The following is a 57,671-nucleotide window of genomic DNA, read 5'->3' on the forward strand; positions in this document are numbered from 1 at the left end:
AATTTAAAGAAAAATATCTTGAGACTAAACATCCTTATCCTGCTTTGCTTGATTGTGATGTTTTAAATGAGAATTTAGAACAAAGACAAAAGAGTGTAGGAGATGAGGATAAAACTAATAAAAACTTATTTGTTAATAAAAGTTTATCTTATGCTGATATAGAAGCTGATATTGCTTGGGAGTTGAATTTGGGGTTGCCTGATAAGTTTGATTTTATGGCTATTGTGAAAGCAGTAAGTGGGCATGCCATGATGTATTATGTTATATTTCCAGAATGTAAAATTCGTTATGTAAATGGCTTTGGTAATGGGCAAAATAGTGAAAGCTTTTATAAACAATCTTATGAAAAATTGCTTCATGCCCAAGAAAATTATAATTTACTTGATTTTATATGCTACGGATATGAACAATGCATAGAAAAAATTTGTGCCATCTTAGCTCATTATCAGAATAAGAAAATTATTTTCAATACTCGTGATCCTTTTGGAAGAATGGGCTCTGCTATTAATCACATCGATTGGATTTATATGGGAGAGTATACCTCAGGTAAAATTTTTGCTAATATAAATTTAAGCACTCCTTTCAAAAAGAGCATCGATACTGTTCGCTATTTTTGTAATGGGGCATCAGAACCTACTCTTGATAGATTTTGCAATCAACATATAATGGCATTAAGTGATTTTTATTTTCATACCATTACAAAATATTTTAAGCAAGATAAAATTTACTATCTTGATATTGAAGATTTAGCACAAGATAGATGTTATGATACATTTTGTAAATTAGCTAGTATTTTTAATTTTTCAAAGCCTCGACTAGAAGCAAAAGAAAAATTTGCTTGCAAGCATAATTCCCCTTGTTATGGAATGCTACCTTGTATAATCTTGGCTCACAATGATGACATAGCTAATGTTTATTTTGAGGGTAAGACAAGTCCTGAAAATTTAGAAAGTTTAAAGAAAAAAGAAGATGGGGTGCAATTTGCTGTCGCCTTGAGACTTATCAAATTTCAAAGCAAATTTAATAAAGAAGTGAGCGAAAATCTTTATCCAGACTATGAGAAGTGGCACGAAAATAATAATCTTTTTAAAGAATGTGGGATTTTTATTAATCATGAAGATTGGCAATGCCTTAAAGAGAATAAAAAACTATTTCAAGCTGTTAAAAAATATCTGCAAGGTTTTATGCCAGCTTTAAAAAATGAAATAAAAAGGCAAAAAACCATCCAAATAAGCAAAGAACAAATTTTACAATACTATAACGATAGAGAAAATTTAAAGAAAGAGCTCTATTTTCATTTAAAAAAAGAGCTAATAGATATTAGGCGAGCTCGCCCTGATATCATCGCTTCTTGGAAGTATTATAATGAATTTGAAAAAATGTGTGAGGATTTAGATGGAAAAATAGAAAAATAAACTTAAAAACATATGAATTTAAGCTATAATTGCTTTTTATATTTTGCTTTGAAAAATGAACAAAATACTATATTTTAATAAAGGAGAAAGAATGAAACAAGGGGATTTTACTCAGGTTGCTAAGCATTATCACAACCGCCCTGCTTATAGTGCTTTTTTGCTTGAAAAATTACTTGCTTGCATCAATGACACGCAAAAGCCAAGAAACGAGCTTAGAGTGGCTGAGGTTGGAGCTGGCACTGGTAAACTTACGCGTATGCTTTGTGAGGATTTTAAACTTAAAGTGAGTGCTGTTGAGCCAAATGATGCGATGAGGGCTGAGGGTGAGCTTGATACTAAGGGGCTTGATATTACTTGGTTAAAAGGCAGTGGAGAGCAAACGAATTTGCCTTCAAATTCAGCTGATTGGCTTATAATGGCAAGTTCTTTTCACTGGACTGATCCGCAAAAGTCCTTGCCAGAGTTTGCCAGAGTGCTGGGGGGGGGCTTACCTTTCCATCATCTACAATCCACGCCATATCATAGAAGGCTCAGTCTTTGATGAGATCGAAAAGGAAATTAAGAATATTGTTCCAGAGCTTACTCGTGTGAGTTCAGGGGTGCAAAACACTAAAAAATGGGAAGAGGTTCTCATTTCAACTGGGGATTTTACAGACTGCTTTTTTATGGAGTGTGATTATAGTGAAAAATGGAGCAAAGAGCGATATTTAGGAGCTTGGCACTCTGTAAATGATATACAAGCTCAAGCAGGAGAGAAAAGATGGCAAGAAATTTTAGCCATGATTGAGGCAAAAATTTCTTGTTTTGATGAACTTATCGTGCCTTATAAAATTCGTGCCTGGACGGCTAGAAAGGCTGATAAATAAGATAAGTTTTTAGCAAATTTTTCTCTTTTTAGGCTTGAGTTTTCACGCAAAAAAAGAGGAAAAAATGCAAAAACTTGTTGAACAAAATTGGGATTATACCAAGCACGCTAAATTTTATGAATACCGCCCAAACTACGCACCAAAGAGCATAGACATGCTTTTATGCCTAGCAAAAGGAGCAAATCAAAATGCCTTAAGGGTAGCTGACATAGGAGCTGGCACAGGAAATTTAAGTATAATGTTGCTTGAAAGAGGCTGCAAAGTAGTAGCTGTTGAGCCAAATGATGCGATGAGAGAAATTGGCATTGATAGGACGAAGGGACAAGATATAGAATGGATACGCGCTACAGGGCTTGAATCAGGACTTCAAGATGAAAGCTTTGACTGGCTTACCTTTGGGAGCAGTTTTAATGTCATGGATAGAAACCTAGCCTTAAAAGAAGCGTATAGAGTGCTTAAAAAAGGAGCGTATTTTTCATGCATGTGGAATCATAGGGACTTAAATGATGAGGTGCAAAAAGAAGCTGAAGCTATCATCACGCATTTTGTGCCAAGTTATGAAAGAGGTGTTCGCAGGGAAGAGCAAAGAAGCTTTATAGAAAAACACAAAGAGCTTTTTGATAACATAGTGTATTTAGAAGAGGATTTTTATTTTCATCAAAGCTTGCAAAATTATATTTTAGCATGGCAAAGTGTGAAAAATCCTTACTGGGACTTAGATACAAATGAGGGCAAAAAGCTTTTTGAAGCCATTTGTGAAGAGTTTAAAAAGAAACTTCCAAGCGAATTTAAGATAAAATACACCACCAGAAGCTGGAGTGCAAAAAAGCAATAGGCTTAAATTTAAGGAAAAGATAAATGAAACAAAGCATGCAAAAACTAAACTTTCAAAGCAAGGCAAGGAATTTACTTGCTTTGCAAAGTGTTTTAAAATCAGCTCAAGTTTTACCTTGTGTCATTACTTCTTTAAGCAAGCTTAAAAAAGATCAAGAAGGTGAATTAAAAAAGATCAAGTCTTTGCATGCTCATACTCTTATCATTAGAAGTTCTTCAAAAAGTGAAGATAGCGAGGCTAGCTCAAATGCAGGTGCTTTTTTAAGCCTTGCAAATATTAAAGCAAATGACGAGCTAGCCTTACTTGATGCCTTAAAAAAAGTAGGCTCTTCTATGCCTCATGAAGATGATGAAATTCTCATTCAAGCCATGCTTACTCAAATCAAGCTTTGTGGGGTAGCTTTTAGCGTAGATAAGGATAATCTTAGCCCTTATTTTTGCGTGCAGTATGATAAAAGTGGTTCAAATGCAAGCATAACTGATGGCAGTGCTAAAGAGCTTACGAGCTTTTTTCATTATAGAAATGCCGCTTTACCTAAGGATAAGCGTTTAGCAAGGATTATCACACTCATTAAAGAGCTTGAAAGGCTTTTTGATAGTCCTTTTTTGGATATTGAGTTTGCTTTTGCACATGTTAAGGACAAGGAAGAGCTTTTTTGCTTGCAGGTGCGTCCTTTGGTGAGTAAAAACAAAGTCAATCTTTTTAAAGCCTTGCCAAAAGAGGCTTTAAGCAGATTTGCTAAACGTTTTGAGTCCTTGCAAAGCTCAAGGCTTGGAGTGTATGGAAAAAAGGCGATTTTTGGGGTTATGCCTGATTGGAATCCAGCTGAAATCATAGGCTTAAAGCCAAAACGCCTAGCCCTTAGCCTTTATAAAGAGATTATAACTGATCATATTTGGGCGTATCAAAGGGATAATTATGGCTATAAAAATTTACGCTCTCATCCTTTAATGCACTCATTTTTAGGCATTGCTTATATAGATGTAAGGCTTTCTTTTAATTCTTTTATCCCAAAAGACTTAGAAGCTAGCATTGCTAATAAGCTTGCTAATTATTATCTTGCTAAGCTTGAAAAAAATCCTCAAATGCACGATAAGATCGAGTTTGAAATCGTCTTTTCAAGTTATGATTTTAATCTTTGTGAGAAACTTGCCCCACTTTTAAAACAAGGCTTTAACGAAAATGAGCTTAAACGCATAGAATTTAGCCTCTTAAATCTTACAAATTCCATCATCGATCCAAAAAATGGGCTTTATCTTAAAGATATAGAAAAATGCAAAAAACTTCAAACAAGCTTTAAAGAGCTAGAAAAAAGTAAGATTTCACTCATAGATAAGATTTATTGGGCTATAGAAGATTGCAAGAGGTATGGGACCTTGCCTTTTGCAGGAGTAGCAAGGGCTGCTTTTGTGGCTATGCAAATGCTTAATTCTCTTGTTGCCATAGGCTTTTTAAGCAAGGAGGAAAAAGCCTTGTTTTTAAACTCACTTCAAACCATTAGCAAAAAACTAAGCCTTGCAAGTTGCAATCTAAACTCTTCTAACAAAGAAGCCTTTTTAGCTCATTTTGGACACCTAAGAGCAGGCACTTATAATATACTCTCACCTCGCTATGATGAAGCCTTTGAGCTGTATTTTGATGAAAAGCAAAACAAAGCACCAATGCATCAAGAAAAGCCCTTTAAACTCAGTGCTAAAAGGCTTAAAGAGCTTGATATTTTGCTTAAAGAAAATGGGCTTATCATCAATGCAAAAGAATTTTTTGCCTTCTTAAAAACAGCAATTGAAGGCAGAGAAGAGCTTAAATTTGAGTTTTCAAAGCTACTTTCCTTAGTCTTAAAACTCATTGAAGAACTTGGCAGGCATTATGATATAAATAAAGAAGATTTAGCACACTTAGACATTAAAGAGCTTTTAAATCTCTATTCCTCCTTATACTCAAAAAGCCCTAAAAAAAGGCTTTTAAGTCAAATTTCTATCAACAAAGCCGAATTTGAGCTGACTCAAGCTTTAAAATTACCAAGCCTTATTACTGATAAGGAGCAAATTTTTAGCTTTTTTACGCCTACCTTAGCTCCAAATTTCATCACTCAAAAAAGTATAATCGCTCCTGTAGCCTTAGAACACGAAAAAGAGCTTGAGGGCAAGATAGTTTTAATTTATGCTGCTGATCCAGGTTATGATTATTTATTTTCTAAAAATATAGCTGGCTTTATCACTTGTTATGGAGGGGCAAACTCACACATGGCAATTAGAGCAAGTGAGCTTGGCTTACCAGCTGTAATAGGCGTTGGAGAGGAAAATTTTAAAAAGTATTTAAGTGCAAAAAAATTGCGTTTAGAATGTGAAAGCGAGTTGATATTTTGTCTTTAAAATTTATTGGCATTACTCAAAGACTAGTGCAAAATGAAAGCTATTTTGAGCTAAGAGAAGCTTTAAGCTTAGAATGGGGAGTGTTTTTTAACACACATTTAAAAGGCTTTTTACCCCTGCCTTTAAGCTATGAGCTTGATTTTGCTTTGTATGAGCCTTTTTTAGCTGGGGTGATCTTAAGTGGGGGCAATGATTTAAGCGTATTTAATGAAAATGAGCTTTGTAAAAGGCGAGATATTTATGAAAACAAGCTTTTAAAAACTTGTATGCTTAAAAATAAGCCAGTTTTAGGCATTTGCAGAGGTGCCCAGCTTATCGCACATTTTTTTGGCTCAAACTTAAAACAATGTCAAGATCATGTAGGTAAGCACGAGGTAAAAGATATGCAAGAAAAACTGAGCTTTGAGGTAAATTCTTTCCATAATTTTAGTATTTCTCATTTAGGGCAGGATTTAGAAGCTTTGTTTAAGGCTGATGATGAGAGTATAGAAGCTTTTAAGCACAAAAAGCTTGATATTTATGCTACAATGTGGCATATAGAAAGAGCTGGCGGACTTGAAAATATGCAAGTTTTAGATGAGTTTAAGAAAAGCTTAAACAAGGCTTGATTTTAAAAAAAGGAAAAAAGTGAAAGCATTAATCCTAGCAGCAGGCTTTGGCTCAAGGCTCATGCCCTTAACTAAAGATAAGCCAAAAACTATGGTTGTGTATAAAAATAAAAGTTTGATTGAGTATGAAATTACAGCCCTAAAAGAAGCTGGCATAGATGAGATAGCTGTGGTTGGAGGCTATAAATTTGAGGTTTTAAAAGACTTTGTCCGCAAAAAATTTAAGCTTAATACTTTTTTTGAAAATAAAAATTATGCCAGCACAAATATGCTGCATTCACTTTTCACAGCAAGGGAGTTTTTACAAAGCTGTATAGATGAAAAAAAGGACTTAATCATTTCTTATGCTGATATAGTGTATTTTAAAGATAGTATCGAGGCTTTAAAGCAAGCTATTGGCGAGCTTTGTATATGTGTGGATTTAAACTGGCAAAAACTCTGGCAAGCAAGGTTTGATGATATTTTAAGCGATGCTGAGACTTTAAAATTTGAAGGAGAGTTTATCAAAGAGCTTGGCAAAAAGCCTAAGAGCTTGGCTGAGATTGAGGCTCAATACATGGGGCTTTTTAAAATTTCACATGGCTTTTTACCTTCTTTTATCAAATTTTTTGATAGCTTAGATAAAAACGCCTTATATGATGGACAAAGTTATAATAATATCTACATGACAAGCTTTTTACAAGGCTTAATCGATAGATTTCATAATGCTAAGGCAGTAAAATTAAAGGGCAATTGGTGTGAGATTGATTTTAAAAGCGATTTAGAACTTGACTTAAAGGACTTTTCATGCTAGCTCAAGGAGCAGTTATCTGGCTAACAGGTTTAGCTGGAAGTGGAAAAAGCTACATAGCCCAGGCACTTTGTGAGGCTTTACGCAAGGATAGAGCAAATGTGATTTATTTAGATGGAGATGAGCTAAGAGAGCTTTTGGGGCATTTTGGCTATGATAAAAAATCCCGCCTTGAAGTGTCTTTAAAAAGAAGTGCCTTTGCCTCTTTTTTAAGCAAACAAGGCATGATAGTTGTAGTCAGTGCCATTTCTATGTGGAATGAAATTTATGCACATAACCGCAAGAATTTGCAAAATTATTTTGAAGTGTATGTAAAATGTGATTTTGAAGAGCTTAAAAGACGCGATAAAAAAGCCCTTTATAGCAAGGCTTTAAGCGGACAAATGCAAGATGTAGTCGGCGTTGATATAAAATTTGATGAGCCAAAGCCTCATTTAGTGCTTGATAATACTGAGTTAAACAAGCTAGATGAAAAGGTGCAAAGCATACTTTCAAGCTTTAATCAAGCCTTTCATCTACTTTAAAGGTAAAACTTGCAAGAGCTTCTTACAACCTTACATCAAAGACTAAGTCCTCAAGGGGCAAATTTACTTTTAAACGCACTTAAAAACTCGCAAAGAGAGGCTTTTTTTAATTTTGTGCTTGAGAATTTAGAGCACATCATCACTTGGCTTAACTCAAGTGAATTTGCTCAAAATTACGCTCATTTAGCTTATCCTCCGCTTTTAAATCCTAATTTTGTTGATACTGATTCAAGTAGGCATTGTGCACAGCTAGCATGGGATTTAAATTTGCCTTTGCCAAAACATTATAAATTTATTTATATCTCCCCACATGGAAGTGGAGCGGCGGCTTTTTTGAGGTTTTTAAATCAATGCTGTGGAGTCTTTTGCGCAGCTTCTTGGGTGTTGCCCTTTGATTCAAATGAAAGATATATCTTTCATTTTATGCATTTAAGTGCTGGGGGGGGGGGATTTAAAAATTTAGCCTTAAATCTTTCTGAACTTAATGTCAAGGATTTTGATAAATTTCTTGCCCTGCTTGATCAAAATGCAAATATTATCTATGCTTTGCGTGATCCTATAAGCTTGCTTAAACACTGCGTTGGTAGGGATTGGAGCAAGGTTGCAAGGAATTTTGTGCCTGAGTTTGATTTAAGTTTTGATTTTAGAGCGTATTTGGAGTTTTTAAGGCATAAAAAGCCAGAGCTTCATATCAATTTTAACGAGCTTAGAAATAGTAGCTTTTTAGCCCATGCCTTGTTGCCTCATTTTAATTTAGCCAAAATTCATTTTATGGATATGAGTGAGCTTGATTTTGATAAGGCTGAAGAAACTATGAAAAATTTAGCCTTGAAATTTGATTTTGCACAGCCTGATGAAAGCAAAAGAGCACTTTTTAAAATGAAAGAATTTAAAGGCTATATAAGGTATTTATTCCCCCTAAAACTTTTTGTGAATGAAAAAGATATAAAGCAAGTTTTTAGCCTTAAAAAGCCAAATAATACTAAAAACAGCACTATCAACAAAGAAAATAGCCTTGTATTACTCTTTTCCCAGCTTTTTGATCATGAAAATATGATAAATATCATGAATGAATTTTATGAAGGCGAGCTTAACAAGCACATGGGAATTTATACAACTCAGGCTGAATTTGAGCGTTTAAAAGCAAGCAAAGAGCTTTTTAAAGCCACAAAAGCTTATCTAGGCGAGTTTTGCAAAGCTTTGCAAGAAGTGGTTGATGAAACAGAGCAAAACTTACTTAAAGAAGAAGAGCTTTTAGACTTTTTAAAACACAATGAAAGCCAAAGAAAAGAGTTTAAAAAACTCCTCGATGAAGACTTAAAACTCATCAAAAAAGCCTGCCCTCATATCCTTGCTTCTTGGAAGTATTATGCAAGCTTTGAAAAGCTTTGCAAAGACTTAGATTCATAATTAAGTTTAAAAGAATAATTTTTCGCTATAATCGCTCTTGTCTTTTAGACAAATAAATCCAAAAGGAAAACAATGTATCTATTCACTTCTGAAGTTGTTAGTCCAGGACACCCTGATAAGTGTGCGGACATTATCGCTGATACTATAGTGGATATACTCTTAAGTCATGACAAAGACTCAAGAGTGGCGAGTGAAGTCTTTGTCGCAGGCAATAAGGTTGTCATCGGCGGAGAAGTCAAGTCAAAACACAAGTTAAGCTTCAAAGATTATGAAGACTTAGTCAAAAATGCGCTTGCTAAGATAGGTTATGATGGCAAGGGCTATTTTACAAAGGCTCAGTGCTTACATCCTGATGAGGTAGAAACCCTTGTGTTTTTAAACGAACAAAGCCCTGATATTAATCAAGGTGTAGATCAAGAAAGTGGAGAAATAGGCGCAGGCGATCAAGGCATAATGTTTGGCTTTGCAAGTTGTGAAGCTGATGAGTATATGCCAGCAGCCATTTCTTATGCAAGAGCGCTTTGCGATAAGGTATATAACTACGCAAAGGCAAATCCAAACAAGCTTGGTGTTGATATAAAAACTCAAGTGACTATAGACTATGGCAATAAGAGCAATTTTGAAAACTGCAAGCCTCAAAGCATACACACCATAGTTGTTTCAGCCCCAAGTGTAGAGAATTTACACATTGATGAGGTGAGGGCTTTGATTATGGAGCTTATTTTGGATTCAAATTTACCAAAAGAGCTTTTTCACCCAGAAAAAACGCGTATTTTAATCAATCCTACAGGAAAATATGTCAATCACTCCTCCTTACACGATAGTGGTTTAACCGGACGCAAGCTCATCGTTGATAGCTTTGGAGGATACTCGCCAATTGGCGGAGGCGCACAATCAAGCAAGGATTATACTAAGGTTGATAGAAGCGGACTTTACGCAGCAAGATGGCTTGCTAAAAACATAGTCGCAGCAGGTCTAGCTAAAAAATGTGTAGTCCAACTTAGTTATGCCATAGGTGTGGCTGAGCCAACTTCTGTAAGTGTTGATTGCATGGGGACAAATGAGGGCGTTGATGATAATAAATTAAGCGAATTTGTGATGAAAAATTATGCTTTAACGCCAAATTGGATCAAAAATAAATTTGAGCTTGATAAGCCAAAAGCCGGACATTTTAGCTATGCTGATGTAGCCGCTCGTGGGCAAGTTGGACAAAAGGATTATCCTTGGGAAAAACTTGATGCTGTGGCTGATTTTAAGGCTTTGAAAGGTTAAGTATGCAAGAAAATTTACTTAAAGAAATTGTAAGTGGGCTAAAACTATCAAATGAGTTACATTATAATATCTTAATGTCAAAAGTCATTGAAAGTCAAGATATACAAGAAGAGCATAAAAAGCTTTTATTTTTACTCCTTCAGCATAGGGATAGAAATTATCTTCGCATCAATCACAACGACTTGTGCTTTGAAAATATCAAATCCTATCTTGCCGCTTTACGTCCGCTAGAGCTTGATCTTTCATCTTTAAGTAGAATAGGGGGCAAAGAAGATGGGGGTTATGTTATGCTAACCCCCCCCCCCCCCTCAATGATGATAGAATAAATAAAGCCTTATCACTTGGTGTTTCTTTGCGTTCACCTTGGGATTTAGAAATGGCGAATTTAGGCTATAAGGTCATAGAATATGACGCAAGCATAGAACAATCCCCTTATACTCACGAAAATATCAGTTTTCACAAACTCTTTATCAATGCAAGCAAAGATGAACAAAGTATCACCCTTAAAGATGCTATTGAGCAAAACAAGCTTGATGAAAAAGCTCATAATATCTTGCAAATTGATATAGAATATGCTGAATGGGAAGTGCTTAAGCACACTGATATGAATTTGTTAAATCAGTATTTTTCTCAAGTGATTTTTGAATTTCATGGCTTAAATCCAGAAGAAAACGACGCCGTAAGTGAAAAATTAGAAATTTTGCATAAGCTAAATGAAAACTTTGCAAGCATACATTTTCACTTTAACAATCATGGTAAAATTTGGTATAGTAAAGGCTTATTTTTTAGCACCACTATAGAAGTAAGCTATGTAAGAAAAGACTTGCTTGAGGCTCAATTTGGTAAAAATTTAGCTTTAAGAAAAAATGGGATTTTAAAAGGACTTGACTACCCAGTAGATGTTGCTGTGCCTGAAATTCCTGTGCTTTTTGAATAAAATGCAAAAGCATTAAGAATTTGGTTGAGGCGAAAAACTTACAAATTCAAACAAAAGGCTTGTCTTGCGATGAGCCTTTTGTTTTTTTGTTTTAGATTGATTATTTGCTTTTATTTCTCTCTTTAAGCACGGCTATAACATCGCTTAGGCTTAAATTTTGATCAGCTAAAAGCACGCTAAGGTGAAAGAGCAGATCCGCGCTTTCATTACAAAGTTCTGTATTATCGCCAGCTACAGCTGCTAGGGCACTTTCTACACCTTCTTCACCGACTTTTTGGGCTATTCTTTTTGTGCCACTTTGAAAAAGTTTTGCTGTGTAGGAGTTTTCAGCTAAAGCATTTTTGCGTGTGTTGATAAGCTTTTCAAGTCTTGCTAGAAAGACCATATCAGCTTTTTTAGAAATTTGTTCAAAGCAAGAAATGCTTCCTGTATGACAAGTTGCTCCGCAAGGTTTAGCCAAGATCAAAAGCGTGTCATTATCGCAATCAAGCCCAAGTTCGATAATATCTAAAAAATTCCCACTTTCCTCGCCCTTAAGCCAAAGTCTATTTTTGGTGCGTGAGAAAAATACCACTCGTTTAAGCTTCAAACTTTGCCTTAAAGCTTCCTCATTCATATAGCCAAGCATAAGCACTTCAGCACTTTTATGATCTTGAATGATAACAGGCAAAAGATTATTTACCTTTTGCCAATTTATTTGTGAGATAAGTTCTTCTTGCATATTTATATCCTTATATCTAAGCCTTGAGCCTTTAGATAGGCTTTAAGCTCTTTTATATCAACGACTTTTTGATGAAAAATGCTTGCAGCCAAGCAACCATCAACACCAAGCTTAAAAGCTTCTAAAAAATGTCTTGCCTCGCCAGCTCCACCACTTGCTATAAGAGGAATGGCACAAATTTCACGCACTGCTTTAAGCTGGGCTAGATCATAGCCTTTTTTCATACCATCTTGATTCATCATATTAAGCACTATTTCACCAGCTCCACGTTGCTGAGCCTCTTTTACCCATTCAAGCGTATTTTTACCACTTTGCTTGCTTGTGCTTTCATCGCCTGTGTATTGATATACTTTTAAATTTCCATCTTCATCTTTAAAGCTATCAATGCCTACTACTACGCATTGCACCCCAAAGCTTTTTGCTAGCCTTTCAATAAGACTTGGATCATTTAAGGCTGGAGAATTGATAGAAATTTTATCTGCTCCATTAGCTAAAAGCTCCCTTGCATCTTCTTCGCTTTTTATGCCTCCAGCTACGCAAAATGGGATATTGATATTTTGAGCGACTTTGCTTACCCAAGCCCTTGAAATTCGCTCTTTTCTAGCACTTGCTGCAATATCATAAAACACAAGCTCATCTATACCCTCATTTGAATAAAACTTTGCAAGCTCTATGATATCGCCCATATCTTGGTGGTTTTTAAACTGCACGCCTTTAACTACGCGTCCATCTTTTACATCAAGGCAAGCAATTATGCGTTTTGTAAGCATGCTAAAGCCTCCTTAACACTAAATTTATCATCTAACAAAGCTTTACCTACTATAACTCCGCTACAAATGCCCTTTAAAAGTCTTAAATCCTCAAGGCTACTTACTCCACCTGAAGCTTGAATTTCAATTTGTGGAAAAATCCTATGTATGAGAGTGTAAAGCTCAACATTTGCCCCACTCATCGTGCCGTCCCTTGAGATATCTGTGCATAAAAGGTGCTTAAGCCCTAGCTCGGCATAAAAATCAAGCGCTTCTAAAAGCCTCTTATCGCTTTGCTCTTGCCAGGCATTAATGGCGATTAAATAATCGCTTCCATCAGCATTTGGCAGGGCATCAAGGGCGAGTGTGATTTGTTCGGCGCCAAATTCTTTTAACATTTTGCTAGTAAATTCTGGATCTTTTACCGCTAAAGAACCTATGACAACGCGTTTTGCTCCTGCTTTAAGTAAAGCCTTGATATCTGCTTCATTTCTTACCCCGCCTCCAACTTGAAGATTTACTACCACTTCATTGCTTAATTTTTCTAAAAGCTTGATTTGTCTATTTTGTGGGTTTTTTGCGCCTTGCAGATCCACTAAATGAAGCCATTTTGCTCCTGCTTCTTCATATTGTCTAAATTTTTCTAAAGGTTCAAAATGATAGCTTTTTTGCTGAGCGTAATCCCCTTTAAAAAGGCGAACCACCTTGCCATCAAGCAAATCTAAAGCTGGAATGAGTTGGGTTATCATGATTTTTCCTTTTTTTGATAATAACACTTATAAAGTGATAAAATTTCTTAGCAAAAGCTCTCCAGCTTCTCCGCTTCGCTCTGGGTGAAACTGCACGCCATAAAAATTATCCTTTGCTACAGCTGCACTAAAGTTTTGAGAGTATTCACAAACTGCGATCGTCTCAGCTTCTACAGCCACACAATAACTATGCACAAAATAAAAAAATGCCCCATTTAATCCTTTAAAAAGAGTGTGCTTGCTTTTTACATCATTCCAGCCCATATGCGGCAAAGTAAAGTTAGTGCTAGGTTTAAATTTTTCAGTTTTAAAAGGCATAATGCCTAGAGTATTTTGATGAAGTTCCTCGCTAAAATCCCCAAGGATTTGCATACCTAAGCAAATGCCTAAAAGTGGCTTTTTAGTGGTTTGTAAAAATTCTATAAGTTTAAATTGATGTAAATGAAGCATAGCACTTTGTGCTGTTCCAACGCCGGGTAAAAAGAGTTTATCGGCTTTTTCAAGCTCTTTTATATCTCTTGAGATCACACAAGTAAAGCCAAGTCTATGAAGCGCAAATTCTAAAGAAGCTAAATTCGCACAAGCTGTATCAATGATGGCTAGTTTCATTTTCTGCCTTGAGTTGTATTTGAAAACAAAATTATAGCTGAAAAACACTATAATTTTGTTTATTTTAACCCTTGCTTTAAATTTTGTGTATTTTTCAAGTCTTTAAGGCACTATCCAAGGAAAAAATGAAGCTGTCATAAAGCAGACTACGCCACTTCCAAGCGCTAAGATAAGAGAATATTTAAGTGTAAGCCTAAGCACTTGTGCTTCTTTGCCCATGAGTCCCACCACAGAAGCAGCTACAGCTATGCTTTGTAAAGAGATCATTTTTCCAGCCGCACCGCCAACGGCATTTGCTGAGAGTAAAAGCACTTCATTGATACCAAGTTGCGAGGCGGTGAGTTGTTGCAAGGAGCCAAAAAGCACATTTGAGCTTGTAACGCTTCCTGTAAGCACAACCCCAAGCCAGCCAACGATAGGGGAGAAAAAGACAAAGCTTTCGCCTGTTTTTGAAAGAGCAAGGGCTAAAGTTGCTGAAATTCCGCTGTAATTAGAAAGATAAGCAAAAGCAAGCACAAGGCAGATTGTAACGATAGCAAGATACATTTCCTTGCAAGTTTCACTAAAAGCACTTATGGCTGTGTGTATTTTGATTTTTAAGATGACTATAGTGCAAAGTGCAGCAAGAAAAATCGCCGTTCCAACGCTGTTGATAAGTGGGATTTCAAAGAGTGATTTTACAGCTTTTGTTTCTTTGACTATGGGAGCGATTTGCTGAATTTCACTAAGTTCTTTAAAATCAAAGCTTAAGGTTAAAAAATTTAGCGCTCCACCATTTGCAAAAAGTGCGTTAAAGCTGTCTTGAGTCCAAATGATGATGATAAAGATTAAAATCGCAAAAGGTGTGCCACTCAGTAAAGTTTGTTTAACACTGATAGTTTGAGGTTTTGAGGCGTTTAATGCTTCTTTTTGCACCTTAGAATCAAGTGAGTTTTGTGCGATTTGAGAATTTTGTGCTGTGATGTTTTGATCCTCGCTTAGCATAATATTTTTTGGTTTCCACAGCTTTAAAAAAGAGCCAAGTGCTGCTATAGAGATAACTCCGGCGGTAATGTCTGGAAGTTGTGGTCCTAAAAAAGAAGCTGTGATGATCTTTGTTAAGATAAAGCTAAAACCTGCTACAAAGCAAGCTGGTAGGGTTTCTTTTACCCCTTTAAATCCGCTAAGTAAAAACACGAGCAAAAAAGGAATGCAAAATGAAAAAGGTGCAAGCATTATAGCTGACATGGTTGAAATTTTTATCGCATCAACTTGGACTAAATTTGCAAGGGCTGTTACAGGGATACCTACAGCGCCAAAGGTTGCAGGCGGGAGGTTGGCGATAAGACAAAGCGCAGCTGCTTGAATGGGCTTTATACCCATACCTACAAGTAAAGCCGCAGTGATCGCCACTGGTCCGCCAAAGCCTATGGTTCCTTCTAAAAAAGCTCCAAAACAAAAGGCGATTAAAATCACTTGCAAACGCATATCAGGAGTGATTTTGACTATAGACTCTCGCAAGATGTCAAAATAGCCTGATTTTACTGAAAGTTTGTATAAAAAAATCGCCGCGATAATGATCCAACCTATAGGATATAGCCCAAAAAGCACCCCATAAACAAGACTATAAAATACCTTTAAAATCGGCATATCATAAGCAAAAATTGCTACCAAGCTTACCAACACTACAGATAAAAAAGCTGCTGTGTAGCCCTTAAGCTTAAAAACGATGAGACATACAAAGAAAAACACTATAGGCAAAGCCGAAACTACCGCACTTAAGAAGATATTGTTAAAAGGATCGTAGTTTTGCTGCCAGATATTTTTACTTAGTCCAATAAGAGTGTTTGTATCCATAAAAAAATCCTTCATTTTAAAGAAATGATTTTTTAACTCTTTAAAAGAAAAGATGAAAATTTATGCTTTAAAGAGTTAAAATAACGAAGTTGATTATACAGCTAAAATTTAAAAATAATCTTAAGCAGAGTAAGTTTCTTTTGTTTTAAAAAGCTTATTATTTTAATATTTTTTAAATAAAATACCAACTTAAAAGACTTTTAAATTTAAGTATAAAAAGGAATTAAAGTAGTTTTAATAATTCTTTAGTTTTGTTAGAAAATATAATTAAAATTAAACTTAAAGTGAGAAATTTTTTAAGAAATTTTAAAAAAATTAGATTTAAATTATATTTTTTTAGTTTAAACATGATTCATCAATGCCTTTGAAAACATTGTTAAAATTTTTTTGCCTGGAATATTTGATAATGAAACAAATCTATTTATCATTGTTGTTGGGATAAAAGAATTCTTATATAAATTACACTCAAGTTGGAATAATACTTCTAAAATCTCTTTTAAACATAAAAAGTCATCAAATGAAGGATTTTTGATATAGTCTTCATATTTTACACGGATTCCAAAAGGCAGAGCTACATCTAAGACAAAAGATGTATTTTTATCTTTTTTTACAAACATTTTTATTCCAAAATATGTATCTTTTCCATATATATTTGTATTGTCAGCTATAAAATGCTTAATATAATCTTGGTTCGGTAAAACAATCGTTTGCGCCGGAATAATATTAATTACATTCCTTAAATGCCAAGTAAAAGTTCCATTTTTTTCTAATCCAATGAAATTAAAGTAGCTAATATTATCTTTTATTGATTCCTCATACCAATATTGCAAAAATGGGCGAATAGTGTTATAAGAAAAGCTTTTCACAGCATTAAAAAGAGCTAATGAGCCGTCTTTGATAAAAAGCCATTCTGATAATTTGTTTTTATCTCTTTCTTGAAGCAAAATATAAAACATTGAAATAATCACCATGCTTTCAAGCGTATTGATAAAATAAGAACATATTGCGCTAGTATTTTCATTTTCATTGATGAGCTCATGCAATTTAAAGCAATCAGTTATATACAAGAATTTTTTACAATGAAAACATTTTATTCGCTCGTTTAAATTATTTATTTTATTTTGTCTTTCGCAAGTTGGGCAGATTAAAGTTATGAAATCATCTGGCTTATCAGAATATTCTTTAAAAAGTAGCCATTTAAGTGTGTGGATCAAAGGATAAGAATTGTGTTTGTTTTCAAATGCTAATTTGTTTTCCATAAAAATATTAAAAATAGTTTTTCTAATGCTTTGTTTAAAGTCCATATCTTTTAATTTTATATTTTGAAGCGGTAAGACACATGCAAACCTATCTAAATTTTGAAGCGAGTCTAGCTCATTTGGATTTACAGTTTTTCTATTTTTTGATATATTTTGTATGTTTAATACCAAAACACCTATGATGCAATAGCATAATTTATAGCTTATTTCTCCTTCTTTGTGCAATACCTCTGTATAGCCACCATCAACTATTGCTACTTGCTTTATTGTTGTCTCAATCTTATTTTCAATACAAGATATTTTCCTACTTATTCTCTCATAATCTTTTGCTTGTGGAATAGTATCGCTGGCTTTTATGCATTTTTTAAGATATTCTTGTACAAGTTCGCTATTTATAATATACTGATGATTAGCCTTAGAGGCTTTTTCTTTAAAATAACCCATTGTTTTCCTTAAGGTTCAAAAAAATTAATTTGAATTGGAATTATAAAATTATTAGAATAAATTTTGGCTCTTACAAAACCTATATCATTATTTCTAATAATGCTTTGGGAAAAATCGGAAAAATCATAATATTTTTCGAGCAACTGCATTTCATTTTTATTATTTAGATGCGAGATAAACCAATTTTGCGTATTTTTAAGTATGCTTGGCGCGATAGCACTAACTTCTTGTGTAGAATAACTTATGCCTATATTTAATTTTGAACTTTCTTTTGCCAAACGATTGTAAATATTTTTTAGATTCTTATCATCTTTTGGAAAAATATTATGCGCTTCCTCAAAATACATTTGAATAGATTTTGGATCCTCTCCGTTTGTAAATTCAGTCATTGAATTTTCAAAAATGTAAAAACACAATCTATCTATATATTTTCTTTGTATTTCTGTTGGAGTTGTAGATAAATCAACAAGTACCATTTTGCCTTCTCGCAATGCAGAATCTATATGTTTTCGATAATCAATGCTTCCACCATGCAAGGAATGAAATTTATTAATACTAAAAAGTGCTTTATACCCACCACCCCTATAACCTCCACTAATGCTTGTGAGGTTAGTACCAGCAGTTTTGTTTTGTCTAGGAATTAAAATATTATACAAAGCTTCATAATCTTTGCCTTTAGCTCTAAAAGCACTTTCGTTATTTGCAAAAAAGATAAGTTTTTCTTTTAAATATTTTTTTATTTCATCATCTGCTTCAAATTTTGCTTTATACAGGATGCACTTATAAATATCAATTTTTTCACGCCTTTCTTCATCATCTGTGTTTTTAGTATTAAACATAGAATCTCTAACATTTATAAAGTCGTTAATGTATTGAGTTTTTTCATAATCACGTTCCAGCTCTTCACATAATAAATCAAAGGATTCTTGAAGTGTTTCGTCATTATAAAAGTTATATTGAATTGATACAACATCTTCATATTTTTCTGCTTTTTTATCACAAACGCTATATCTAATTGCCCTATCTTTGAATTTATCATAAATGCAACCATTATCTTGCTTATTTGTAAATGTATATTCCCCATTAATATCAAAAATTATTTGTCCTATTTTGTGTTTGGATTTTGAATTTAGTTTTTCTATCGCACTTATAAAAATTTTCATAGTATTAGATTTACCTGTTCTTGTCATACCAAAAAATGCTGTCTTTTTAGCTATTAGATCATCTATACTTACTGAAAATTCAGGTGAATATTCCCCATTTTTATCATGGGAATTGCTAGAAGAGTAGCGTAATGTTCCAATAGATTCTCTATTATCTCCTATTATATTCATGTTTTGATTTATAATAAAATCCAATTCTTGTTTTTTGGGCTTATAAATTTGATAATTATGTGAACTAAGAAAGCTTTCAATATCTGTTCCAAATTCAAGTTCATTATTTTTATAGAAAAATGTTCCAAGAACTCTACAAGATAAGCCGTTATATTGATAAAAATTTTTTGTATAAGAGTCTAGTGATAATGTAGAATCTAATGTTTTTTGTGAAATATAATTATCTGTTATGCTTTCTACAATTTCTTTCTTTTGAGGTATATCGCTTGTCCCAACGACCCTAAGCAACAATCCTTCTTTATTGTTGTTTATTTCGTTATGATAAATTGCCATCAAAAAACAACCATGTGGAATGCCTTTTACTTGATTTTTGTAATAATCATTGGTAAGTATTTTTGCATTTTCATAATCTATTTCGTATAAGTATCCAACAAAATTTTGCTCTTGTGCAATCAGATTAAAGAAGTCAAGATTTACTGATTTGTTCATTTATGTATACCTCATTTATATAGATTGAATTATACTCTATTTTTTTAAAGTATTGCATAAGCTTTTTTTGCTTGCAAAAGTAGATGTTTGGTAAATTATTAAGAATTTTCCATATATGTGTTTTTTTGTAAAAAATTATTTTGACTTTCTTTGAGCAACTCACAACACACCCTTTGAGCTAGCAAGGCTTTCATTTTCTATTTTTATCGCCATTTTAAGGGCTTTTGCAAAGGCTTTGAAAAGTCCTTCGGCTTTGTGGTGATCGTTTTTGCCTTTTACTTTAAGGTGCAAGCTTATGCCAAGTGCGTAGCTTAGGGAGTAGAAAAAATGCTCTATCATTTCAGTGCTAAGCTCGCCTAGCTTTTTTTTCTTAAATTTAGCCTTATAGACTAAAACAGGGCGATTTGAAAAGTCTAACACACAACGCGCTAAACTTTCATCCATTGGTAAGCAAAAACCATATCTTGCTATGCCTATCTTATCGCCTATGGCTTTTTTAAGGGCTTCTCCAAGGGCTAGAGCTACATCTTCAACGCTGTGATGCTCATCTATTTCTAAGTCGCCTTTGCAATGAATTTCAAGGGCTATGCCAGCATGCACTGCTATTTGATCAAGCATATGATCAAAAAAGCCTATTCCTGTTTGAATTTGACTTTTGCCCCCATTTAAGCATACTTTGACGCTGATTTGCGTTTCTTTAGTATTTCTTTGAACAAAGGCTGTTCTAAAAGAGCTTAGGATGGTATTGCAAATGTCTTCCCAAGTATTCTTTTTTGGCTCATAAAGTAAGCCTTGTATGCCTAGATTTTGAGCTAAAATCATATCAGTTTTTCTATCACCTATGACAAAGCTTTGATTTTTATCATAAAGATTGTGGGTGATATAGTCCTTTAAAAGAGCGGTTTTTGGCTTTCTACATATACAATTTTCATTTTCAAAATGCGGACAAATGAAAATGTCCTCAAACTCAATCCCGCAAGATTTTAAAATATCAAGCATTTTATTTTGTGCTAAGTCAAAGTCTTTTTGGGGAAAAGAACTTGTGCCAAGTCCGTCTTGATTGCTTACAAGCACGAATTTAAAATTAAAATTCTTAAGTTTAAGCAAGGCAGGGATAGCGCCTTTTTCAAAGCGAAGTTTTTCAAGGCTATCAACTTGCAAATCACTTTTTGGCTCTTCAATGATAGTGCCATCTCTATCGATAAATAAGACTTTTGCACTCATGATAAAGTCTTTAGCCTTAAACTTACAGCATTTTTATGTGCGTCCAAATGCTCAGCTTCAGCCATGATCTCAACGCTTTTTGCAAGCTTTTTAAAGCCCTCGCAGCTTAATTCTTGAACAGTCATTTTTTTAGTAAAATCGCTTAAATTCAAGCTTGAATGCGTCCTTGTTAGCCCATAAGTTGGCAAAACATGATTTGTCCCACTTGCATAATCGCCCATTGATTCAGGAGAAAAGGCACCTAAAAAGACTGAACCAGCATTTTGCACCTTATCAAGCAAGCTTCTTGGAGCTTGAGTTTGGATTATTAAATGCTCTGGAGCATAAGCATTTGAAATTTCTACTGCTTCGTTTAAATCGCTAGCTATGATGATTTTTGAATGGCTTAGACTCTTTGAAGCAAGCTCTTTTCGCGCTAAGTTTTCAAGCTGAAAAGCAAGCTCTTTGTTTACTTTTTGAGCAAAACTTTCACTCAAGCACACTAAAATCACTTGAGAATCCGCCCCATGCTCGGCTTGAGAAAGCAAATCACTAGCCACAAACTCAGCATTTGCAGCCTCATCAGCGATGACTAAAACCTCGCTTGGTCCAGCTTGCATGTCTATATCAGCCCCATTTATATCAGCACTTACTTGAGCCTTAGCTTCAGTTACAAAGGCATTTCCTGGTCCATAAATTTTATCTACTTTAGTTACACTTTGCGTGCCATAAGCTAGTGCGGCTATGGCTCCAGCTCCGCCCATTTGATACACTTCATCTACCTCGCAAAGCTTGGCACAAAAAAGCACAGCATCATTAATCTTAGCTGGACTTGCTAAAACCACTTTTTTACAACCTGCGATTTTTGCTGGAATGGCTAGCATTAAAGCTGTTGAAAAAAGCGGAGCCAAGCCTCCTGGTATATAAAGTCCAACTTTTTCTATAGCACGACTTACTAGCTCGCATTTTACGCCCTCAGTCGTTTGAATTTCTAGGGGCTTAAAAATTTGAGCTTCGTGGAATTTTTTGATATTTTCATAAGCTGTGATAATGGCTTTTTTTAGGCTTTCATCTACTCTTTGACAAGCTAAGTTAATCTCACCTTGCGTAAGTTTTATGCTTGAAATTTCAGCCTTATCAAAACGTAAAGCTTGAGCTATCAAAGCTTCATCGCCTTTAGTTTTAACCTCATCAATAATGCCTTTTACTAAGCTTGAAAGCTCATCTTTACGCTCTATAGCTGGGCGTTTAAGGGCTTTTTTTTGTTCTTCTTGAGTGAGTGTGTTAAAATGTAAAATTTGCATAGTTTCTTCTTTCATTTAAGCATTTTTTCTATAGGTAAAACTAAAATCGAGCTTGCACCTTCCATTTTAAGCCTTTCCATAGTTTCCCAAAAGAGATTTTCTTGACTTACCATGTGTAAAGCCACCTTTTTTTCATCATGAGCAAGGGGCAAGATGGTTGGATTTTCAATGCCCGGAAGCAAAGAGATAATGCGTTCAAGCTTATCTTTTGGGGCATGAAGCATGATGTATTTGCTTTCTCTAGCTTGCAATACACCTTGAATTCGTAGTAAAAGCTTATCCACTAGGGCTTGATTTTTCTCACTTAAGCTTTCTTTTTTCTGGATCAAACACGCTTTTGAAGTGTAGATCACCTCGACTTCTTTAAGTCCATTAGCCTGTAAAGTCGCCCCACTTGAGACTAGATCACAAATCGCGTCTGCTAAATTTGCCCTTGGGGCTACTTCAACTGAGCCTGTGAGCGTGCAGTGCTTATAGTTTATGCCTTTTTCATGCATAAAACGTTTTAAAAGCTGAGGATATGAGCTTGCTATCCTTAAGCCCTCAAAGCTTTCTAAGCCCTTATATTTGCTATCTTGAGGCAAGGCTAAAGATAAACGACAATGCCCAAAATCAAGCTTTTTAAGCAAGGTATATTCACAGCTTTCTTTAGCTAAAGCTCGCTCTAAGGCGTTTTCTTCAAGCACATTTTCCCCTATTATGCCAAGATCAACCACTCCATCAAAAACAAGTCCTGGTATATCATCATCTCTAACGCGTAAAATGTCAAGCTCTAAATTTGTCGCAAAAGCGATGAGGCTTTGTTCGTGGATATGAGCTTTAACACCGATGAGCTCTAAAAGCTCAAGGCAGTTTTTACTTAAGCGACCTGATTTTTGAATCGCAATTTTTAAACGAGAATTTTCTTGCATAGCTTTTTAACCTTAGTTTTTAAAAGCCTTATTTTATCATAAAATCTAACAAACTGCCTGAATTTTGTGTTGAAAAAGAAGTAAATTTTTGATATTTTGCTCGTTTAGCTTTTTCTTCTTTTTGCTGCAAACACAAGCACAAAGGCTAGGCAGGCTATCATGATGATACTTGCACTGCTGCTAAGATTGAACACAAAACTTAAAACAAGCCCTAAAAAGCAAAAAATAAAGCTTAAAAGTGAGGCTAAAGCCATCATTTTTAAAAGTTTTTGAGTAAAATATTCAGCAATAAAACAAGGAATGCTAAGCAAGGCAATGATTAAAATCAATCCCACACAACGCATACAAATGACTATACAAAAAGCGATCATACAGATAAGCAAATAATAAAAAAAGCTTGTATTTACACCGCGAAGCAAGGCAAATTCTTGATCAAAACTTATAGCGACAAATTGACGATAAAAAGCAAGCACAAGCACTATAAAAAGGCAATTAGCACCAAACATAAGCCATAAATCAGCACTTGAAATGGCTAAAATCGAGCCAAATAAATACGCCATTAAATCACTCTTATATCCAGCACTTAAATCAATCAAAATCAAGCCCAAAGCCATTCCAAATGCCCAAATAACAGCGATGAAATTATCGCTTCTATGAGGAAAACGTTTGGATAAAAAAGCGACGATTAAGGCTAAAAAAAGCGTAAAAACTGAGGTGCATAAAAGCAAGGGCAAAGAAAAATAAAACGCCAAACCTATGCCCCCAAATGCTCCATGAGTGATCCCTCCAGCCATTGAAAAAAGGCGATTTATCATCACTAAAGAGCCAATTATCCCACAGGCTAAACTGATAAGAACAGAGGCTAAAAGAGCATTTTGGAAAAAAGAAAATTCAAACATATCAAACATTTTCGCTCCTTTTGTGTGTATGCTCGCAACTTAAGCATTCATCAAAGCTCATTTCTACCGCACAAAAATGCTGGTGGCTTTTAAGATGAGTAAGCAGCTTTGCTTTGTGTTTATCATTATCATGCAAGATAAGTTCTTTGTTAAGATAAGCGATTTTATTTGCAAAGGCAAGCACTATATTAATATCATGGCAAATGCTGATAATGCCTATGCCTTGCTCGTGCAAAGAACTTAAAAGCTCAAAGATATTTAAAGCACTTTTGCTATCAAGGCTAGCACTTGGTTCATCAAGAATTAAAAGCTTGCATGAACTTATCAAAGCCCTTGCTATATAAGCTCTTTGTCTTTGTCCTCCACTTAAATCTTTGATATTTTTATATGCAAACTCTTTTAAACCAACTTTTTCAAGAGCTTCTAGGGCTTTGGCTCTATCTTCTTTGCTATAAAAACCAAAGATTTTTTCATTAATGCGTCCCATTAATACAAGCTCAAGTGTATTTATGCTGAAATTTTCATTCACGAGCGTGTTTTGAGGCACATAGCCAATCTCACTTGTTTTTACAGCCTTAAATTTAAAATTAGTGCAGGGTAAAAGTCCTAAGATAAGCTTTATAAGCGTTGATTTACCACCTCCATTTGGTCCAATGATAGCCAAAAAGTCCTTTGTATCATAGCTTAAATTGATATCTTTAAGCACCATTTCTTTATCATAAGCATAATTTAGCTTTGAAAGTTCAAAAAGTTTCATTAAAATACTCCAGATTTTGCGTTAAAAAAGATAAAAAAGCCAAGCAAGATCATAACGATCAAAGCAAGGTATTCAAGGCTTTTTCTTAGAGTCTCATGGCTTGTTTTTTGATGAATTTTATGCGCAAAAGCTGCGGCAAAAAACACAACCAAAGCCATGCCAAGTGCGATAAAAACAGCACTTATAAGGGCATAAAAAAAGCTAAATTCAAAGCCTAATACAAAAACAAGCACCATGGTAGGACAAGGCAAAATAGAAGCAGCCAAAATGACGCTAAAATCGCTTAATTTAGCATTATTTGAATGCGTGCAAGTTGCACAAGAGCAGTGTTTTTCATGCTTTGAATGAAGGATTTTTTTACTCAGTAAAACTAGGGCTATAAAAATGATTAACACACTTGAAAATTGCGTGATGATAAAGCTAGCCTCACTTGCAAAACGCGTAACAAAGGTTTTGAGTATAAAAAGCCCTATGCTTACGAGCAAAAAAGCACTGATGATATGAATGAGTGCTACTTTTAAAGCAAAGCTTAGTGCTTTAAGATATGAGCTTTTATGGCTTAAAAAATACGAACTTGCCAAAAGTTTAGAATGTCCTGGAGCAGCTGCGTGAAATACGCCATAACCAAATGAAAGCAGGATAAAAATGAGCACACTAGCTACACTTTGCTGTTCTTTAATGCCTTCTTTGATGAAGTTTAAAAGCGTAAAATTTAAATCCCTAGCCTTTTGTAATAAGCTGTCTAAAAAGCCTTTTTCATCGCTTAAATTGAGTGTTTTTTGATGATTTTGTGTTTTGGCATTTAAAAAAGTAAGTTCAAAAAAGATCACATTAGTGTTTTCATTGGCTTGCAAGATGAGATTTTCATCAAATTTTATGGGTGAAAAAGGTAAAAAAGCAAGATCAAAAAAACCTTCTTTATCTTCAGTATGCAAAGAAAAAACGCTCAAAGGCTCAAGTTTAAGCTTAAAATCAAGCTCATATGTATATATGAGCTCATCATTATATTCACTAAAGCCTAAGGACTTAGCTTGAAAGGGTAATTCTTTTTTTGCATTATTTTCATAAGTGTCAATATGCGTTAAAAAATGACGTGGCTTAAGATAATCAAGCATTGCTGCTTCAATGATTTCAAACTCTTCTTTGTCAAATTTTCCATTATAATTCATATCATAGCTTTGTAAAAGCACGGTTTTAAATTCCTTGCTAAAACTCCACACAAGTTTTGCTCCTTTTAATGTGCTATCTTCATGCATAAACTCAATGCTAATGTGTGTTTTAGGCGTATAAGCAGCACACAAAGCACAAGCTAAAAGCTCACTTGAAAAAAATAAAATGCAAAATAAAAGAATTTTTTTCATCAATACTTCTTACTTAATGCCACCAAGTTTTTGAGCTGAGTTTAAAAGCTCATTTTCCCAGTCTCTTGCAAGATGATCGATCTCTGCTATATCAGCACCGCATTCTTTAGCTAAAAGCCTTGCTGCGTTTTGAGGGAAACCCTTTTGCACGAAGATAGTTTGTATCTTTTCTTTTTTAGCAAGTTCTATTAAGGCTTTTAAGTCTTTAAGTTTTGGCTCTTTTCCTTCAATCTCAACTGGCACTTGCACGAGATCATATCTTGCTGCAAAATACGCCCAGCTTGGATGATAGACTATAAATTTCTTGCCTTTTTTATCCTTTAAAAGGCTTTTTATCTTGCTATCTAAGGCATCAAGTTCTTTTTCAAAATGAGCTAGATTTTTTTCATAAAGGGCTTTGTTGTGTGGATACTCTTTGCTTAAAGCCTGTGCTATGGTGCGTGCTTGTGTTTTTACTAAAAGCGGATCAAGCCAGATATGTGGATCATTTCCTAGCTCGATATGAGCGATTTGATCTTCTATGATTTGTTCTTTAGAAAGCAAACTTGAGTAAAAAGTAGGCCAGTTATGCATTTCTTTGTTAAGTGCTTCAAAGCTTAAATCGCCCATAAAGATATGAAAATGATTGCTTTTTGTTGGATTGATTTGATGATCGCTAAATTGCACGAATTTAGGGGCTTTGCTTGTTGTATCAGTATTTTCAAACTGATAACGCACGCCTTTTTTGCCACTTTCATAAGTAAAAATTACAAAGCCCTTATACGCATAAGTGCCTTTTAAAACTTCATTTTTCTTATAAAAAGTTATGGTGTTTTGAGCGATGATAATCTTATCAATATCGCTTTTATAACCTTCTTTATAATAAGCTTTAATCTCATCTTTACTTTGCTTGTTGTTTAGTGCTTTAAGATAAAACACCTCATCTAAGCTATCATCAAGCAAGAGCGGATACACTGAGTAAAACTCGCCTTGATAATCATTTATACTCCTATCTTTTACCTCACTATCTTTAAACACGGCTGGAGCGTGCTTATGCTCAAAATGCGTTTCATGCTCGCCTTCTTGATGATGAGAATGCTCAAAAGTGGTGTAAAGTGGCTTGATGTCATTTCTAGTGTCTATAATCTTAAGATTTTTAAAGCTGTCTTTAAATTTATATATCATAGGCTTTTCAAACTCAAGTCCTATGGTAAAATAAATATCGCTTTGCTCAAGCTTTTGCATGGTTGAGGGTTTAAAGTCAAAATTATGCTCGTCTGTATTTGGCGGTATGACTTCATTGATTTCTACGCTGTCTCCTGCTATTTTTTGCACGAAATAGCTTTGTGGTGGTATACTAACGCTAATAATTGGCTTTGCAAAAAGAGGCAAAGCAAAGATGAGGCTTGTGAGAATTTTTTTCATTGAAATTTCCTTTTTTTGAATACTTTTTGCAAAAAGTTGAGCGAATTATAACAAATGCAACTTAGTTGCAACTTAAAAAATAAGTTGTTTTTAAAAATTAAAGTTGCAAAATAAAATTTGATTTGCAAAAAAGCAAATTTTAGCTAAAAATTTGCTAAAATATATATAAAAATCAATAGAAAGAAAGCAAAATAATGAACGCAGTCGAACTTCTTAGAGAACAAGGGATCGCTCTTACTGATTTAAGACTTGAAATGCTTGAAATTTTAGCCAATGCCAATGAGCCTTTGAGTTTTGATGATTTTCATTTAGAGGCGAATAAAACCACATTTTACCGCAATATCCAGCTTTTTGAAGAAAAGGGTATAGTGAGTAAAAGCACGCTTGAAAGAAAGAGTTTTTACGAGCTTGCTTTGGGCGCAAAAGCTCATTTTGTCTGTGATGTGTGTCATAAAATCACGGATTTTCAAATGCCAAAAATCAAAGGCAAGGTTAAAAGCGTGATCGCCAAAGGAGTGTGCGATCAGTGCGATGAAGAGGCTTGATTATTTTTGTAGTTTTTTTACTGCTTTATCGATTTTCTTACTTGCCTTGTTGTAGTTTCCATCTTTTAGTTCTTCTAAAGCATCAATAGCAAATGAAAAATCTTCTTTATCATTGTCATGGTTTTCAAGGTAAGCTTCAAGAGCTTCTACGATAAGTTTTGACTTGGGACTTTGCGTTTTTTTGCTAAGCTCATCAAGTCTTTGTTTTAATTTTGCTGGTAGTCTAAAATAACACGCTTTAACTTCTTTTTTTTTCATTGTTTTCCTTTAAGTGGTTTTGTAAAATTTGATTGCTTGTTTGCAAGTTTTGCAGTTGAATTTCTTTTTATTTTTTTGGATTTTTTGATGAATGCTAAAAGGTACATCGTGAATTTTTCCCTCACAAGCACAGGTATAAAAATAACTATGCACTTGTGTATCGCTGTCATCTTCATCATTTGCTTCAAAGCTAACATCACTGCCATCTTCTGAAGAAAGAAGGGATTTTCTATATTCAGCGACTTTCATATCTTCAAACAAAATATGCTCTAAAAGCCATTTTTTAGCTGCTACATAGAGTTTTTCTTTTAAATCATTTGTGCTACGAATATCTTTGATGAGATCAATCATCATTTGAATGATATCTTTGTGAATTTTTTTATGAGGTTCAAGGTTTGGAAAACCTATGGTTTGCATGTATTTTTCTTCATCGTGAAAATGTTCTTTCATATAGTTAAAAAAGCCAGCTAGTAAGTCTTTTACCTCTGCTTTGCTTACAGGTCTATCTGAGATTCGCTCAACTTCAGCTGCAAGCTCGAAAAGCTTTTTGTGCTGCTCATCGACTTTAGCGTTATATACGCTGTAAGAATTATCCCACCTTGGGAGCATAATATTGTCCTTAAAGTATGAATTTTTCCTTTCATTATAGCACAAAATAGCATAAAAATTAATTTTTATGCGATAAAATATAATAAAAATTTAATGTTTTAAAAATAAACAAAGGTAAAGAAATGGCAGCGAAGATTCTTTTACTTGAAGATGATATTAATCTTAGCGAGCTTGTTGAGGAATTTCTGATTGATGAGGGGTATGAAGTAAGCTTGGTAAATGATGCTGAAGCGGCTTTAAATCTTGCCTATGAAAAGCATTTTGATCTGTGGATTTTAGATGTTAAAGTGCCTTTAGGCGATGGTTTTTCTTTGCTTAAAGAACTCAGACAAGCAGGCAAAAACACGCCAGCCATTTTTCTGACTTCTTTAAATACGGCTAGTGATTTAAAAGAAGGCTTTGATGCGGGTTGTGATGATTATATCAAAAAGCCTTTTGAGCTTGTTGAACTTGCTTTGCGTGTTGAAAGTATATTAAAACGTTCTTTTGCTCATAAAAATGAAAATTATGAGGATTTAGGTGATAATTACAAATTCTCTCTTTCTTCTCAAATTTTATACAAAGATGATAAAGCCCTTACCTTACCAAGTAAGGAAATCAAGCTTTTGTCTTTGCTTTTAAAGCACAAAAATCGCTTTGTGAGTGTGGAGCAGATTTTTGAAGAGCTTTGGGATTATGATGAAGAGCCAAGCGAGCTGAGTTTAAGAGCTTATGTGAAAAATTTAAGAAAAATTCTTGGTAAGGATTCTATCATCAACCAACGCGGCAGAGGGTATTGCTATGACAGAGGCTAAATGGGTAATTAGATCAATTCTTAGCCTTTATCTTGTAACAACAGGCATTTTCTTGCTTATCTTTTTTGTTTTGTGGTATCAAAAGCTTTATGAAGAACTTGTTAATGTAAAAACTTCAGGCTTAAAAGATGCTCACAGAACTATAGTTTTAAGTGTGATAAACTCCAAATACACCCCAATTACTCAAGCATGCAAAGATATAAGCAGTGTTTCAAGTCTTAAATTTGCTATACTTGATGAAAAGCAAATTCTTTGCTCAAGTTTGGATTTTACCCCAAAAGATCTTAATGTAAGCGTTCGCACAAGAGGAATTTATAAAAACAAAGCCTTTTATATAGCGGCTATGGATTCAACGAGTTATTATCTTCAAAAAGGTGATGATAGAAAAGAAGATTTTGAGCGAGAGAGCATACAAGATGGAGCTTTGAGGACTTTTGTCGTGGGTGAGGATGTGGGGGAGGATTTGGTGCTTATTAGATCAAAAGTTCTTGCAGGTGCTTTGTTTTCTTTTTTACTTATCGCTTTAGTTTCTTATTTTTTGGTAAAAATTGCTATAAAACCGCTTGAAAACAAGATTAAAACCTTAAATAGCTTTATTAAAGACTTTACACATGAGATTAATACACCTTTAAGCGTGATTTTGCTTAGTATCGAAAGGCTTGAACAGCAAAAAAATGTCCTTGATGAGGTTAAATTTAAACGTATGAAACTTGCTGCAAAAACCTTAAGTCAGACGTATTCGGATTTGATTTTTTATACTTTTCCAGATACGATTTCAAATGAAGAAGAAAAGATTGATATGAAAGAGCTTGTGAGTGAAAGGCTTGAGTATTTTAAGCTCTTTTTTGAGCAAAAAAAGTTGGATTTAAGTGTAGAACTTGAGGCAAACAACTTTTTGGTGGCGAGTAAAAGCAAGATCAATAAAATGTTTGATAATCTTTTAAACAATGCTATTAAATACAATAAAAAAGGCGGCTTTATACAAGTAAAACTCAAAGACAATACCCTTTCAATCAAAGATAGTGGGTGTGGGATTGATGAAGAGAATGTGAAAAAGATTTTTGATCGTTATGCTCGTTTTAACAAAGATCAAGGCGGTTTTGGCATAGGCTTAAGCCTTGTGCAAGATATTTGTAAGGAGTATAAAATCACTATAAAATGCCATTCAAAGCTGCGCGAGGGCACGGAATTTGTGCTGAGCTGGTGAGCTTTGTTTTCTTGTGTAAAATTGTCTTGAGCTAAGTTTATTTGTTGCTAAGTAGAGCTTTGTTTTTGCTTTCTATGAGCTCATTTAAAAAAGAAGCGATTTGCTCTTTTTGCTCTATGTTTAAAGTTGCTAACTCAGTCTTGATTAAATCACTGACAAGCTGTTCATTTGAAAGCTCAAAGTCTGAAAACTCCCTTGCTTTTTGAATGATCTTAAGCACCCTTAAGTCTTTATTTTGCATATACATTTTTTACTCACTTAAGATAAATTACGCTTACAAAACGTTGCTCGCTCTTATCGCGTCGGTAAGAAAAAAAGCGTTTGTCTTCAAAACTGCAAATTCCACTATCATGGATATAAGCGATATGAAGTTTTTTGGCTTGGGCTTTAACTAAGGCTTTTAAATCAAGCTTATTTTCATCTACAAAGTCTTTGAAATGAGCCTTAGCATCGGCTAAAACCTCGCCATTTATTTCATAGTTTTGCTTGCAAATTGATGCGCCGATAAAAAGGTGCATTTGCGCTAAATCTAAATTTGTGTCAAAGCTTGCTCTCATCTTTTGTATGGCTTCATTTAAGATATTTGAAAAACAGCCCTTTCGTCCAGAATGCAAAGCGCCTATATAGCCTTTTTCATGCCATAAAAGCAAAGGCAAACAATCCGCACTTAAAACGCAAAGGGCGATATTTTTTTCATCTGTGATTAAACCATCGCAAGTATAAATACTTTTATTTTCATCAAAAAGTTCAACCTTGTTTGAATGCACTTGTTCCATAAAAACACATTTTTTTATAGTTGGTGCGTGATGTGCGAAAATATTTTTATTTAAAATTTGAGCTCTAAAACCCATAAAATCAGCATTATAAGCCATAAAAGCCCCAGCTTTTTCATTATCTAGTAAAGAAAAGAAATCCGATCTATGTGTTCCCAAGAAAGTTCCTTTTGATCTGTTTTTGCATTTTTACACTCAAGCCATCTTAAAGTATAACGAGCGAGCAAATCACTTTCTATATTGATCTTGCGTCCTATTTTATAGCTGTGAAATAAAGTTTCTTTAAAGCTTATAGGGATAATGGTTAAGCGTATGGAATTTGTAAAAACTTCATTGATGGTAAGACTTACGCCATCAACGCCTATGCTCCCTTTTTCGCTCATTAAGGGCATGGCTTTGGTTGGAAGTTTAAGATAAAAATCCACTCCATTTTCGATTTTTTCAATTTTTTCTAAGGTAGCGATAAAGTCGATATGCCCTTGCATTAAGTGTCCATCTATCCTATCGCTAAGCCTTAGAGCTGGTTCTATATGCACTTTGTCTTTATAATTTTCAAGGGCAAGGTGGCTTCTACTTTCCTTTGAAAGCTCGACATCAAAGCCATCTTGTGCTAGTTTAATGACGCTTAAACATGCTCCATTTACAGCTATACTATCGCCAAGTTTGGGTTTATAAGAGGCTTTAAGGCTTAAAATATTGTTCTTATAAGCCTTAACTTCAGCAATTTCTCTTATAAGCCCATTAAACATTGTTGTTATTTTTCCTTGTCCCAGCAAAGTATGGTTTTACCTTCTTCATCTTCGCACACATCGCCCATTCCCATGATATTATAGCCTGCATCAACATAGTGAATTTCTCCACTTACCCCGCTTGCTAAGTCGCTAAGTAAATACATAGCAGAATTTCCCACCTCATCAGTGCTTACATTTTTCTTTAATGGAGCGTTGATTTCATTATATTTTAAAATCATTCTAAAGTCCCCTATACCGCTTGCTGCAAGGGTTTTAATAGGTCCTGCTGAGATAGCATTTACCCTTATGCCCCTTACACCTAAATCCCTTGCAAGATAACGCACAGAGCTTTCAAGAGCAGCCTTAGCTACACCCATGACATTATAATGTGGCACATATTTTACCCCACCAAGATAGCTAAGAGTTAGCACTGAAGCATTATCATTTAAGATAGGAAGCACCGCGCGCGTTAAAGCTACTAAAGAGTAAGCTGAAGTGCCAAGAGCTATATTAAAAGCTTCTTTTGTGGTGTTGATAAAAGCACCTTCTAAAGCCTCTTTTGGAGCATAAGCTACAGCATGCACTACAAAATCCAGCTTACCAAAGTCTTTTTCTATCTTGCTTGCAAGGGCGTTTAAATGCTCCTCGTTATTCACATCAAGTTCATACACAGCCTTTGAGTTAAACTCAGCTGCGATGGGTTCGACACGTTTTTGTAAGGCTTCATTTAAGTAAGTAAAAGCCAGCTCTGCTCCTTGAGCCGCACACGCTTTAGCTATACCATAAGCGATTGATTTGTTATTGGCTACACCAACTATAAGTCCTTTTTTGCCCTTCATTAACATTGTTTATCCTTTTATAAGAGAGATGAAATTTTCTACTTTTAAGCTTGCTGAGCCTATTAAAACTCCGTTGCAATGCTTTATATCTAAAATAGCTTTGATATTTTCTTCATTAACACTTCCGCCATACAAAAGTTTTGCTTTGCTTAAGCCACTTAAAAAAAGCAAAACTTCTTCTATATCTTTAAATTCAGCACTTACCCCTGTGCCTATGGAGTAGATTGGTTCATAAGCGATGATGAGTTTTTTATAATTTAAATCTATATTTTCAAGCTGCTTGTGTAAAAAATCCTTTGTTTTACCAGCTTTTTTGCATGCTAAATCTTCTCCTATACAAAAGATGATCGTATAAGCATGCTCTTTTGCAAAGTCAAATTTAGCTTTGATGAGGCTTTCATTATCGCCTAAGGTTCTTCGCTCTGAATGTCCTATCAAAACAGAGTTTATACCAAATTCATCAAGCTGTTCTTTGCCTATCTCGCCGGTAAATGCTCCTTGCACGCAAGGATAAAAGTTCTGTGCTCCTTGAGTAAAATGCTTGATATTTGCATGAAAACACGAGCTTGGCGGAAAGACAAAAATCTCATCTTTTTTATGTATTTTTAAAGCTTCATCAAGCTTTTGAGCATACAAAGCAAAAGAAGCTCTTGAATGATGGCACTTTAAATTCGCCGCATATATCATAATTCGCCTTCTTTAACGCGTAAAGGCTTAACTCCGGGAAGTTCTTTGCCTTCGATAAGTTCAAGGCTTGCTCCTCCGCCTGTGGAGATAAAAGTCATCTCATCAGCTTCGCCTGATCGCGCCACAACATCGGCTGTATCGCCTCCACCTATGATAGTAGTAGCGTGGCTATCGCCTATAAAATGTGCCATTTTAAGCGAGCCTTTGGCGAATTTATCAATCTCAAAAACGCCCATAGGTCCGTTCCACCATATAGTTTGTGCATCTTCTAAAGCCTCGCGAAAGAGCTTGCCACTGGCTGGTCCTATATCAAGCCCCATAAAACCACTTGGGATTTCTTGAGTTGGCACATAACTCATACTTGCTTCACTCGAACAAAGTTGTGCCACAGCCACATCAACAGGTAAGTAAATTTTAACACCAAGTTCTTTACCTCTTGCTAAGATAGCCTTAGCCTCATCGATAAGTTCTTCTTCTAAGAGTGAATTACCTATATCAAAATCAAGAGCTTTTAAGAAAGTAAAAGCCATACCTCCGCCGATGATGAGTTTATCGACTTTGTTGATAAGATTTCTCAAGGCTTGAAGCTTGCCACTTACTTTTGAGCCACCTACCACAGCTACAAAAGGGCGAGCTGGGTGTTTTAAGAGGTTGTTTGCAAAATTGATCTCTTTTAAGAGCAAAAAGCCTGCACCCTTATGCTCGTCATCAAAGAAATTTGTAATCGCTTCAACACTAGCATGCGCTCTGTGACACACCCCAAAGGCATCATTGACATACACATCAGCCATGCTGGCTAGCTCTTTAGCTAGATTTTCATCATTTTTAGTTTCACCCTTTTCAAAACGTAGATTTTCAAGCATTAAAATTTCACCAGCTGCTAAATTAGCTGCTTTGCTTTTGGCATCCTCTCCGATAATATCTTTTGCCATGATGACTTCTTTATTTAAAAGCCTACCAAGCCTCTTTGCTACAGGATCAAGCGAATACTTTGTGCTGATTTCTTTTGGACGCCCTAAATGAGAAGCTAAAATCACGCTACAACCATTATCTAAACAATACCTTATCGTAGGGATAGCTGAGCGAATGCGTCTATCATCAGTGATATTTAAAAACTCATCTTGAGGGACATTAAAATCACAGCGGATAAACACCTTTTTGCCATTTAAATCAAGTTCTTTAACCGAGATAATATCAGCACTTTGCATTATTAACCTTTCATCACCAACACAGCCATATCAAGCAAACGGCTTGAATAGCCCCATTCATTATCATACCAAGCCACGATTTTAACAAAATCATCTTGTATCACTTGAGTAAGATCAGCAGCCACGATCGCTCCATAACTTGAACCTATAAAATCAGAACTTACTCTCTCATCTTCATCAACAGCTAAAAAGCCTTTTAAATTTGAAGCTGCAGCCTTTTTAAAGGCGTTATTTAGCTCTTCTTTACTTGTTTTTTTAGCTAATTGCGCGGTTAAATCAACGCTTGAAACATCAATCACTGGCACACGCATACTTTGTCCGTGCAAACGTCCATCAAGCTCTGGCATGATAAGCTTCATAGCCTTTGCCGCTCCTGTTGAGGTTGGGATAATGTTTTGTGCTGCTGCTCTGCTTCGGCGTTTGTCTTTTGTCTTTGCATCGATGATGCTTTGTCCGTTTGTATAAGCATGTATGGTTGTCATCAGTCCTTTTTCTATGCCAAATTCATCTTGCAAAACCCTACACACCGGACCTAAGCAGTTAGTGGTGCAACTTGCATTTGAGATGATTTTTTCGCCTTTGTAAAGATGAGAGTTTACACCCATTACAAAAGTAGGCGTATCATCTTTTGCAGGAGCTGACATAATCACTTTTTGTATGCCTTGATCTAAAAAAGCTTGACATTTTTCTTGAGTTAAGTGTGCTCCTGTGCATTCAAGCACGACATCAGCGCCGTATTTTGCAAAGTCAAGTTCTTTGATATCACGACTTTTAAAGACTTTGATTTTTTTACCATCAATGATAAGCATATCATCTTGGCTTGAAACTTCGCCCTCATAGGTTCTATGCACGCTGTCATATTTAAAAAGGTATTTTGTGATCTCCAAATCAGAAGTATCATTAATCGCTACAAGCTCCACATCATCGCGTTTTAACGCGATACGCGCAACACACCTTCCAATACGCCCAAAGCCATTTATCGCAATTTTAATCGCCATTTAATTTCCTTTTGCAAAATAAAATGCTAGAATTCTACAAAAAAAAGGTTAAAAGTTTAATGAAAATTGCATTTTTTGGCGGAAGTTTTGATCCGCCACACTTAGGACACGATGCTGTGGTAAAAGCAGCTTTAAACACACTTGATATAGATAAGCTTATCATTATGCCAACCTTTATAAACCCCTTTAAACAAGGCTTTGTGGCAAGTAAAGAGCAAAGATTTTTATGGGCGAAAAAACTATGGGGAAACTTAGAAAAGGTTGAAATTTGTGATTTTGAGATCAAGCAAGAAAGACCCGTGCCGAGCATAGAAAGTGTTTTATACCTTCAAAAACGTTTTAATCCAAGTAAAATTTATCTTATCATAGGGGCTGATCATTTAGCGAGTTTGCACTCTTGGCATGAATTTGATACCTTAAATAAAATGGTTGAATTTGTCGTTGCAAGTAGGCTTAAAATCACCATACCAAAGGAATTTAAAAAACTTGACATTGATTTTGATATAGCCTCATCATTTATCCGCGATACTTTAGATGTCAGCGAGGTTTGTGAGGGTATAAAAGATGAAGTTAAAGAATATTATGCTAAATTTATAAGTAAAACTCAAAGGATAAAAATGCAAGAAAGAATCAAAGCTATTACGGATATTTTAGATGATAAAAAAGCCGAGCAAATCGAAGTTTTTGATATGCGAGATAAGGATTATTTTGTAAGTTTTGTGGTGCTTGCAAGCACTTTAGGGCAAAGGCATGCCCTTTCACTCATCGATGAGCTTAAAATAAAGCTTAAAGAAAAAGGGGAGCAGTTTTTGGGTATAGAAAGCTCTGAGGATTGGAGTGTGCTTGATTTAGGCGATATACTCATTCATCTTTTAAGCGAAGATTATAGGGCAAAATATAATTTAGAAGAGTTTTTAAAAGAACTTGGCAAACAAAAAGCTTAAGTTTGATTTTAAGGATCAAAGCTTAAAACGACTTAAGCTCAATGATAAAATTTAATGCATTGACTTATTCTTGTGTTTGGCTAAGATTATTATCTTGAGTTAAGTTATTATCATCAGGCACATTGTCTTTTACAGGTTCTTTTTTGCTTGAATTTTCATCTTTGGGTGTTTTATTTTTTACTTTTTCTATATTTTTAAACTGATCAAAATACGCAAAAAGCTCATTTTTAAGATAGGCAAAAAGCGATTTTTTTGGTGTGATGATGGTTGTAATTTCTCCATTTGTTGCATGATATACGCTTACGCCGTATTTGCTTGCATAAAATTTGATTAAAAGTCTTTGCAAGCTTGGTTCTATAAAGCCGTCAAACCAAGCGTTGTTTGATATGGCGATGATGATCTTGCTTTCTTTGTATAAGGCTTCTTTTGTGGCTTCATAACAAATTGCATTTGTGATTTTTTCTCCAAAAAGTTCATAGTGATTAAGCTTTTCGCCCCTTGAAAACTCGCCCATATCTGGCAAAAGATATGTTCGCACAAATTCTTTAAAGATAGGCAATTCTTCGCCAAAAGGCACAAGATAATGCTTGTTAAGGATTTTTACCTCGCCATCTTGAAAAACATAGGTGCTATTATAAAAGCCTTTATTTTCTTCATTAAAGGCTCCTGTAATGATAACAATATCTTTAGATAATTCTTTTAAAAGCTCATAATAAAGCCCTGAAAAAGCCTGCTTAAGCTCAAAAGCAAAAGCACTTTCTGGCAAAACAACGACTTCTTTTTTAGCTTCTATAGCCTGAAATATTTCATTGATGAGCCTTTCTGCTTCATTGGCTTGATTTTCGTTGAGGTATTTTTGATCTTGAGAGATATGTGTTTGTATCAAAGCAATATTTGCATTTAAGCTTTTAAATTCAGTATCCTTATACTGCATACCTATAAAAAATAAAGCTAAAATAATGGCGATTTTATAATACCTTGAAATGTATTTTTCATAGTAAAAATACGCGATTAAAAACATACAAATCACGCCTTTTGTCGAGCTTTCAAAAAAACCATATACGCTTAAAACGCCCCAATTCAGCCAGTCAAAGCCTAAAGGGTGGATAAAGCTGATTAAAAATACCCCACACAACCTCAAAAAGTCAAATTTAAGTATAAAACAAATTCGAAACAAAATCCCATAAAACAAGCCAATACCAAGAATTTCAAAAGGGATCAAATAACTTAATCCAAAATAAACAGAAGAAAAAGAAAGCCAAAAAAACCATAAAATTCCAAGAAAAAATCCAGTCCAAAAATAGCCAATTTTATCAGATCGCAAAAGCAAAACAAGTCCATAAATAGCCAAAAATGGAGAAAAAATTTCAAGAGCCAAGCTTTCAAAAAAAGATAAGTAGATTGAATTTGAAAGTAAAATTGCAATAAAAAAGGATTTTATTATTTTTAAAATGCTAGAATTAGGATTTAATTTTTTCACAAAAGGAAAATAATATGGAACAAAACTCTTTGCTAACTTCATTGTTACCTCTACTCGTGCTTTTTGCGATTTTTTATTTTTTGGTTATCCGCCCTCAGCAAAAACAAGCAAAAGCCCACAAACAAATGATTTCAGAGCTTACAAAAGGCGATAAAATCATCACAAATGGTGGCTTGATCTGCGAAGTGATAAAACCAGAAGATGATTTTATCAAAGTTAAGCTTAATGATGAGAACACTATTGCAAAAATTTCAAAAGAATTTATAGCAAAGAAAATTGATGTCTAATTCAAAAGTCAATTATAAACTTTTTATTTTTGTAGCAGTTTTGCTTTTTGGTATAGCGTTTTCCTTGCCTTCTTTTTTGCAAAGTCAAAAGGGAGCAAAGATCAATTTAGGGCTTGATTTGCAAGGCGGACTTTATTTGCTTTTGGGCGTGGATAGTGAAGAAGCCGTAAAATCAAAGATTAAAAGTATAGCTTCGGCTTTAAGTTATGAGATTAACAAACAAAATATCATTAGTGATGATATAAAAATAAATGATACCAGTATCGAGTTTAAGCTTTATGATGAAGGCGATGTGGCTAAAATTGATGCGATTTTAAAGGATATTGCTGGCTTAAATGTCAGCTTTGCAAATATGCACTACACCTTAAGCTTAAGTGCTGAAGAAATTCAATCAACCCTTGATTATGCTTTGCTTCAAGCAGTTGAAACCATACGAAACCGCCTTGATGAGTTTGGTTTGGCTGAACCAACCGTTGCTAAGCAAGGCGAGGATCAGATTTTAGTTGAACTTGCTGGCATTAAGACAAGCGAGGATGAACAAAGAGCAAAAGAGCGAATCACCACAGCAGCTCATTTACAACTCATGGAAGTAGATGATGCAAGAATGCCTCAAGCTCATCTTTTGAGCGAAAATGAAGCGGCAAGTTATGGTGATATTGTCTTAGCTGATGCTAAAAATGAAAATATTAAATACGCCTTAAAAGCTATCCCTGTACTTGATGGCTCAACCTTAACTGATGCAAGGGTAGGCTTTTCTCAAGATTCAAATGCTCCTATTATCAATTTTACCTTAAATTCACAAGGAGCGAGAATCTTTGCTGATTATACTGAAAAAAGTGTTGGAAAACGTCTTGCTATAGTACTTGATAATAAAGTCTATTCAGCCCCTGTGATTAATGAACGTATAGGCGGAGGTAGCGGGCAAATTAGCGGAAATTTCACTCAAGAAGAGGCTAGAGATGTGGCTGTGGCTTTAAGAAGTGGGGCTTTGCTTGCTCCTGTTAAGGTTTTAGAACAAAGAAGTATAGGTCCATCTTTAGGAAGTGATAGCATACAAATGTCAATGATAGCTTTAATCGGTGCAAGTATTGCTATAGTGGTATTTATGATGGTGTATTATGGTATAGCTGGAGTTTTTGCAAATATTGCTTTGATTGCTAATATACTTGTGGTTGTGGCTGTGATGGCGATTTTTGGAGCGACTTTAACCCTGCCTGGTATGGCTGGACTGGTTTTAACTGTGGGTATGGCAGTTGATGCAAATGTGATTATCAATGAACGCATACGAGAGCTTTTGCGTGAGGGAGCAAGTATCAAAAAAAGTGTAGAAGATGGCTATAAACACGCTATGAGCGCGATCATGGACTCAAATATCACTTCTTTAGTTACTTCAATTGCTTTATACGCTTATGGCACTGGTCCGGTTAAAGGCTTTGCCGTAACTACTGGTATAGGTATTTTAGTCAGTATGATTACAGCTATCATTGGCACGCATGGTATGTTTGATTTGTTTATGAAGCAAATGGAAAAAAGCAATAATACAAGGCTTTGGTTTGGATATAGGAGAAAAAAATAATGCAGTTTTTTAGCGAAAAGAAAATTTATGATTTTATGCGTATGCGCTTTGGTGCTTATTTTTTATCTGGTTTTTTGGTGCTTGGCTCACTTTGGCTTTTATTTGATAGAGGCTTACAATATGGTATTGATTTTAGCGGGGGCACACTCATACAGCTTAAATACGAACAAAAAGCGCCCATTGCAGATATTAGGGCTAAACTTGAGGCTGGTGGAGATTTTCAAAACTTAAGTGTAACTGAATTTGGCTCTGATGATGAGGTAACTATACGTTTTTTAGGCTCACATGAAGATGTAAAAACTGATTTAAATACACAAATTACAAACCTTTTAAAAGATACAGGCTCTTTTGAGATCAGACGCGTTGATGTAGTGGGTCCAAAAGTGGGCGATGAGCTGAGAAATAAAGGCATTATGGCAGTAAGCGTGTCCTTGCTTACGATTTTGATTTATTTAGCTTTTCGTTTTGAATGGCGTTTTGCTATGGCAGCTATCATTACTGAAGTGCATGATCTTATCATCACTTTAGGAGCTATTTCTTTATTTAAGATAGATGTGAATTTAGATACCCTAGCCGCTGTTTTAACCGTGCTTGGATACTCTTTAAATGATACTATTATCATTTTTGATCGTATAAGAGAGGGTATAAAAACAAGCAAGAAAAGCGAGCTAGCTCCTATTATCAATGAAAGTGTTTCAGCCACGCTTTCAAGGACTGTGCTTACTTCAGGGCTTACCTTAGCTACGGTTGTGATCTTATACTTTTTTGGTGGTTCTATGATAGAAGGCTTTTCACTTGCACTCATCGTAGGGCTTGTGGTAGGGACTTTAAGCTCCATTTTTGTGGCAAGTCCGGCTTTACTTTGGTTTAAATTTAGTGTTAATGCGTATAGACAAAAAGAACTAGATAAACTTAAGAAAAAACAAGAAAAAGAAAAAATGCGTGCCATGTATGAAAAAGGCAGTGTTTAAGGAGAGAAAAAACAATGGCATATGAAGCAAGTGTGATAGAAAAAAAATGGCAGCAATTTTGGCAAGAAAGTGAGGCTTTTGAGCCAAAAGATGATTTAAGCCTAGCTAAAAAATATATCTTATCTATGTTTCCTTATCCAAGCGGACGCATACATATGGGGCATGTAAGAAATTATACCATAGGCGATGCGCTTGCAAGACACTATAGAAAAATGGGCTTTAATGTGCTTCACCCCATAGGCTTTGATAGCTTTGGTATGCCTGCTGAAAATGCTGCTATAAAACATAAAATTCACCCTAAAACTTGGACTTATGAAAATATAGCTTATATGCAAAAAGAGCTTTTTTCTTTGGGCTTTTCTTTTTCAAGAAAACGTATGCTAGCAACTTCTGATCCCCTTTATACCAAATTTGAGCAAGAATTTTTTATCAAAATGTTTGAAAAGGGGCTTATTTACACAAAAGATGCCCTTGTAAATTGGTGCGATCATGATAAAACTGTGCTTGCAAATGAACAGGTTGAGGATGGAAAATGCTGGCGTTGTGGACATGAGGTTATCCAAAAAAAAATGCCTGGATACTATGTAAAAATCACTGCTTATGCAGATGAGCTTTTAGCTGGACTTAAGGAGCTTGAGGGTAAGTGGAGTCCTCAGGTTTTAACTATGCAAGAAAATTGGATAGGCAAGAGTTATGGGCTTGAGTTTGCTTTTAAACTTGATGATGAAAGTGCTTTAAAGGCTGAAGCTTCTTCTTTTGAGGTTTTTACAACAAGGGCTGACACACTTTTTGGTGTTTCTTATGTGGCTTTGGCTCCAGAACATAATATAGTAAATGCTTTGCTTGAAAAAAACTTACTTGATGAACATACAACACAAAAGATTAAAGCCATACAAAATCAAAGCCCAAGAGAAAGGCAGATGAATGACAAAGAAGGCTATTTTTTAGGGCTTTACGCCCTTCATCCTTTAACAGGAGCAAAAATTCCAGTTTGGGTAGCAAATTTTGTTTTGGCTGATTATGGTAGTGGGGCAGTTATGGCTGTGCCAGCTCATGATGAAAGAGACTTTGAATTTGCTAAGAAATATGATTTGACTATAAAACAAGTCATTGATGATGAAAATTACGATCCAAGCAAGGCTTATACAGATAAAAAAGGCAAGCTTATTAATAGTGGCGAATTTGAAGGCTTAGAATGCAATGAAGCAAGAGTAAAGATAGCGAAGAAATTTGAGCAACTTGGCATAGGCAAAACAATTACTAATTTTAAAATTCGTGATTGGGGCGTTTCAAGGCAGAGGTATTGGGGTTGTCCTATACCTATGGTGCATTGTAAAAGCTGTGGTTTAGTCAGTGAAAGGCTTGAGAGCTTACCTATAACCCTGCCAGATGATGTAAGTATCACAGGAGAGGGCAATCCTTTAGAAAAGCACCCCACTTGGAAGCATTGTAAATGCCCAAAATGTGGACTTGAAGCTCAAAGAGAATGTGATACTTTAGATACTTTTTTTGAAAGCTCTTGGTATTATGCGCGTTTTGCAAGTGATGAAAAAACTTGGCAAGAAAAGGCACTTGATGAAAAAAGCACGGATTATTGGCTTGGAGTAGATCAATACATAGGCGGTATAGAGCATGCTATCTTGCATTTGCTGTATGCTCGTTTTTTCCAAAAGGCTTTAAGGGATTTGGGGTATTTAAGAGCTGATGAACCTTTTGTGCGTCTTTTAACGCAAGGAATGGTGCTTAAAGATGGAGCCAAAATGAGTAAGTCAAAAGGCAATGTCATCGATCCAGATGAGATTATTAGCAAATATGGAGCTGATACAGCAAGACTTTTTATACTTTTTGCAGCCCCACCAGCAAAAGAGCTTGAATGGAATGCTGATGCTGTTGATGGAGCATATCGCTTTTTAGCAAGGCTATATGAAAGAGCCTTAAAGCTTAAAGGCAAAAGCTTAAAAGCTATAGATCAAAACGCCTTAAACAAGGATGAAAAACTTGCAAGACTTAAAGTCTATGAGGCTTTGAAAAAATCAAATGAATTATACGAGAGTAATTTTGCTTTTAATACCCTAATCGCAGCTTGTATGGAAGCTTTAAATGCTTTAAGTGTAGCAAAGAATGAAAATTTAGAGCTTGAAGGCTTTTATATACTTTTAAATGTGCTTGAGCCTATCATTCCTCACCTAGCAAGTGAGCTTTCAAACGAGCTTTTTGGGTGTGAAAATTTTAAAAAACTTGAGCTTTTAAGTGAGGTTTTTGTTAAAGATAGCTTTAATATAGGCGTAAGTGTGAATGGCAAAAAGCGAGCTGAGCTTGAAATAGAAGCAAATTTAAGCAAAGATGAGATTATAAGTAAGGCTAAAGAAAACGTGGCAAAATGGCTTGAGGGTAAAGAGCTTATCAAAGAAATTTATATTGATAAGAAGCTTGTGAATTTGGTTATAAAATGATAAAAACTTTATTTGCTTTGGGTATAAGCTTTTTGTTTATCGCGTGTGGTTATGTGCCAACAAGTAAAGTCGCTCAAAAAGTCTTTAGTGATAAGGTGTATGTTAGCGTTGAAATTTCGCCACAAGACCCACAAAATAGTGTTTTTGTCGTTGATACCTTAAGAGAAGTGATTATCAATAAGCTTGGCAAAAGCCCAGCCCTTAAAGAAGAAGCTGATGAAAGTATCAATGTAAGAGTAGGAAATCTTGACTTCACTCCAATAATCTATGATGAAAATGGCTATGTTATCGCATATAAAGCAAAGCTTAATCTTGAATTTAATGTTGTATTTAAAGATGGTAAAGAAGAGCTTATCAAAACGCAGGGGAGTTATGATTTTGCTATCTCGCCAAATAGTGTTATCAGTGATACAGCAAGGCTTGATGCGATGCGTTTTGCTTCAAGCGAGGCGTTTGATGAGTTTGTCTCTATAGTTGCGATTAAAGGACAGCACAATGACTAATATCAACGAGCTTGCAAAGCAAACCTTGCTTTTGCTCGGGCAACGAGGCTTAAAACCTACGCCAGAAAATTATACTGAAGTTTTTGAAGAACTTGCTTCAAAACGTGGTGTGAGTGGAGGCACCAAAGAAAAGGTAGAAAAATTTAAAGCTTTGCTAATCCCAGCACATCAAAATGATATCCAGCTTAAAAATATTAAGAACATTGATGAATTGCTTTTTTTTCTCATCTCAAAGATTAATCGCCAAAACAAAGAAAAATCCCCTCAGCTTTTTGAGTTTTTAAATATCATCATGAAAAGCTTGCTTGCAAGTAAAGATAAAAAGGTTAAAGATATAGCTTCTATGACTTTGGCTCGAATTTCAAAAGCAATGGATCTTGAAAGTATTTATTTGCTTGAAAAAAAATGGCAGCAATGGCAGCAAGATTATGAAGATCACGAACTTGAAGAAGAGCTTAAAAAATATGGTATCAAAAATGATGATTTTACTCTTATCATTAAAAAACTTCTTTTTCAGCTTAAGGCTCGATCATATGATAGATTTGCCAAGCTCATTGCTTTGTGCTTGCGTCCTTCTTTGCTTCATAGTGATAAGATTGCTGAATTTGAACAAAAACTTAAAGAAAAGCCCTATATCCTTGCTCTTGATCAGGACAAAAGCGATACTTTTAAAAATGAACTTTTAGAAATGGTCAATAAAAGAATCAGCACGGATTTAATCTTCGTGCAACAAAACCTTAATTTTTTTGATCAAAATCTCCAAAAGCTTAACCAGCTCATTGATTTGCTTAATAATATCAATCAAAACAATGTTGCTTTTGTGAATTCTTTACAAAAAGAACAAGATGGCAGCGTGAAAGTTTCTTTTGATGATTTGAAAAACAAATTCCTTGCTTTAAACGAAAAAATCACACATATTCACGCCCAGCTTCACAAGGCAAGTGATACCAAACAAAGAGAAAATTGGACGCTTCAAAAGCACATACTCAAGCTTGATGAAGTGTTTTTACAATATAAGATAAATTATGCTTTGTGCGTGTTTAGTGTTTCAAATTATCGTTTTATCATGGAAAAATACGGCGTGAGTAATTTAAGTGAAATTTTAGAACGATTTAAGAAAATTTTACAAGAAAATTGCGACGGAAACGACGAGCTTTGGATGCTTGATGAAAAGTCGTATTTACTTATCGTGCGTGCAAAAACTTACGAGCAAATTATCCCTTTTATGCAAAAAAATATCAATGAGATTGAGAATTTTAAATTTATTTATAAACAAGATGTCATCATTCCAAGCATAGTGAGCTTTTTTATGGATAAGGCAAGCTATCCTCACTTAAGTCTTTTAGATGAACTTTTAAAGAAAGTTAATGAAATTTAAAGCCTTTTTAGAACAAAAAGTAGAATACTCAACGCGAATCGATCGTTTTCGTGCGTTTAGTTTATATCACAAATACAAAAAAGACTTAAAGCTTAAACCCATCATTCATATCATAGGCACAAATGGCAAAGGCAGCACAGGACGCTTTTTAGCCCAGCTTTTATATAAGCTTGGCTTTAAAGTAGGGCATTTTACAAGTCCGCATATTTTTGAATTTAATGAAAGATTTTGGCTTGATCAAAAAATACTTGATGATAAAACCTTGCAAAAGGCTCATGAGCGTTTGAGTGAAATTTTTCAAAGTGATTTAGAACGTTTGAGTTATTTTGAGTATGCGACTTTTTTGGCTGTGATTGTGTTTAAAAAATGTGATTTTGTTATCTTTGAAGCAGGCTTGGGAGGAGAGTTTGACAGCACTTCTTTGTTTGAAAAAAGATTAAGTATTTTTACAAAAATAGGTTTTGATCATACTCAAATTTTAGGCAATAAGCTTGAAATGATTGCTCGAACAAAGCTTAAAGTTATGGCAAAAAAGGCTGTGATTGCAAACGAGCAAGAAGAGCTTGTTTTGCAACTTAGTCAAAAAATAGCCCTTTTAAAAAAAGCAAAGCTGTTTTATGCAAATGAGCTTTTAGATACTAATTTACTTAAAGCAAGCAAAGCTTACGCACAAAAGCACAAACTCCCTTCTTTTTTAGAACACAATCTCAATCTCGCACTTGCTGCTTTAAGAGTATTGCAAAATAAAACTCAAGCTTTTCATGTCATCAAAAAGCTTCAAAAGCTTGATTTAAGAGGCAGGTGCGAGCAAATAAGTGAAAATATCTTTGTTGATGTGGGACACAACGAGCTTGCAGCACGAGCTTTGCTTGAGAAATTTAAAGGACAAAAGCTTTGTTTGATTTATAATTCTTTTTTAGATAAAGATATTTTTGCAATTTTAAGAATTACTAAGCCTATAATTGATAAAATTATGATTTACAAATACGAAAGTCAAAGAGAGCTTGCTACAAAACATATTAAAGAAGTAGCTTTAAAGCTTGATATAAAGTGCGAGGATTTCATAAAACTTGAAAAAGATCGAACTTATCTTGTCTTTGGCTCTTTTGTTTTGGTGCAGCATTTTTTAAAGGAGCATTTTGAGACCGCATAAGCGTATGCTGAATAAATTTACCATTACAATCACTGATGTGAATGGCTCAAAGCATTTTTATCTTTCTCAAGTGATTAAGAAAATCGCTTTTTATCTTATCGCTTTTGTTTTGCTTTTTTTAATCTTTAGTGCTTTTTATATCCATTATCTGGACTCTAAAGTCAGCGAACTTGACGCAAAAAGAGAAGAGTTGATACAAAATAGCAAAGATTTAGTCATAAATAACGAAAAAATGCAAGCAAGTCTTGCTGAAAAAGCTGAACAATATGCCGCTATAGAAGATAAAATCGCCATTTTTGAAGAACAGCTTGGGCTTGGTAATGAAAATAATCTGACTTTAAATGCAAGACTTGAAAAGCTCAATCTTACAAACGAACAGCAACTAGGTGTTTTGCTTCAAATTCCAAATGGTTATCCTATAGAAAATAAAGGGATTTCTGGTAATTATGGCTGGAGGGATCATCCTATCTTAAAAAGGCAGGAATTTCACACTGGTATTGACTTAAGAGCAACCGTTGGCACGCCAATTTATGCTCCAGCAAATGCAGTTGTTGAGTTTTCAGGCTATAATAGCAATGGTTATGGTTATATGGTAACTTTACAGCATAATTTTGGCTTTAAAACCATCTACGCTCATATGACGCGAAAAGATGTGGTAAAACCCGGACAATTTGTTTCAAAAGGAGATCTTATCGGCTATACAGGTAACACAGGAGCATCAACTGGTCCTCATTTGCATTATGAGGTAAGATTTATCAATAAAACTTTAGAACCTCTGTATTTTTTGAATTTAGATCGTAAAAATATGGATAAATTTTTTAATCAAGAAAGGAGAGTGCCATGGCAATCTTTAATAAAAGCAATATCAACAGCAGCGTCTCAGAAACAACAGTAATTTCAGCAGGAGCAAGGATAGAAGGGCAATTTTACTTTGATTCTATGCTTCATGTTGATGGCGAGATCAGCGGTGTAATCCACTCACAAAGTGTGGTTGTTATCGGTAAAACAGGGATTGTTAAAGGACAGCTTAATGCTGATAAGGTCGTTGTGAATGGAATTTTTGATGGTGAGCTTGATGCCAACAATCTTGAAATTCTTATGGGTGGTTTAGTCAATGGAAACATTGCTGTAAAGGGCTTTGCTATAGAAAATGGCGGTAAGTTTAATGGCAATAGCAAGATCAAAGACGAAACACTTACACTTATTGAAAATACTGCTTCAAAAACCGAAGAATAAGCTTTGATTCAGGCTAAATTTTACGAGTTCTTGCAAAGCAAGCCAAAATGCGAACTTTTGCTTTGCGAGGATGATAAAGAAGCTGATGAGCTAGCTCAAGTTGCTTTATTTTTGGGCTTTAAAAGCTTTGTTTTGCCAGATTTTAGAGCAAGGCAAGATGATGATTTACGCCCTTTTTCAAAAGAGCTTTTTGAGCTTTGTAAGGTGCTTAATGCCTATCATCAAGAACAAAGTTCTCAAAAAATACTCATTTCTCCTTTGCATACTATCTTGCATAAATTACCCGGTAAAAAGCATTTAGAAAATATCAGGCTTAAACTTGGCGAGCATATTGATGAAAAAGCTTTAAAAGATGAGCTTGTCAGACTTGGTTATGACTTTGTAGATATAGTGCAAGATAAGGGCGAGCTGTCTTGGCGTGGCGAGGTTTTAGATATTTTTGCTATCAATGAAGAACAGCCCTTTAGGATACTTTTTTTTGGCACGCAAATAGAAAGCCTGCGGTATTTTGATATAAATACTCAAAAATCTATACAAAATGAACTTCAAGAGCTTTGCATCTGTCCTTTTTTGGCTCATTTTTCTCAAAGTGAGTTTGAACATTTGCAAAACAAGCTTGAAAAATTTGAAAATTCGGCTTTGATTAGTGATTTTAATTCTTTTGGTTTTTGGTGTATAGATGATTTTTGTGATTATTTAGAGCTTGATTTTAAGAGTATAAAAAGCTTTAAAGACTTAGAATTTGAAGGGCTAGATAAGGCTAAGCTTGAAAAGATTAATGCTAGAGTTTTACAAGATGCTAAGCATTATAAAGACTTGCAAAGCACTTATTCAAGGGATTTTTTTAGTTTTCATCAGGATAAAGAAATTCTCATACTAGCACGAAATGAAGCTCTTTTTAAGGCTTTAAATATAGAAAAAACTCCAAATTTAAGCTTGCAGATAAGCCCTTTAAGGCTTCATCTTATCAGTCAAGAAAAGATCATACTTTCTTTAAATCAAAAAACGCCTAAAAAACGCGTGCGAAAAGCAAGTTTAATCATCGATGAGCTAAGCAAGGGTGATTTTATCGTGCATCAAGATTATGGTGTGGGAAAGTTTTTGGGGCTTGAGATGATTAAGATTAGCGGAGTAAAAAAAGAATTTGTAGCTCTTTTGTATCAAAATGATGACAAGCTTTTACTTCCTGTTGAAAACTTATATATGATTGATAAATATATAAGCTCAAGTGTCCCAAGTATGGATAAGCTTGGCAAAGGCACTTTTTTACGCCTTAAAGAAAAGCTCAAAGAAAAGCTTTTTGCGATCGCTTCACAACTTGTGATACTGGCTGCTAAAAGGGCTTTAATCGAGCCTAAAAAAATTCATATTGATTATATAGAGCAGGCTAAATTTGTAGCAAGTGCAAATTTTACTTATACTGAGGATCAGACTAAGGCTTGTGAGGCTATTTTAGAAGATTTTCAAAGTGGTAGGGTTATGGATAGGCTTATCAGTGGGGATGTTGGTTTTGGTAAAACTGAAGTGGCGATGAATGCCATTTTACCGGTCTTAAAAAGTGGCTTTAGTGTGCTTTTTTTTGTGCCAACTACGCTTTTATCACATCAGCATTATAAAACCTTAAGCAAACGCTTTGCAAGTTTTGGTATAGAAGTTTTTAAATTTGATCGTTTTACAAGCACAAAAGAAAAAAAGCTTATAAAAGAAAAGCTTGATTTAAATACTCCTTGTGTGATTATAGGTACGCATGCACTTTTAAGCTTAAAATGTGAAAATCTAGCCCTTGTCATCATCGATGAAGAGCATAAATTTGGGGTAAAACAAAAAGAAAAGCTTAAAGAACTCAGCCACAATGCCCATGTGCTTTCTATGTCCGCTACGCCTATCCCAAGAAGTTTAAATCAAGCCTTAAGTCAGATCAAGTCGTATTCAAGCCTTCAAACTCCGCCTTTGCAAAGGCTTGATGTAAGAACTTATGTGAAAGAATACGATGAAGCCTTGCTTAAAGAAGTGATTGCTAGAGAGCTAAGAAGGGGCGGACAAATTTTTTATATACACAATCATATCGCAAGTATAGAACTTCGCAAAAAAGAGCTTTTAGAGCTATTTAAGGGTTTAAGAATTCTTGTGCTTCATTCACAAATTGACTCAAAAATTCAAGAAGAACAAATGCTTGAGTTTGAAAACAAAAAATACGATATGCTCCTTTGCACCAGCATAGTAGAAAGCGGCATAGATTTAGCTAATGTCAATACCATCATCGTTGAAAATGCTGATCGTTTTGGCATGGCTGATTTACACCAGCTTCGTGGCAGGGTAGGAAGGAGCGATAGGCAAGGGTATTGTTATTTTTTAGTTGAGGATAAAAATGCTATCACCAAAGAAGCCTTAAAACGTCTTGTGTCTTTAGAGAGCAATTCTTTTTTAGGGGCTGGTTCTGTGCTTGCTTATCATGATCTTGAGATACGAGGTGGGGGCAATTTATTAGGAAGCGATCAAAGCGGGCATATAGAGCAGATTGGATTGAGTCTTTATCTTAAAATGCTTGAAGATGAAATTAATGCCTTAAGTAAAAAAGAAGTGCTCAATGAAGAAAAAATAGACTTAAAACTTGGGGTAAATGCCTTTTTAAATCCAGAGCTAATCAATGAAGATCGCTTGCGTTTAGAGCTTTACAGGCGTTTAAGCAAGTGTGAAAGTGTAAATGAAGTCTATGAGATAGAAAGTGAAATCAATGATCGTTTTGGCAAGCTTGATACTTATACCCAGCAGTTTTTATCTCTTATCATCATAAAAATTCTAGGCTTAAAGCATTTTAAAAGCATTTCAAGTTTTGAGATGAATATACAATTTACCTATCTTGATGATACAAAAGAGCTGATAAAGGCTCGCAGTAAGGACGATGATGATGTGCTTGATGCTGTGCTTTCATTTTTAAGAAAAAAGCAAAGTGCGTAAAAAGGAGTTTTGATGAATGGGGCTGGGATTTTTGACTTTTTGATACATTTGAATTTAGATTATGAGGGCTTTGATTGGCTTGAAAATAGGGGCTTGAGTGATTTTGAGCTTCTTATTTCTGTGATTTTGACGCAAAATACAAATTGGAATAATGTCTTAAAAGCCTTAAACAACCTTAAAAACGCTCAAATTTCAAGTATAAAACAAATCGCAGAGCTTGAAAATGAAGAACTTGCAAGACTTATTAAGCCAAGTGGATTTTACAATACCAAGGCAAAACGTTTAAAAAATCTATGTGAAAAACTCATCAATGAGTATGAAAGCTTAGAAAATTTCAAAACAAAAGCCAGTAGAGAGTGGCTTTTAAATATCAAAGGGCTTGGCTTTGAAAGTGTTGATAGCGTGCTTAATTATCTTTGCAAGCAAGAATTTCTTGTCGTTGATAGCTATACTAAACGTTTAGCCCTAGCTCTAGGTTTTGAGTTTGAAAGCTATGAGGAGCTAAGGGAGTTTTTTCAAAGTGGGGTAGAAAGCGAGCAAGCAAAGCTTTGCAAGGCTTTGAAAAAAGACTATGAGCTGTATGAACTCTATCAAATTTTTCACGCTTTAATCATAGCCTTTGGTAAGGCTTATTTTAAAGGGGCAAAATTAAGCCTTGAAGGTGAAAAACTTTTAGCACAATTAAGGGCTTAAATTTAGAGCTTTTTTTAAAAAAGTCTTGACAAAAAAGAGCTATTTTGCTACAATCACACTTTTAATTTTAAAAATTCCGGATTAGCTCAGCGGTAGAGTAGGTGGCTGTTAACCACTTGGTCGCAGGTTCGAATCCTGCATCCGGAGCCACTTTTTATGTTTAATCTTTATCATAATTTTTCAAGATATTTCACCGCTTCATAAGCATTTTCTTTAACCATAACCTTTTGGGCAAGCAAACTTTCTTTGCTTTCATAGCCACAGCTTAAAGCAATACACCCAATTTGAGCGTTTTTAGCTGCTTGTATGTCAAGATGAGTATCACCGAGCATAAAAGCATTTGTTTTTTCTTTGCAAAGTAAGTTTAAAGCCTTAAGTATAGGCTCTGCGTCTGGTTTTGGCTTGATAACATCATCTCTTCCTACAATGACTTTAAAAAAATGCCCCACGCCTAAATGCTTAAGTAAAATTTGACTAAATACAGAACTTTTTGTCGTAACTACTGCTAAATCAGCAAATGAAAAAGCAAGCTCAAGAGCTTCTTTTGCTTTTTCTAAAAGTGTGGTTTGTTCAAGATAGACTTCTTTGTAAGCATTTTTATATACTTGAATGTATTTTTGAGTATCCTCAACCTTAATACCTAAATTTTTAAATATCTCATCTAAAGGCAAGCCTATCATATTTTTGATAGCTTCATCATCATGAAAATCATACTTAAAATACTCAAAGCTTTTATGAAAGCCGTGTAAAATAGCCGAAGTAGAGTCAATTAAAGTGCCATCTAAGTCAAATAAAATCGTCTTTTGCATAAAATTTCCTTGATGAGTATTGAAAAGAGGTGGTGGATTTAGCAGGACTCGAACCTGCGACCAACCGGTTATGAGCCGGTTGCTCTAACCAACTGAGCTATAAATCCGCCTTTAAAAGTAAGAAAGCAAAAATTATACTCTACATTTGCTTAATTTTAACTAAACGTTATAAAAACAAGTTGGATTTTTAAGCGATCAAGCACCCTTAAGTCCGATTTTAGTATCTAAAGCAAAATACCTAAAAGTGATAAGGTGCTGTAAAATTCCAAAAAACACCATAAAGGTTGTAAAAGAGCTTCCTCCATGACTGAAAAAGGGCAGTGGTATGCCAACAACAGGGGCAAAACCTATAGTCATAGAAACATTTACAGCCGTATAGATAAAGATAAACAAGGCAACGCAGTTTAATGCTACGCGCGTAAAATAATCATCTTTAAATTTAGCATTTAAGCTAAGCAAATGAAAGATTAAGAGCATATAAAGTAAAAGTAAAAATGCCCCTCCTATAAATCCAAAACGCTCCACAGCATACGCAAAAATAAAATCGCTTGTTGAGATAGGCAAGAATTTAAAATGCGTTTGGGTTGCTTCATCGCTATTTTTGCCCTTAAGTCCGCCGTTTCCAATAGCGATTATGGATTGCTGGACTTGATAGCTTGGCTTTTCGGCTAAAAAATCATGAATTCTTTGCTTTTGATATGGCTTTAAAAAATGCGTGTAAATGATAGGCGAAGATACGGCGATGACTAAAAAAATACTCAACCAAATTTTATAATTCACTCCTATGATAAAAAGCGTGCCAAAACCAACGATAAGTAAAACCGTCGCTGTGCCAAGGTCAGGTTCTGCAGCGATGAGAAAAAAAGGCAAAAGTATATAAAAGCTAAGCTTTAAAAAGCTTTTGAGCTTATAGCCATTTTTAGGCGGAGGATCGCGGTAGATAAGATAAGCAAGCATTAAGATAAAAGAAGGCTTAAGAAGCTCTGAAGGCTGTATGGTAAAGTGTGTAAATGGTACCTCAAGCCATCTTTTTGCTCCAAGTTTTTCAACGCCAAAAATATCGACACTTAAAAGCAAAAAGATATTGATCCAATACAGCAAAGGTATAAGCCATGCAAGCTTTCTAATAGGAAGTATGAAAAAAAACGAAAAGCACAAAAAGCCTACTAAAGTGTAAATGAGCTGTTTTTCAGCCAAAAAAGAGCTGACTTCAGCCACCAAAATAAAAGAAATGGCGATGATTGGCAAGATCAAAGCAGGTTGGACAAAATCAAAGTGAGTGAGAATTCTTCTATCAAATAATTTAATCACTTAAAAAGCCTTAATAAATTTGTAGTATTATACGCTAAGATTTTAACTTTGCAAAGGATAAACGCTTTAAAATGCAAAAAATTTTAGTCAGTGAAATTTCAAGACTTGATATTTTTTTGAGTAAAAATTTACAGCAAAGTCGCCATCAAATCGCTGCTTTAATCAAAAATGGTGGCGTAAAAGTCAATGATCGTCTTGAGCTTAAGCCTTCTTTTAAGCTTAAAATAAATGATGAAATCAGCATTCAAAAGCTTGAAACTTCACCAAAACAAAGCAAATTTGACTTTGATTTTGATATAAATGTTTTATATGAAGATGAGGATTTACTCGTCTTAAATAAGCCACCAAAGCTTGTCGTGCATGCAGCTTTAAGCGTAAAAGAAGCAACTTTAGTTGATTATCTTTTGGCTAAAAATTACACGCTTTCAACTCTAGGCGGCGAGCTTCGAGCAGGCTTAGTACATAGGCTTGATAAAGATACGAGCGGAGCTATACTTATTGCTAAAAATAACGCTACGCACAAGGCTTTAAGCGAACAACTTCTGGATAAAAGTATGGGGCGTTTGTATTTAGCGTTGAGTGATCTGCCTTTAAAAGAAAATTATATGCTTGTAGAAAAAGCATTGGCAAGAAATCCGCACAACCGCCTTAAAAAAATAGCCCTTGATCCACAAAAAGCGAATTTAAACGGAGCAAAAAGTGCAAAATCAGCTTTTATCAATTTGCTTACCAAAGAAGATAAAACAAGCCCAGCTCTTATAGCAGCAAAGCTTTTTAGCGGACGCACGCACCAAATAAGAGCTCATTTAGAAAGCTTAAATCGTCATATTTTAGGCGATGAGCTTTACGGCTTTAAGGGAGCAAAGTATGAAAGAGTGATGCTTCATGCGTATTTTTTGTATTTTATACACCCAAAAAGTCAAAAAAAACTTTGTATTAAAGCGCCAATTTATGATGATTTTTATACAATTTTACAAACACATTTTACACAAGGAGAACTTGATGAAAAAACTTCATTTGAGTCTATTTACTCTGCTTTTAACGCTCATATTTAATGCGTGCGGTTTAACTATGCAAAACCAGCAAATGAGCGTAAATGAGGATTTGCCAAGCGTGCAAACACTCAAGCATATCAGCGATATGAGTAGCGTTGCTTTTGAGTGGAATTCTTTTTATAATGAAAATATACAAGGATTTTTGCTCTATAAAAGCACGCCAAATGAACCTGAAATGAAGCTTGTTGCAACGATTAAGAACAAATTTCAAACCCATTATGTTGATACCTCGCTTGAGCCTGATACGACTTATCTTTATACGATGAGAACCTTTAATGAGTTTAAGCAAATTTCAAGCGAAGGTGTTTTAATCGAAGTAAAAACAAGCCCAAGACTTCAGCCTTTGCCTTTTGTGCAAGCTATTAATGGCTTACCAAACAAAATCAAGCTCATTTGGCGTCCCCACCCTGATCTTAGAGTGCAAGCTTATGAGATACAAAGGGCAGAGCAAGATGGAAATTTTAAAACTATAAAGGAACTTAAAAATCGTTTGGAAGCTGAATATATTGATGATGATTTAAAACCTAATCAAAATTTTCAATACCGCATTTTTGCTAAAACCTTTGATGGCGTGTATTCAGAATCAAGTCAAATTCTAAACTCTACCACCAAAGCTTTACCACCGCAAATCACGCATTTATCAGCTACAACTGATCTTGCAGGACGCATACTTTTAGCTTGGGATAGTCCAAACTTTGAGGACTTTGCGTATTATAAAATTTATGCAAAAAATTCAAGCTTACTCCCTTTTTCAGAGCTTGCACGAACACAAAGTAATAACTATGAAGATAGGGTAAATGAAGTAGGCAAGAAAAAAGAATACAAAATCACTATCGTTGATAAAGACGGGCTTGAAAGCACAATGCCAGAGCATTCAGTAGAAGGTAAAACCCTTGATGCTCCGCTTGCTCCAAGTATCACTTTAACAGCTATTGTGGCTGATGGTATTGATCTTGGTTGGACGCCAAATGATGATAGAGCGGTAAGCTATACACTTAAACGATATGGCGGAGGCGATGTGATCTTTAAAGAGATTAGCGAAACAACTTTTAAAGATACTACAGCCGTGCAAGGACAAAGCTATACTTATGAAGTCATTAGCGTAGATAGCAATGGCATTGAATCTAAACCTTCAGCTAGAGTAAGGGTAGGCGGTTAATGCCAAATTTTAAATGCAAAGGTGTTAAGCCACTTGTTTTGCCTTTTATGCAAGAAGAAGTAAGCTTTTTGTGGGCTTGTCATGATACACGCTCAAGCTTGCTTTTTACAAAGGTAGCTGATGAGTGCTTTTTCTTGCAAATTGTGAAACAAAATGAGGCTTTTGTGATTAAGGCTGAAAAGCACAGCAAACCAACGCAAATTGGCTATGTGCAAAAGGCTTTGCTTGTGTTTAAAAACGCTTTTGCTAAAGAGGTGATTAGTGAAGCTTTTGCGCTTAAAAAGACACATTTGCTTAAAAAAAACAAATTCATCGAAAATGATATTTTATCTTTGCTTGAAAATGTGCAAAAATTTGAAAAGGCATATTTAGAGATAGGTTTTGGCTCGGGTAGGCATTTGCTCTATCAGGCACGAGAAAATCCTAACATTTTAATGCTAGGTGTTGAAATTTACACACCAGCTTTAGAACAAGTTGCAAATTTAGCGATGAAAGAGCGTTTAGATAATGTTTTGCTGACACAAAATGATGCTAGACTTTTGCTTAGCGTGCTTAAAAATCACTGCCTTGCAAAAATATTTTTGCATTTTCCAGTGCCTTGGGACAAACAGCCTCAAAGAAGGGTTGTGAGTTTTGATTTTGTAAAAAATTGCCAAAGAGTGCTTCAAAAAGGTGCTTGTTTTGAGTTAAGAACAGACAGCAAGGCGTATTTTGACTTTACTTTAGAGCAGTTTTTAGCCCTACAAACCTGCAAAGCACAGATTAACAAAAACGCAGATTTGGGCGTTACGAGCAAATACGAAGCAAGATGGAAAAGACAAGAAAAAGATATATATGATCTATGTGTATATAATGAAACTTTTGATGATAATGAGCTTGCGTGCTTTGATTTTAAATTAAAGGATTTTAAACCCTTAATGAGTGTAGAAAAACTCAAGCAAAACTTTAAAAAAAGGCATTTTAGGGGTGAGGATTATTTTTTAAGTCTTGAAAATGTGTATATCAAAGACGAGCAAAGCGTGGTGCTTAAAATTGCTTTTGGTAGCTTTTATAGCCCAGAACATACGTATTTGCTGTTTGATGAAAAGCTTTCATTTTTGTTTAATGAGCCTTTTAAGACAGAGCAAAATTATAAAGCTTTACAAAAACTTCTAGACTTTTTAAATCAAGAAATTTAAAAATCAAGGGCTTAAATTTCTTGATTTTTAAGATAAAATAGAGCATAATTTAGAATTTAGTTTTTTATTAAGGAAAAGTATGCCAATTATGATTCGAGCGCAGAATTTATCTTTAGGTTATGATGAATTAGTCATCGAGCGGGCGAATTTTTCTTTTAAAAATGATGATTTTGTTTTTATTACCGGAAAAAGTGGAAGTGGAAAATCCACACTTTTAAAATCATTTTACGCAGATTTAGAGCCTTTATCTGGACGTCTTGAGGTGTGTGGTAGTGTGATTAATGGTATCTCAAATAAAGAGCTTTTGCAACTTCGCCAAAATATAGGCATTATCTTTCAAGATTATAAGCTCATCAAAGAATACAGCATAGAAAAAAATGTTATGTTGCCTTTGATGATTAAAGGTTATTCTAAAAAAATTTGTCAAGAACAAAGCGCGAAGCTACTCAGCCATGTTGAACTTACTTTTAAAGCAGATAAAAAACCAGATCAGCTTTCTGGCGGCGAACAGCAAAGAGCAGCTATGGCTCGGGCTTTAGCTCATAATCCCAAGCTTTTGCTTTGCGATGAGCCAACTGGGAATTTGGACGAATACTCTTCAGATATTATCTGGACGCTTTTAAAATCAGCAAGAGAGATACTTGGCACTTGTGTTGTTGTCGTAACGCATAGAATTCCAAGCAATCTTAGGCTTGAATACAGACGCTTTGATATAGAAAGTGGAAAAGTCAATGAAATCATTTAAAACACATTTAGGGCTTATTTTGCCACTTCTTTTTATGATGTTTGCTTTTGAGTTTATACTCATCATCAATCAAAC

The 57,671-nt window shown here is 34.9% G+C and carries 55 protein-coding genes, 2 tRNA genes and 3 pseudogenes (1 of these 60 running past the window's edge); 33 read left to right on the forward strand and 27 right to left on the reverse strand.

The genetic code is table 11. The features are described from left to right. The 11 genes and pseudogenes from DMB95_RS05560 to DMB95_RS09745 all read left to right on the forward strand — a co-directional run. A partial coding sequence (locus tag DMB95_RS05560) for a DUF2972 domain-containing protein (RefSeq protein ID WP_142931255.1) occupies positions 1–1,415 on the forward strand: 1,415 nt, incomplete at its 5' end. A 91-nt stretch (positions 1,416–1,506) separates the two neighbouring features. After that, a pseudogene (locus DMB95_RS05565) lies at positions 1,507–2,281 on the forward strand (class I SAM-dependent methyltransferase). Positions 2,282–2,345: 64 nt separating this feature from the next. Further along, positions 2,346–3,116 carry a class I SAM-dependent methyltransferase gene (locus tag DMB95_RS05570; RefSeq protein ID WP_142931256.1) on the forward strand — a complete coding sequence of 257 codons (771 nt, stop codon included), beginning with the start codon at positions 2,346–2,348 and terminating at the stop codon, positions 3,114–3,116. Between the two features lie 35 nt (positions 3,117–3,151). After that, positions 3,152–5,488, forward strand: coding sequence for a PEP-utilizing enzyme (locus DMB95_RS05575; protein ID WP_142931364.1), 2,337 nt, complete (start codon positions 3,152–3,154; stop codon positions 5,486–5,488). Further along, positions 5,479–6,096, forward strand: coding sequence for a gamma-glutamyl-CDP-amidate hydrolase (locus tag DMB95_RS05580; RefSeq protein ID WP_142931257.1), 618 nt, complete (start codon positions 5,479–5,481; stop codon positions 6,094–6,096). The genes DMB95_RS05575 and DMB95_RS05580 overlap by 10 nt, the downstream gene beginning before the upstream one ends. A gap of 19 nt (positions 6,097–6,115) precedes the next feature. Then, positions 6,116–6,889 (forward strand): phosphocholine cytidylyltransferase family protein, encoded by a 774-nt coding sequence (locus tag DMB95_RS05585; RefSeq protein WP_142931258.1) that lies wholly within the window; start codon positions 6,116–6,118, stop codon positions 6,887–6,889. Further along, positions 6,883–7,410 (forward strand): adenylyl-sulfate kinase, encoded by a 528-nt coding sequence (locus tag DMB95_RS05590; protein ID WP_142931259.1) that lies wholly within the window; start codon positions 6,883–6,885, stop codon positions 7,408–7,410. The genes DMB95_RS05585 and DMB95_RS05590 overlap by 7 nt, the downstream gene beginning before the upstream one ends. 9 nt (positions 7,411–7,419) lie before the next feature. Next, positions 7,420–8,820, forward strand: a complete 1,401-nt coding sequence (locus tag DMB95_RS05595) for a DUF2972 domain-containing protein (RefSeq protein ID WP_142931260.1) — start codon at positions 7,420–7,422, stop codon at positions 8,818–8,820. 72 nt (positions 8,821–8,892) lie between these two features. Beyond that, positions 8,893–10,092, forward strand: coding sequence for a methionine adenosyltransferase (metK, locus tag DMB95_RS05600; RefSeq protein WP_142931261.1), 1,200 nt, complete (start codon positions 8,893–8,895; stop codon positions 10,090–10,092). A 2-nt stretch (positions 10,093–10,094) separates the two neighbouring features. Beyond that, positions 10,095–10,418 carry a hypothetical protein gene (locus tag DMB95_RS09740; RefSeq protein WP_142931262.1) on the forward strand — a complete coding sequence of 108 codons (324 nt, stop codon included), beginning with the start codon at positions 10,095–10,097 and terminating at the stop codon, positions 10,416–10,418. A gap of 26 nt (positions 10,419–10,444) precedes the next feature. Next, complete coding sequence (locus tag DMB95_RS09745; protein ID WP_238386977.1) at positions 10,445–11,029, forward strand: FkbM family methyltransferase; 585 nt, start codon at positions 10,445–10,447, stop codon at positions 11,027–11,029. Positions 11,030–11,129: 100 nt separating this feature from the next. Here DMB95_RS09745 and hisIE read toward each other — a convergent pair whose 3' ends face one another. The 14 genes from hisIE to DMB95_RS05680 all read right to left on the reverse strand — a co-directional run bounded on the left by hisIE (position 11,130) and on the right by DMB95_RS05680 (position 27,058). Then, positions 11,130–11,750 carry a bifunctional phosphoribosyl-AMP cyclohydrolase/phosphoribosyl-ATP diphosphatase HisIE gene (gene hisIE / locus DMB95_RS05615; RefSeq protein WP_137632197.1) on the reverse strand — a complete coding sequence of 207 codons (621 nt, stop codon included), beginning with the start codon at positions 11,748–11,750 and terminating at the stop codon, positions 11,130–11,132. Between the two features lie 2 nt (positions 11,751–11,752). Next, positions 11,753–12,520, reverse strand: a complete 768-nt coding sequence (gene hisF / locus DMB95_RS05620) for an imidazole glycerol phosphate synthase subunit HisF (RefSeq protein ID WP_142931263.1) — start codon at positions 12,518–12,520, stop codon at positions 11,753–11,755. Beyond that, positions 12,502–13,245, reverse strand: a complete 744-nt coding sequence (hisA, locus tag DMB95_RS05625) for a 1-(5-phosphoribosyl)-5-[(5-phosphoribosylamino)methylideneamino]imidazole-4-carboxamide isomerase (protein WP_142931366.1) — start codon at positions 13,243–13,245, stop codon at positions 12,502–12,504. The genes hisF and hisA overlap by 19 nt, the downstream gene beginning before the upstream one ends. A 30-nt stretch (positions 13,246–13,275) precedes the next feature. Continuing rightward, a complete protein-coding gene (gene hisH, locus DMB95_RS05630) occupies positions 13,276–13,857 on the reverse strand; it encodes an imidazole glycerol phosphate synthase subunit HisH (RefSeq protein WP_142931264.1) in 582 nt (193 codons plus the stop codon). A 102-nt stretch (positions 13,858–13,959) separates the two neighbouring features. Further along, positions 13,960–15,693, reverse strand: coding sequence for a lactate permease LctP family transporter (locus DMB95_RS05635; protein WP_142931265.1), 1,734 nt, complete (start codon positions 15,691–15,693; stop codon positions 13,960–13,962). Positions 15,694–16,034: 341 nt separating this feature from the next. Beyond that, positions 16,035–17,396: a DNA double-strand break repair nuclease NurA gene (locus tag DMB95_RS05640; RefSeq protein ID WP_142931266.1), complete on the reverse strand. Its 1,362-nt coding sequence runs from the start codon at positions 17,394–17,396 to the stop codon at positions 16,035–16,037. Between the two features lie 8 nt (positions 17,397–17,404). Next, positions 17,405–19,219 carry an ATP-binding protein gene (locus DMB95_RS05645; protein ID WP_142931267.1) on the reverse strand — a complete coding sequence of 605 codons (1,815 nt, stop codon included), beginning with the start codon at positions 19,217–19,219 and terminating at the stop codon, positions 17,405–17,407. A gap of 159 nt (positions 19,220–19,378) precedes the next feature. Further along, complete coding sequence (hisB, locus tag DMB95_RS05650) at positions 19,379–20,443, reverse strand: bifunctional histidinol-phosphatase/imidazoleglycerol-phosphate dehydratase HisB (RefSeq protein ID WP_142931268.1); 1,065 nt, start codon at positions 20,441–20,443, stop codon at positions 19,379–19,381. Continuing rightward, on the reverse strand, positions 20,440–21,726 hold the full coding sequence (hisD, locus tag DMB95_RS05655; protein ID WP_142931269.1) for a histidinol dehydrogenase: 1,287 nt from the start codon (positions 21,724–21,726) through the stop codon (positions 20,440–20,442). Before hisD ends, hisB begins: the two co-directional genes overlap by 4 nt. 11 nt (positions 21,727–21,737) lie before the next feature. After that, the gene (hisG, locus tag DMB95_RS05660) at positions 21,738–22,637 is read right to left on the reverse strand and encodes an ATP phosphoribosyltransferase (RefSeq protein ID WP_142931270.1); all 900 of its coding nucleotides are present in this window, start codon (positions 22,635–22,637) and stop codon (positions 21,738–21,740) included. Positions 22,638–22,741: 104 nt separating this feature from the next. Next, positions 22,742–23,545: a metal ABC transporter permease gene (locus DMB95_RS05665; RefSeq protein WP_142931271.1), complete on the reverse strand. Its 804-nt coding sequence runs from the start codon at positions 23,543–23,545 to the stop codon at positions 22,742–22,744. Continuing rightward, positions 23,538–24,293 (reverse strand): metal ABC transporter ATP-binding protein, encoded by a 756-nt coding sequence (locus DMB95_RS05670; RefSeq protein WP_142931272.1) that lies wholly within the window; start codon positions 24,291–24,293, stop codon positions 23,538–23,540. Before DMB95_RS05670 ends, DMB95_RS05665 begins: the two co-directional genes overlap by 8 nt. After that, positions 24,293–25,654, reverse strand: a complete 1,362-nt coding sequence (locus tag DMB95_RS05675) for a nickel/cobalt transporter (RefSeq protein WP_142931273.1) — start codon at positions 25,652–25,654, stop codon at positions 24,293–24,295. The genes DMB95_RS05670 and DMB95_RS05675 overlap by 1 nt, the downstream gene beginning before the upstream one ends. Positions 25,655–25,663: 9 nt before the next feature. Continuing rightward, entirely contained in the window at positions 25,664–27,058 is a 1,395-nt protein-coding gene (locus tag DMB95_RS05680) for a metal ABC transporter solute-binding protein, Zn/Mn family (RefSeq protein ID WP_142931274.1), read from the reverse strand. 194 nt (positions 27,059–27,252) lie between these two features. Between DMB95_RS05680 and DMB95_RS05685 the strand changes: the two genes are divergently transcribed. Continuing rightward, positions 27,253–27,603: a Fur family transcriptional regulator gene (locus DMB95_RS05685; protein WP_137632208.1), complete on the forward strand. Its 351-nt coding sequence runs from the start codon at positions 27,253–27,255 to the stop codon at positions 27,601–27,603. Here the strand turns inward: DMB95_RS05685 and DMB95_RS05690 are convergent, their stop codons facing one another. Together DMB95_RS05690 and DMB95_RS05695 are read right to left on the reverse strand one after the other, a co-directional pair. Further along, complete coding sequence (locus DMB95_RS05690) at positions 27,604–27,861, reverse strand: ribbon-helix-helix domain-containing protein (protein WP_142931275.1); 258 nt, start codon at positions 27,859–27,861, stop codon at positions 27,604–27,606. It abuts the gene before it with no gap. A 9-nt stretch (positions 27,862–27,870) separates the two neighbouring features. Next, positions 27,871–28,470 (reverse strand): bacteriohemerythrin, encoded by a 600-nt coding sequence (locus DMB95_RS05695; RefSeq protein ID WP_142931276.1) that lies wholly within the window; start codon positions 28,468–28,470, stop codon positions 27,871–27,873. 122 nt (positions 28,471–28,592) lie between these two features. Between DMB95_RS05695 and dccR the strand changes: the two genes are divergently transcribed. Further along, positions 28,593–29,264, forward strand: a complete 672-nt coding sequence (gene dccR, locus DMB95_RS05700; protein WP_137632211.1) for a two-component system response regulator DccR — start codon at positions 28,593–28,595, stop codon at positions 29,262–29,264. Next, positions 29,251–30,471, forward strand: a complete 1,221-nt coding sequence (locus DMB95_RS05705) for a sensor histidine kinase (protein ID WP_142931277.1) — start codon at positions 29,251–29,253, stop codon at positions 30,469–30,471. The genes dccR and DMB95_RS05705 overlap by 14 nt, the downstream gene beginning before the upstream one ends. A 37-nt stretch (positions 30,472–30,508) precedes the next feature. Here DMB95_RS05705 and DMB95_RS05710 read toward each other — a convergent pair whose 3' ends face one another. The 7 genes from DMB95_RS05710 to gap are packed head-to-tail and all read right to left on the reverse strand — an operon-like array spanning position 30,509 to position 35,707. Further along, entirely contained in the window at positions 30,509–30,712 is a 204-nt protein-coding gene (locus DMB95_RS05710; protein ID WP_442861450.1) for a hypothetical protein, read from the reverse strand. Between the two features lie 13 nt (positions 30,713–30,725). After that, the gene (locus DMB95_RS05715) at positions 30,726–31,403 is read right to left on the reverse strand and encodes a polyphenol oxidase family protein (protein WP_142931279.1); all 678 of its coding nucleotides are present in this window, start codon (positions 31,401–31,403) and stop codon (positions 30,726–30,728) included. Continuing rightward, positions 31,367–31,993 carry a riboflavin synthase gene (ribE, locus tag DMB95_RS05720; RefSeq protein ID WP_142931280.1) on the reverse strand — a complete coding sequence of 209 codons (627 nt, stop codon included), beginning with the start codon at positions 31,991–31,993 and terminating at the stop codon, positions 31,367–31,369. The genes DMB95_RS05715 and ribE overlap by 37 nt, the downstream gene beginning before the upstream one ends. 5 nt (positions 31,994–31,998) lie before the next feature. Next, positions 31,999–32,820, reverse strand: coding sequence for an enoyl-ACP reductase FabI (fabI, locus tag DMB95_RS05725; RefSeq protein WP_142931281.1), 822 nt, complete (start codon positions 32,818–32,820; stop codon positions 31,999–32,001). A gap of 3 nt (positions 32,821–32,823) precedes the next feature. Further along, a complete protein-coding gene (locus tag DMB95_RS05730; RefSeq protein WP_142931282.1) occupies positions 32,824–33,501 on the reverse strand; it encodes a triose-phosphate isomerase in 678 nt (225 codons plus the stop codon). Continuing rightward, positions 33,498–34,709 (reverse strand): phosphoglycerate kinase, encoded by a 1,212-nt coding sequence (locus DMB95_RS05735; protein ID WP_142931283.1) that lies wholly within the window; start codon positions 34,707–34,709, stop codon positions 33,498–33,500. The genes DMB95_RS05730 and DMB95_RS05735 overlap by 4 nt, the downstream gene beginning before the upstream one ends. Before the next feature lie 2 nt (positions 34,710–34,711). Then, positions 34,712–35,707 (reverse strand): type I glyceraldehyde-3-phosphate dehydrogenase, encoded by a 996-nt coding sequence (gene gap / locus DMB95_RS05740; RefSeq protein ID WP_142931284.1) that lies wholly within the window; start codon positions 35,705–35,707, stop codon positions 34,712–34,714. Between the two features lie 59 nt (positions 35,708–35,766). Between gap and nadD the strand changes: the two are divergent. Further along, a pseudogene (nadD, locus tag DMB95_RS09750) lies at positions 35,767–36,297 on the forward strand (nicotinate (nicotinamide) nucleotide adenylyltransferase); the annotation flags it as partial. Between the two features lie 27 nt (positions 36,298–36,324). Beyond that, positions 36,325–36,651 carry a ribosome silencing factor gene (gene rsfS / locus DMB95_RS09755; RefSeq protein WP_260604831.1) on the forward strand — a complete coding sequence of 109 codons (327 nt, stop codon included), beginning with the start codon at positions 36,325–36,327 and terminating at the stop codon, positions 36,649–36,651. A gap of 223 nt (positions 36,652–36,874) precedes the next feature. Here the strand turns inward: rsfS and DMB95_RS05750 are convergent. Next, positions 36,875–38,173 (reverse strand): annotated as a pseudogene (locus DMB95_RS05750) (apolipoprotein N-acyltransferase); the annotation flags it as partial. Between DMB95_RS05750 and yajC the strand changes: the two are divergent. From yajC to DMB95_RS05810, 12 genes are all read left to right on the forward strand, one after another. Next, the gene (gene yajC / locus DMB95_RS05755; protein ID WP_142931287.1) at positions 38,146–38,418 is read left to right on the forward strand and encodes a preprotein translocase subunit YajC; all 273 of its coding nucleotides are present in this window, start codon (positions 38,146–38,148) and stop codon (positions 38,416–38,418) included. The pseudogene DMB95_RS05750 and the gene yajC sit on opposite strands and share 28 nt — an antisense overlap. After that, complete coding sequence (secD, locus tag DMB95_RS05760; protein WP_142931288.1) at positions 38,411–39,994, forward strand: protein translocase subunit SecD; 1,584 nt, start codon at positions 38,411–38,413, stop codon at positions 39,992–39,994. Before yajC ends, secD begins: the two co-directional genes overlap by 8 nt. Continuing rightward, entirely contained in the window at positions 39,994–40,965 is a 972-nt protein-coding gene (secF, locus tag DMB95_RS05765; RefSeq protein ID WP_142931289.1) for a protein translocase subunit SecF, read from the forward strand. Before secD ends, secF begins: the two co-directional genes overlap by 1 nt. A gap of 14 nt (positions 40,966–40,979) precedes the next feature. Continuing rightward, positions 40,980–43,418 carry a leucine--tRNA ligase gene (leuS, locus tag DMB95_RS05770; protein WP_142931290.1) on the forward strand — a complete coding sequence of 813 codons (2,439 nt, stop codon included), beginning with the start codon at positions 40,980–40,982 and terminating at the stop codon, positions 43,416–43,418. Then, positions 43,415–43,921 carry an LPS assembly lipoprotein LptE gene (lptE, locus tag DMB95_RS05775; protein ID WP_137632226.1) on the forward strand — a complete coding sequence of 169 codons (507 nt, stop codon included), beginning with the start codon at positions 43,415–43,417 and terminating at the stop codon, positions 43,919–43,921. Before leuS ends, lptE begins: the two co-directional genes overlap by 4 nt. Continuing rightward, positions 43,914–45,299, forward strand: coding sequence for a hypothetical protein (locus DMB95_RS05780; protein ID WP_142931291.1), 1,386 nt, complete (start codon positions 43,914–43,916; stop codon positions 45,297–45,299). The genes lptE and DMB95_RS05780 overlap by 8 nt, the downstream gene beginning before the upstream one ends. Further along, entirely contained in the window at positions 45,289–46,452 is a 1,164-nt protein-coding gene (locus DMB95_RS05785; RefSeq protein ID WP_142931292.1) for a Mur ligase family protein, read from the forward strand. Before DMB95_RS05780 ends, DMB95_RS05785 begins: the two co-directional genes overlap by 11 nt. Positions 46,453–46,456: 4 nt before the next feature. Further along, positions 46,457–47,347 carry a M23 family metallopeptidase gene (locus DMB95_RS05790; protein ID WP_142931367.1) on the forward strand — a complete coding sequence of 297 codons (891 nt, stop codon included), beginning with the start codon at positions 46,457–46,459 and terminating at the stop codon, positions 47,345–47,347. Continuing rightward, positions 47,293–47,688, forward strand: a complete 396-nt coding sequence (locus DMB95_RS05795) for a bactofilin family protein (RefSeq protein ID WP_142931293.1) — start codon at positions 47,293–47,295, stop codon at positions 47,686–47,688. The genes DMB95_RS05790 and DMB95_RS05795 overlap by 55 nt, the downstream gene beginning before the upstream one ends. A 6-nt stretch (positions 47,689–47,694) precedes the next feature. Continuing rightward, positions 47,695–50,646, forward strand: coding sequence for a DEAD/DEAH box helicase (locus tag DMB95_RS05800; protein ID WP_142931368.1), 2,952 nt, complete (start codon positions 47,695–47,697; stop codon positions 50,644–50,646). Positions 50,647–50,658: 12 nt separating this feature from the next. Beyond that, a complete protein-coding gene (locus tag DMB95_RS05805) occupies positions 50,659–51,339 on the forward strand; it encodes an endonuclease III domain-containing protein (protein WP_142931294.1) in 681 nt (226 codons plus the stop codon). Positions 51,340–51,414: 75 nt separating this feature from the next. Further along, positions 51,415–51,489: transfer RNA gene (locus DMB95_RS05810), tRNA-Asn, on the forward strand. Between the two features lie 20 nt (positions 51,490–51,509). Here DMB95_RS05810 and DMB95_RS05815 read toward each other — a convergent pair. The 3 genes from DMB95_RS05815 to DMB95_RS05825 all read right to left on the reverse strand — a co-directional run bounded on the left by DMB95_RS05815 (position 51,510) and on the right by DMB95_RS05825 (position 53,456). Further along, positions 51,510–52,148, reverse strand: a complete 639-nt coding sequence (locus DMB95_RS05815) for an HAD family hydrolase (protein ID WP_142931295.1) — start codon at positions 52,146–52,148, stop codon at positions 51,510–51,512. Between the two features lie 30 nt (positions 52,149–52,178). Next, positions 52,179–52,255 (reverse strand) — tRNA-Ile (locus DMB95_RS05820). A gap of 88 nt (positions 52,256–52,343) precedes the next feature. Continuing rightward, positions 52,344–53,456: an FtsW/RodA/SpoVE family cell cycle protein gene (locus tag DMB95_RS05825; RefSeq protein WP_142931369.1), complete on the reverse strand. Its 1,113-nt coding sequence runs from the start codon at positions 53,454–53,456 to the stop codon at positions 52,344–52,346. Positions 53,457–53,530: 74 nt separating this feature from the next. Here DMB95_RS05825 and DMB95_RS05830 point away from each other — a divergent pair, with 74 nt between their 5' ends. The 5 genes from DMB95_RS05830 to DMB95_RS05850 all read left to right on the forward strand — a co-directional run. Next, the gene (locus DMB95_RS05830) at positions 53,531–54,514 is read left to right on the forward strand and encodes an RluA family pseudouridine synthase (RefSeq protein WP_142931296.1); all 984 of its coding nucleotides are present in this window, start codon (positions 53,531–53,533) and stop codon (positions 54,512–54,514) included. Next, positions 54,462–55,673, forward strand: coding sequence for a fibronectin type III domain-containing protein (locus tag DMB95_RS05835; RefSeq protein WP_142931297.1), 1,212 nt, complete (start codon positions 54,462–54,464; stop codon positions 55,671–55,673). Before DMB95_RS05830 ends, DMB95_RS05835 begins: the two co-directional genes overlap by 53 nt. Then, positions 55,673–56,851, forward strand: a complete 1,179-nt coding sequence (gene trmB / locus DMB95_RS05840; RefSeq protein WP_142931298.1) for a tRNA (guanosine(46)-N7)-methyltransferase TrmB — start codon at positions 55,673–55,675, stop codon at positions 56,849–56,851. Before DMB95_RS05835 ends, trmB begins: the two co-directional genes overlap by 1 nt. 79 nt (positions 56,852–56,930) lie before the next feature. Continuing rightward, positions 56,931–57,596, forward strand: coding sequence for a cell division ATP-binding protein FtsE (locus tag DMB95_RS05845; protein WP_137632235.1), 666 nt, complete (start codon positions 56,931–56,933; stop codon positions 57,594–57,596). After that, positions 57,583–57,671, forward strand: partial view of an FtsX-like permease family protein gene (locus DMB95_RS05850; protein ID WP_142931299.1) — the beginning only. The gene runs 718 nt beyond the window's last position; the window shows 89 of its 807 coding nt (coding positions 1–89); the start codon lies at positions 57,583–57,585; its stop codon lies beyond the right edge, outside the window. Before DMB95_RS05845 ends, DMB95_RS05850 begins: the two co-directional genes overlap by 14 nt.

Source organism: Campylobacter sp. MIT 12-8780, from assembly GCF_006864535.1.
Classification (GTDB): domain Bacteria; phylum Campylobacterota; class Campylobacteria; order Campylobacterales; family Campylobacteraceae; genus Campylobacter_D.

Excerpts from the sequence above, each read along its gene's own strand:
- trmB (WP_142931298.1), top strand. The coding sequence starts at position 55,673 with ATGCCAAATTTTAAATGCAAAGGTGTTAAGCCACTTGTTTTGCCTTTT.
- fabI (WP_142931281.1), bottom strand. The coding sequence starts at position 32,820 with ATGTTAATGAAGGGCAAAAAAGGACTTATAGTTGGTGTAGCCAATAAC.
- hisB (WP_142931268.1), bottom strand. The coding sequence starts at position 20,443 with ATGAGTGCAAAAGTCTTATTTATCGATAGAGATGGCACTATCATTGAA.
- DMB95_RS09740 (WP_142931262.1), top strand. The coding sequence starts at position 10,095 with ATGCAAGAAAATTTACTTAAAGAAATTGTAAGTGGGCTAAAACTATCA.
- DMB95_RS05675 (WP_142931273.1), bottom strand. The coding sequence starts at position 25,654 with ATGAAAAAAATTCTTTTATTTTGCATTTTATTTTTTTCAAGTGAGCTT.
- lptE (WP_137632226.1), top strand. The coding sequence starts at position 43,415 with ATGATAAAAACTTTATTTGCTTTGGGTATAAGCTTTTTGTTTATCGCG.
- DMB95_RS05845 (WP_137632235.1), top strand. The coding sequence starts at position 56,931 with ATGCCAATTATGATTCGAGCGCAGAATTTATCTTTAGGTTATGATGAA.
- DMB95_RS05805 (WP_142931294.1), top strand. The coding sequence starts at position 50,659 with ATGAATGGGGCTGGGATTTTTGACTTTTTGATACATTTGAATTTAGAT.
- DMB95_RS05590 (WP_142931259.1), top strand. The coding sequence starts at position 6,883 with ATGCTAGCTCAAGGAGCAGTTATCTGGCTAACAGGTTTAGCTGGAAGT.
- DMB95_RS05665 (WP_142931271.1), bottom strand. The coding sequence starts at position 23,545 with ATGTTTGATATGTTTGAATTTTCTTTTTTCCAAAATGCTCTTTTAGCC.
- DMB95_RS05690 (WP_142931275.1), bottom strand. The coding sequence starts at position 27,861 with ATGAAAAAAAAAGAAGTTAAAGCGTGTTATTTTAGACTACCAGCAAAA.
- DMB95_RS05635 (WP_142931265.1), bottom strand. The coding sequence starts at position 15,693 with ATGGATACAAACACTCTTATTGGACTAAGTAAAAATATCTGGCAGCAA.
- DMB95_RS05795 (WP_142931293.1), top strand. The coding sequence starts at position 47,293 with ATGGCAATCTTTAATAAAAGCAATATCAACAGCAGCGTCTCAGAAACA.
- DMB95_RS05575 (WP_142931364.1), top strand. The coding sequence starts at position 3,152 with ATGCAAAAACTAAACTTTCAAAGCAAGGCAAGGAATTTACTTGCTTTG.
- yajC (WP_142931287.1), top strand. The coding sequence starts at position 38,146 with ATGGAACAAAACTCTTTGCTAACTTCATTGTTACCTCTACTCGTGCTT.
- DMB95_RS05680 (WP_142931274.1), bottom strand. The coding sequence starts at position 27,058 with ATGAAAAAAATTCTCACAAGCCTCATCTTTGCTTTGCCTCTTTTTGCA.
- DMB95_RS05785 (WP_142931292.1), top strand. The coding sequence starts at position 45,289 with ATGAAATTTAAAGCCTTTTTAGAACAAAAAGTAGAATACTCAACGCGA.
- DMB95_RS05570 (WP_142931256.1), top strand. The coding sequence starts at position 2,346 with ATGCAAAAACTTGTTGAACAAAATTGGGATTATACCAAGCACGCTAAA.
- metK (WP_142931261.1), top strand. The coding sequence starts at position 8,893 with ATGTATCTATTCACTTCTGAAGTTGTTAGTCCAGGACACCCTGATAAG.
- DMB95_RS05815 (WP_142931295.1), bottom strand. The coding sequence starts at position 52,148 with ATGCAAAAGACGATTTTATTTGACTTAGATGGCACTTTAATTGACTCT.
- hisH (WP_142931264.1), bottom strand. The coding sequence starts at position 13,857 with ATGAAACTAGCCATCATTGATACAGCTTGTGCGAATTTAGCTTCTTTA.
- DMB95_RS05790 (WP_142931367.1), top strand. The coding sequence starts at position 46,457 with ATGCTGAATAAATTTACCATTACAATCACTGATGTGAATGGCTCAAAG.
- secF (WP_142931289.1), top strand. The coding sequence starts at position 39,994 with ATGCAGTTTTTTAGCGAAAAGAAAATTTATGATTTTATGCGTATGCGC.
- DMB95_RS05710 (WP_442861450.1), bottom strand. The coding sequence starts at position 30,712 with ATGCAAAATAAAGACTTAAGGGTGCTTAAGATCATTCAAAAAGCAAGG.
- DMB95_RS05835 (WP_142931297.1), top strand. The coding sequence starts at position 54,462 with ATGAAAAAACTTCATTTGAGTCTATTTACTCTGCTTTTAACGCTCATA.
- dccR (WP_137632211.1), top strand. The coding sequence starts at position 28,593 with ATGGCAGCGAAGATTCTTTTACTTGAAGATGATATTAATCTTAGCGAG.
- gap (WP_142931284.1), bottom strand. The coding sequence starts at position 35,707 with ATGGCGATTAAAATTGCGATAAATGGCTTTGGGCGTATTGGAAGGTGT.
- DMB95_RS05830 (WP_142931296.1), top strand. The coding sequence starts at position 53,531 with ATGCAAAAAATTTTAGTCAGTGAAATTTCAAGACTTGATATTTTTTTG.
- hisIE (WP_137632197.1), bottom strand. The coding sequence starts at position 11,750 with ATGCAAGAAGAACTTATCTCACAAATAAATTGGCAAAAGGTAAATAAT.
- hisD (WP_142931269.1), bottom strand. The coding sequence starts at position 21,726 with ATGCAAATTTTACATTTTAACACACTCACTCAAGAAGAACAAAAAAAA.
- DMB95_RS05730 (WP_142931282.1), bottom strand. The coding sequence starts at position 33,501 with ATGATATATGCGGCGAATTTAAAGTGCCATCATTCAAGAGCTTCTTTT.
- leuS (WP_142931290.1), top strand. The coding sequence starts at position 40,980 with ATGGCATATGAAGCAAGTGTGATAGAAAAAAAATGGCAGCAATTTTGG.
- secD (WP_142931288.1), top strand. The coding sequence starts at position 38,411 with ATGTCTAATTCAAAAGTCAATTATAAACTTTTTATTTTTGTAGCAGTT.
- DMB95_RS05685 (WP_137632208.1), top strand. The coding sequence starts at position 27,253 with ATGAACGCAGTCGAACTTCTTAGAGAACAAGGGATCGCTCTTACTGAT.
- hisF (WP_142931263.1), bottom strand. The coding sequence starts at position 12,520 with ATGCTTACAAAACGCATAATTGCTTGCCTTGATGTAAAAGATGGACGC.
- DMB95_RS05670 (WP_142931272.1), bottom strand. The coding sequence starts at position 24,293 with ATGAAACTTTTTGAACTTTCAAAGCTAAATTATGCTTATGATAAAGAA.
- DMB95_RS05780 (WP_142931291.1), top strand. The coding sequence starts at position 43,914 with ATGACTAATATCAACGAGCTTGCAAAGCAAACCTTGCTTTTGCTCGGG.
- hisG (WP_142931270.1), bottom strand. The coding sequence starts at position 22,637 with ATGCAAGAAAATTCTCGTTTAAAAATTGCGATTCAAAAATCAGGTCGC.
- DMB95_RS05695 (WP_142931276.1), bottom strand. The coding sequence starts at position 28,470 with ATGCTCCCAAGGTGGGATAATTCTTACAGCGTATATAACGCTAAAGTC.
- ribE (WP_142931280.1), bottom strand. The coding sequence starts at position 31,993 with ATGTTTAATGGGCTTATAAGAGAAATTGCTGAAGTTAAGGCTTATAAG.
- rsfS (WP_260604831.1), top strand. The coding sequence starts at position 36,325 with ATGCAAGAAAGAATCAAAGCTATTACGGATATTTTAGATGATAAAAAA.
- DMB95_RS05640 (WP_142931266.1), bottom strand. The coding sequence starts at position 17,396 with ATGGGTTATTTTAAAGAAAAAGCCTCTAAGGCTAATCATCAGTATATT.
- DMB95_RS05645 (WP_142931267.1), bottom strand. The coding sequence starts at position 19,219 with ATGAACAAATCAGTAAATCTTGACTTCTTTAATCTGATTGCACAAGAG.
- DMB95_RS05735 (WP_142931283.1), bottom strand. The coding sequence starts at position 34,709 with ATGCAAAGTGCTGATATTATCTCGGTTAAAGAACTTGATTTAAATGGC.
- DMB95_RS05705 (WP_142931277.1), top strand. The coding sequence starts at position 29,251 with ATGACAGAGGCTAAATGGGTAATTAGATCAATTCTTAGCCTTTATCTT.